Here is a 54,852-nt window from a genome sequence, read left to right as displayed (position 1 = left end):
TTCGAATCCTAGGCGGTCGACGTAATCCAATTGGTAGGCGTAGAAAGGGGGTGGGGCGTGGCTGGCATGGGTCCGGCACCGAAGGAAAACAAGGTTCGTCGTAACGCTGATTCCTTCGATTCCATCACGCTCACTGAACCCGGTGACGTCAAGGCCCCGAAACTTCGGGGCTACACAACGTTGTCGGCGGCTACACGCGCATGGTGGGACACCTGGTGTTCGTCTCCACAAGCGTCGGTGTTCACGCCTACCGATTGGCAACGACTTCAAATGCTCGCCCCTCTGGTCGAGCAGTATTTTGCGGAACCGAAGACGGGCCTACTCGCCGAGATTCGCCTTAACGAGGAACGCCTAGGGGCGACCGTGGCGGACCGCATGCGGCTGCGTATGCGGCTTCCGGGGCCGCAGACGGATACCAAACCGAAGCTCGCCCCCGTGGCGTCTCTAGACGCGCGTCGTAAGTCCCTGGAGGACTAAGTGCCTGAGGCGAAGCTAGCGGGCGTTATCAACGTCACGAAGATTCGGGGCGACTACTTTTCGCTGACGATCGACGGCGCGGAATTCCCTTGGATGACTCAGGGGATGCGGGTCGAGATTCAGCCGGGGCGAGACTTCTCGTCTATCACGATCACGATTCCTGCGAATCGAGTGGAAATCATTCACGAAGCATAGGGGGCTTAGGTGCCGTACGGGCCTGATGGCCGTTGGACGGCACCGGTTCACAGTCTCGGCTATCAGGTCGTTGATTGGATCGAGGCTTACCTAGTTCACGGCCCTGGTGACGTCCAGGGGCAGCCAATCGTCATTGACCGCGAGTATGCCCGGTTCATTGTCGACGCGTACGCCGTCGACAGCAAAGGCCGCAGGGTCGTTAACCGCGCGTTCCTGAGCCGCCCTAAGGGGCGAGCCAAGAGTGAGCTTGCGGGAATGCTGGTCTGCGCCGAGGCGCTAGGCCCGGTTCGCTGCGACGGGTTCGACGCCAACGGGGTTCCCGTTGGAAAGCCGGTCACGTATCCGTTCATCCGGTGTCTAGCGACTGAGGAAAGCCAGGCCGGAAACACGTACGACAACGTCTATTACATGCTCACTGAGGGGCCTGTGGTCGACGCGTACGCGGGTTTGGACGTGAACCTCGGCGCGGTGAACCTGCCCGGCGGCGGGAAGATCGTGCCGTCTACGGCGTCCAGTTCCTCTAAGGACGGCGGTAAAGAGTCGTTCGCAGTGTTCGACGAAAGCCACCTCTACACGCTCCCTGAGCTTCACAGGATGTACGACACGGTTACCCGTAACCTCCTGAAACGAAAGCTCGCGGAACCGTGGGCGTTGGAAACGTCAACGATGTATGCGCCCGGTGAGGGCTCTATTGCAGAGAAGACGCACAGCGATTACCTCAAGGTCGCCGAGGGGTTGCTAGATAGCCCCGGCCTGTTGTTCGACCACAAGGAAGCTCCTCAGGTTTCCCTCAAGAACAAGGCTGAGCTTAAGAAGGCTCTCAAGTACGTTTACGGTCCTGCGGCCGATTGGATGGATCTAGACCGAATGGTCGTGGATCTCCAGACGATGCAAGAGCATGAGGCGCGGCGGTACTTCCTGAATCAGCCGACCGCTACGGCTGATCAATGGATGCTGAAAGAGTCGTGGGAGAACGCGGCCAGTAGTGAGCGCCCGCAACCGGGCGACCAAATCGCTATTGGGTTCGACGGCTCTCTACGGTACGACGCAACGGCAATCATTGGTTGCCGCCTATCCGACGGCCTAGTGTTCCCCATCAAGATTTGGGAGAACCCACACACTTCCGAAGACTGGGAAGTCGATGTGTTGGCCGTCGATGCGGCCATGGCGGAAGCGTTCAAGCTGTACCGCGTCGAATGGGTGTACGCGGATCCCGCGTACTGGCAAGACATCGTAGGCCGGTGGGCATTGGAGTTCGGCGATAACCACGTATTCGAGTTCTGGACTCACCGTGATACGCCGATGGCTAACGCGGTCGAGCGGTTCCGCACCGGTGTGGACACCAACCAGATTTCACACGTCGGGGATAAGACGCTAACCCGGCATGTCTATAACGCGCGTAACCGGGAGGTTCGCGCGGGCACGGTTCTCCGCAAGGAAACCAAGCGAAGCAAGAACCACATTGATGCCTGTATGGCCGCTGTCCTCGCCGTTGAAGCCCGCGCGGATGCGCTGGCAGACGGGCGTATGCGCGTACGGCGCTTTAGGGCAATGAGCTACTGAGAGGGCACATGGATCTATCGGGCCGGGAACCGCAAACCCCGAATGAGTGGATTGACCACCTGACGCGGCAGATTCACATTGAGAGCGCCGAGACCCGCCGCTATGACGAGTATTACGAGGGTAACCACCCTCTAGCGTTTGCTCAGGTGAAATTCCGTGAGGCTTTCGGCGGGATGTTTCAAGGCCAGTGGGCGGACAACTTTTGCGCCCTGGTCGTCGACTCCGTTGCCGAACGTCTACAGGTCGAGGGTTTCCGGCTGACGGAGGACCCTAAGGCCGACCGTGACGCGGCGGATATCTGGCAGCGATCCGGCATGGATGCTGACTCAGACGCGGCTCACACCGATGCTCTGATTCAGCGTCGGGCCTACGTGCACGTGTGGGCCGACGCTGACGGCAAGCCGACCATTACCCCTTACTCGGCGCATGAGATGACCCTGGCCTACGTGCCGGGGTCGAGGCGGACACGTCGTGTCGCCCTTAAGCGTCAGGTGGACGAGTGGGGCACTGAGCACGTTGCCCTGATGACGGCTAAGAGCGTGTACACGACTTCCCGCCCTGAGGGGCGAGACAAGTGGGACGACGGGAAACCGGCGAAGAACCCGCTTGGCGTTGTGCCGGTAATTGCACTGGACAACAGGCCCCGGCTTAACCGTAAGCCAATGAGTGAGCTACACCGGATCATCCCTTTGCAGGACGCCGTGAACAAGGTAATGATTGATGCCTTGGTGGCGAGCGAAATGGGCGCCTTTCCCATGAGGTGGGTAACCGGTTTGGAGCTTGCCGAGGAAGACGGCAAGACCGCCCCCCCGCCTTTCAAGGTGGCGCTAGACAAGATGCTCCACAGTGAGGACCCGAACACGAAGTTCGGCCAGTTCGAAACTGTGGACCTAGCGAACTACGTTCGGCTGATTGATGCGCTCACTACGCACATTGCTTCGGTGTCGCGGATCCCTACGCATTACTTCCTGTTGCAGGCCGGTCAGCCGCCGTCCGGGGAGAGCATCAAGAGCGCTGAGGCGGGCCTGGTGGCGAAGGTCCTACAGCGTCAGCGCTGTTTTGGGGAGGCGTGGGAGGAAGTCATCCGGCTTGCGTTCGCCGTCCTTAAGGACCCTCGGCAGAACGCGCATAGCGCGGAAGTGATTTGGCGTGATCCGGAGTACCGGACTGAGGGCGAGCACGTTGACGCCCTGCTGAAAAAGAAGACGTTCGGCGTGCCGGATCGCCAGCTCCAGGAGGACGCGGGGTACACGCCTGCACAGATCGAGCGGTTCCCCCAGCTCCGCGACGAACAGGCGAAGGAAGCCCGCGACCGCGCCGAGAGGTTCGGCCCCCCGGTTGTCCCTGGTGAGTCTCAGGCCCCGGCCGCGCCGGGCGCCGAGGATACGCAGGGTGACAGCCGCGGAAGTAGCCGGCACCTCGGGGAAGCGGCATAAACCGGACATTGGGGGGCGTATATGACAGCTACAGCCGCAATCGTCTAACGCTCCGTAGTTCGCTGGTTGAGAGCATCCTTAGGTTGTGGCGGGGGCTCTCATCCCACAGAGACGACCAGATCGGGCCGTGGCTGGCCGACGTCGTTCCCATCGTCCGAGGTGGCCAACAGCAGGAAGTCCGTTGGGCACTGGAGACGTACGACAAAGTCTCTCGGGAGACGACGGGGCAACCGGCCCCGGTTATCGACCTGGCCGCCGTTCGCGGCCGGGTTAACGACGTCTCTCTAGAGACCGTGTACACGCGTCCGTTCCACCGCGTATGGACGGACCTCGCCGACGGCAAGCCGTACCCGGCCGCCGTCGAGGCGGTCGCCGACAAGCTAGGCCGAGCGGTCGAGGCAGACCTACAGCTAGCCGCACGCGGCGCTGTTGCCGCCGCCATTGATGCGGATGAACACGTGATCGGGTACCGGCGGGTTCTTTCCGACAGGGATAACCATTGTGCGCTGTGTGTGGTCGCTGCGACGAACACATATAAGCGCGAGGACCTACTGCCGATTCATCCGTCTTGCGCTTGCTCTGTTGAGCAGATTTACGGGACCGCCGAAGACATTGAGGATGCCCTCAATGATCAAGTCGCTTCCGCCTATGAGCGTGCCCTGACAGAGGGCCGCATCAGTGTTACCGAGCACGAAGAGTACGGCCCCTATCTACAGGCGGCCTAAACCCGACATGGGTTATCCGACATGGAGCGAAAAATATGAGTGAGCCGACCATTGAGCCGACGACTGAGCCGACCGACACCGAGGTTCCCGACACGGGCGGTAAGGATTGGGAAGCCGACGCGAAGATGTGGAAGGCGCTAGCGCGCAAGCATGAGAACGGCTTCAAGACGGTCTCTAAGGACCTCGAAACCCTCCGGGCATCTCAGATGACCGAGGCAGAGAAAGCCATTGCTGAGGCGAAGCTAGCGGGCCGTAGTGAGGCCCTGGCCGAGGTCGGCCCCCGGCTTGCCAAGTCTGCGCTTGCGACTGCGGCGGCTAAGGCCGGTGTGAGCCTCCCTGATGAGCGGTTCATCAACTACTCGCCCCTGATGGCGAATGGTGAGCCCGACGCGGACGCTATTACGGCGTTCGTTAAGTCGCTGCCTAAGTCGAACGCCCCTGAGTTCACTCAGGACGTGTTCAACGGCGGTGGCGCCAGTGGCGCCGGTTCGAAGGTTAAGCAGCTCACTCGGGCAGACCTAGCGAACATGACCCATGAGCAGATCAATGCGGCCCGCGATAGCGGCCAGCTAAACACGCTGCTTGGAATCGTTTAACCCATAGAAGGATTTGATCCCCCTGGCTATTTTCAATACTGTCGATCGCGCTTCCTACTTCATCCCGGAGATCTGGACCGCTGGCATTTGGCAGGAACTCAAGGCGGCCCTTGTCGTTGGTTCCGGCCTGGTTGTTAACACCGACTATGAGGGCGAGATTCGCGCCGCCGGTGACAAGGTCAAGATCCCGACTGTTCTTGACCCGACCATTGAGGACTACGATCCTGTTGCCGGTTTCGGTGCCACGATCCAGGATATCAAGGGCGCCGACAAGGGCTTTGAGATCGAGGAAAGCAAGGCTTTCCGCTTCAAGGTCGATGACATCGCCAAGGTACAGAGCCTCATTGGCGGCCAGTACATGAGTGAGGGTATGCGCCGGGCCGCGCGCAAGCTGGCCGAGGCGGCTGACGCTTACGTTGCGGGCAAGATTGTTGCCGCCGCGCCGGTCGGTCACAAGGTTGTGGACCTGAGCCTGACGGCTACCCCCGATGTCATTTACACCATGTTCGTTGACGCCAAGGTTGTCCTAGACAAGACGAACACCCCGGCCAATGGCCGGTATGCGATTGTCTCCCCTGAGCTGCACGGGCGCCTCCTGATGGATCCGCGTTTTATCGACGCTTCCCAGTCTGGTAGCACTGAGCCTCTTCGTAACGGCCTGGTCGGTCGTTTCCTTGGCTACGACGTCGTTTCGTGCAACGTGCTTCCGGCGAAGGTTCACCTGATTGCCGGTCACAAGATTGCGACTACGTACGCAGACCAGATCGTCGAGACTGAGGCGTACCGCCCTGAGAAGTGGTTCGCCGACGCCGTGCGTGGGCTTCACGTCTATGGCGCCTCTGTGATGCGGCCGGAACACACCTTCTACGCGCAGACCGTTTAAGCCATTCAGGGGCCGGGCTCTAATGTCCGGCCCCTGTCCTGGTTTGACTGTCTACCCGTTGGAGGGGTGCGAATGCTTGCTACACACGCGGACGTGTCCGCAACGCTAGGCCGCGAAATCGAGGGCGACGAAGTGGCGCGCGTCGATGCCCTGATTACTCAGGTGTCGGCCCTCGTTAAGGCGCATTGCCGCCGGTCCTTTGGCCGCGTCGTTGACGACGTGTACACGGTGCGTGCGCCGAATGACCAGACGCTAGAACTGCCCGGCTCACCGGTCCACCAGGTCGCCCGCGTAACCATCGACGGTACCGACGTGACCGAATTCAAGCGCGTTGGTTCGTCTCTGTGGCGTCGGTGGGGTTGGACGGTGCAGCTGTTCAGCACGGAACCGGCCGAGGTTGAGGTGACGTACACGCATGGGAACGATGACGTTCCCGCCGACGTGAACGCCGTGGTTTGTCAGGAAGTCGTGAGGCTTCTAGATTCCACCCCCGGCCTGGAGTCCGAGACTGTCGGCGACGTGTCGCGCGCCTACTCGGATGCAACCGCTGTGGGCCTTTCTAAGGCCGCTAAGACTGCACTGAATAAGTACCGGTCTAAAGCCGGAACACTGTCTGTGCGTGGATCGTAGAGGCGTACAGCGTGTTTCCTGACACGGTCATTGTCCTTCGCGCTCCGCTTGTCGAAACGGCTTACGGTGTGTCCCGTGATTGGGGTAACGCACGGTCGGCCGGCCGCTACCGTGCGAATATTCAGATCCATTCCCGCGCGGACAAAACTCCGGACAAACAGCCCGACCTGAGTAAGGATCGGGAAACCGTCGCGACCGCGTATCGCGCGTTTCTACGGGGGCCGGTGGACGTGACCACACAGGATCGCATCCGGTGGGCGGGCCGGGATTACGAGATCGTCGGCACTCCGGAACCTCGCCCATTCCCGCCGTCCCTGCGGCACACGGTTCTCACGATTAGGCGCCTTGATGGCTAAGGTTCGCGTGAAGCTAGATGCCGTCGCTATCAAGCGGCTGACGCATCAGCCGGGCATGGCCAAGGCCGCTCTTGTCGCTGCGGAACGCATGCGAAAGCTTGCCGTGGTTCTCGCCCCTAAGCGAGAACCACGAATGATGTATTCGGCGAGCATCACAACCCACCTGGAGATCAAAACCAGTGGGCCGGTTGCGCATGTCTCGGCTGACGTGGACGCAACGAAAATCGAGTTCGGTACCAACGACACTCCCCGTTTCGCCCCGCTACGGCGGGCGCTGCTACTGAGTCGGATCAATTGATCTATGACCCTCTGGCGTTCTCCCTCGCATTCCTTAAGTCACAGCTTCCCGACGTTCTAGCGGCGGGAACCCTGGTAGGCCAACAGCTCCACACTCCCCGACTGATTGTGTCTCTAGTCGGTGGAAGCCAGGTCGTTCGGAACCGCATGGACCTGATTCGCATTGATGTGGACGCGTACGGGCCGGACAAGGAAGCCGCGCTAAGCCTCGCTATGCGTGCGCGTGCGGCGTTCCTCTCCTCTGGCCCCGGCTGGTCTGACGGTGTGGCTGTGTTCTCGGATGTGACTGAGGACCTTATGCCATTCGATAACGAGGAACCGGTGACGCGAGAGCAGCGCTTCACATTCTCGCTGTCCCTGTACGTGTACCTCAGGAGGAAAATTGTCGAACATTAACGCTGACGCCATTCGGTTTGCGCCCCTCGGGCGAATCCTGATGGGCGACCCTAACGCCACTATCCCGACCTTCCCCACCACCTCGGCGGCGTTCGATGACGAGACGCCGATCGTGGGCTTTACCGATCTCGGCTATGCGAGTGAGGAGGGCGTATCCCTTACGCCGTCGCTTACTACGAACTCGGTTTCTGTTTGGCAGTCGGCAACCGCTGCGAAGCTGAACGTCACTGAGGCGGGCCTACAGTTCGGGTTCACGCTTATGCAGTGGGACAAGGACTCTACGGCGCTGTTCTTTAACGCCACGTGGACCAAGGATGAGCCCGACGGGCTAAGCACCCTGATTCTCCCGTCCAACCCCGTTCTACGGGAACGTTCGTTCCTTGTCCTTTGGGGTGACGGTGACGACGTTTCGGCGCTGTTTGTGCCCCGCGCAATGGTCTCTGAGCGCCAGGCGCTCACCGTCGGCAAGGCGAACCCGCAGTCGCTCGGAATGACTGTGACGTCTCTGGACTCTGCGGGAGAGCTGGCGCGTATCGCGACCACCGCCGACATGGTTCCCGCCCCCTAACCCCCCACCGATTGAGGAGAGTTCCACATGAGCAAGCAGACCGGTAAGGCGAAGGCCGCCGCGCTCGCTTCCGAGGTGTCCGGCGCCGCTGGCACCGCCACCTACGACGGCACCGTGTACACGGTTCCGGCCCCCCTCGATTGGCCCCTAGAGGTCATGGACGCCCTAGCGGACGGCCGCCTTACGGTGGCGGCTCAGGCGATCCTCGGTGACGAGCAGTATGCCGAGTTCCGCAGTAAGCCGCGTACGTTCCGCCACCTGTCGGAGCTGCTAGACGCGCTGAGCGCTGCGGCCGGTTTCGACGGTTCGGGAAACTAGTTTGGTTCGCCCGGCTGCTACGTGAGCACCCGTACGCAGTCGAGGCGGACCTACAGAGGTACTACGGCCTAGACCTCGTGGACCTATACCGGGGCGTGTACACGCTCCGGAAGGTATTCGCCTTAGTCTCTGCGCTCCCCCATGACTCCGCATCCAGCCGCGCCTATCACGGCCCTGCTGGCGAGTGGGACACAGACACTCACCTACTGGCATCCGTAGTCGACGAGCTACGCGTTTCCAATTGGCTGTTTCACTCGGCTCACGCCGACGCGGCGGATAGAACCCCGCAGCCTAAGCCACTGTCTAGGCCCGGTTCCCCGGACGTCGAGGAAAAGCCCCGTTTTGTATCCGCGACAGAGCTACGCGGAATTTTGGCGAACCTCGGGAAGGGGTAGACATCGCAAAGACCAAAGTCGGTGAAGCCTATGTAGAGGTGCACCCCGAACTACATAAGGCGTTCGGGAAGAACCTCAAGAAGCAGCTAGAGGCAGAACTAAAGCCGGTAGGCGAGACGGTTGGAAAGGACCTGGGTAAGAACCTGGGTTCTAGCCTCTCGGATTCGTTCTCAGACGCTTTCAGTCAAAAGCTTGCCGCACATGCGACCCTAGTTGCTGGCCAGACCGAAGCGGCCATTACTGAGCACTTCGGCCGGGCTTCCATCTCAGTGGATTCCCTAGCCGATACTATTCGCGACTTTGAGACGCGGCTACGGGAAAGCTTCGATGGCGCGGGCCGTGACACTGAGGGCCTAGGCGACTCTTTCGAGAAAACCGAGACGCGCGGCCGGGGCCACCTCGGGCGCCTGGTTGACACCGTCCAGGGCCTAGGCGCCGCCGCGCTCGCGGTGGGGTCGAAGGTTGCCACCATGGCGGGGGCCGTCGGCAATGCCGCCGGTTCCGTCCTGTCGGCTACGGCATCCTTCGGCGGGTTCGCCCTCAAGGCCACAGCGGTAGCCGGTGCTCTAAGCGCCGTCGGCGCGGCCGGGGCCGTCTCCGTGCAGGGCGTTCTACTGCTGACTGCGGCTCTCGCCCCCGCGTCGGGAATCTTCCTGGCGCTGCCCGGCATGCTCGGCATGGTCGTTGCCGCGTTCACCGTCTTCAAGCTCGCCACGAGCGAAGTCGGCGACGCAATGAAGGCGTCGCTAGAGGGCAACGTTGAGAAGTACGAAAAGATCCTCGGCACGCTCGCACTGAATGCGCGTGCGGTAGCGGTCGAGTTCAACGACGTTGTTGTTCCGGCGCTTAAGAACCTTAAGGCTTCACTAGGTGAGGCGTTCTTCCACCATCTGATCGGCGAGTTTGAAGCCGTCACCCTGGCCGTACGTACGCAGGTTTCCCCCGCACTACTTCAAGTTGCGCACGACCTCGGCGCCGCCGCTAAGGAAGTCACAGGATTCGTTTCTTCGGCTAGTGGCTCGGCGAGTATCGCAAGCGTCTTCCACCAGACCAGCGATGCGATTGAGGACCTTGTACCGGCAATCAAGCCGCTACTACAGGGCTTCGCTGACATCGCCCGTGCTGGCGCGGTTTTCACTACCACGCTAACCCCCGGCCTGGCACAGGCAACGATTCGTTTCGGCGAATTCCTCAGCAAGTCCATGCAGACGGGTCAGGCCGTCCAATGGATGAAAGACGCGGTTGCCGTTATCAAGCAACTCGGCTCCATCCTGGGCGACCTAGGCGGCATCGTTAAGGCCGTCTTTGCCGCACTGAAAACCGCCGGGGGCGACACCCTCGGGGTAGTCGGCGACCTGATTTCCAGGGTTCGGGACTTCCTAGAATCCGGCAAGGGTCAGAGCATTCTCGTCACGATTTTCGAATCGTTGGCGCGAGTCGGCGCCGCACTAATGCCGGTGATCGTTGCCTTGGCCGGTGCGATCCAGCTACTAGCCCCTGAAATCGCGGCCATAGCTGAGGCCGTAGGGCCGATTCTAGCCGCCGCAGTTAAGGCGGTGGCCCCTGCGATCGCTTCCCTTTCAGTCGGCATTCTCGCCATCCTAGAGGGCTTGCGGCCTGTCGTCCCTATAGCGGCTGAGTTCGCGGGAATTCTCGCCGGGGTACTCGTGCAGGCCGTAACGATTCTTTCGCCGATGCTGCCGGTAGTCGCTTCTGCCCTGCTGGCCATTCTTTCGGCCGTCGCTCCGCTAGTCCCCGTTTTGGCTCAGGTAGCGGCGACGCTGCTTAACGAGCTAGCGAAAGCGCTCCAACTGGTCGCGCCTTACCTGCCTGAACTGGTCAAGGCTTTCGGCGATCTCCTGATTGCGCTGCTGCCCCTGGTCGGCCCGATTCTAGAAGTCGTAACCGCTTTGCTACCGCTCATTCCGGTAGCGACGGACATCATTCGACTACTGACGGAACTGGCCAATCTGGTAATGCCGTTGCTGGTTGGCGCGGTCGAACTGGTTGCCGCTTCCATCGCCCATTTCGTTGGGGACGTCAAGAAAAAGTGGGATGAGTTCTACGCCGATAGCAAGCGGCTCATTGACTTGGTCGTTGAAGAATTCGACGGGTTCGCAGAGCTACCCGGCAAGTTCGCCGAGTGGTTCGGCGAAGCTAAGGACACGGCCCTAGCAAGGCTAAGCGAATTCAGTTCGTGGATTCAGGGCCTACCGGGGCGGATCATCGGCTTCCTTTCCAGCCTAGGTTCTACTCTGGCCGCCATGGGCCGGGATTGGATTATCGGCCTGCACAACGGGGCGATCAGCGCGTGGAACGGCTTCATTAGCTGGGTGTCCGGAATCCCTGGCGCTATCGCTCGGAGTATCGGGGACTTCGGGAACCATCTACGAACCGCCGGTTGGAATATGATGATCGGCTTTTGGAACGGCGTGATAGACGCGTGGAACGGGTTTATCAACTGGTGGAACAACGCCGTCAACGGGATCATGGATATCGCCCGGCGGATCCTGGAAATCAACTCCCCATCTCGGGCGTTCATCCGAATCGGTAAGAGCGTCGGCGAAGGTCTGTCGATGGGCGTTAAAGCCACTCAGGGCCTTGTAATGAGCGCGGTTGAAAGCCTGGCCGGTAGCGCCATGGACGCGTGGGGGGCCGTTGATCTGCCCCTAGCTTTCGCTGCTACCGGTGCGCCGACGGGTGTTCTTAATACGCCCGTGACCCCATCGGCCGGCAACTGGTCCGCGGGGCATGAACCCGCAGGTCAGAGCGCTAGCAAGGTCTACAACGTGACCCTCAATGCTGCCCCTGACGTGCCGTCAGAAAAGCAGCTAGTCAACGCGCTGAAGTACTCCGACGCGCTTTATGCCTAGGTGATTGGTTGAGTACCCCGATGTTTGAAGTATGGCCGTCTACAACCGCAGAGTGGATTACGCCGCGCGATGTGGCCGCCAATAGTGGCGCCGCTCCTCGGTACAACTTCACTACTGGTCTAGGCGGCATTCTGATGATGCCGGGGGCTAGAGGGTTGGATGCCCCGCCGTTCCTGCTTCACTATGACGAAATTCCCGCTATCGACGGGGCTTTTGCCCGTCACGTACGCGCACAGTCGAGGGAGATTTTTCTCCCTCTGTACTTGTACGGGGCTGATCGTTCTAGCCTGTTGCAGGTTCGGCGGGAATTCCTCGCCTCGATCAATCCTGCCTTTGGCCCTGGCCGTCTTGTCCTCACTGAGGGGGACGGTTCTAGCCGGTTCATTGATGCTCACTATGTGAGCGGGGCCGAGGGTGACGAAGCCACAGAGGCATCAGGGTTCACGTGGGCTAAGTACGGGGTCATTCTCCGCGCCATGGACCCGTATTGGTATTCGGGCGAGACGGTCGAGCGGACGTTCCGAACGAACGTCACAGACCTTAAGCCGTTCTTTGATACGCCGTTCTTCGGACTGAACATCAACCGCACGTACGCACTGAATCAGTCCATCGTCCTGTCGGTGTCCGGCGACGTCCAGACGTGGCCGGAATGGCAGATCAACGGCCCCGTGTCGGGGGTTCATTTCTCGCGGGAAGACGCCAATGGAGCAGTGCAAGAATTCACGATGGATGTCACCCTGACGTCTACTCAGTCGGCCTACATCGACACCAGGCCGGGGCGGAAACAGGCCGTCCTGTTGGACGGCACGGGTACTAACTTGTGGGACAAGCTAGGCCCCAACCCCAACCTTTGGGGGATTCAGCCGGGGGAAAACACTGTGACTCTGGCCGTCACCGGAACCGGTGCCGGAACTAGCGTCAACCTTACTTACCGGCCGAGGTTCATCAGTGCCTAGATTCCTTGTGGAAGCCCGTGACGGCAACTTTAAAAGGCTCGGCGTCATTGAGCAGTACACCAGTCTTGAAGTGATCGCGCGTTTCTGTGACGTCGGGTCGTGGGTGCTTAAGGTCCCCGGCGACTACCAGGGCGACCTACTTAAGCCCGGCGGCGGCATCGTCGTGTGGGTCGACGGCCTTGACCAGCCGGTCATGTCCGGCCCCGTCTCCAGCATCGTTCACTCATGGGACGCCGACGAACCGGGCGCCGGGGCGTTGACCCTGAGCGGTGTCAGCGACGAACAAATCCTGTTCGGCCGGACCACCTACCCGCAGCCTGGTAACTCGATCTATGAGCAGACCATTGACGCGGCGAGCGGCCAGGCCCCCGTGGGCACGGTCATTGCCGACCTAGTGAACCTCAACGCGGGGCCTGGTGCCCGAGGGAACCGCAGGGTTCCCGGCCTGACGGTCACCCCCTCTACGGCCGGGCGGCCGGTCTACTGGCGTAGCCGGTTCGACAACCTCGGGGCGAAGGCTAACGAGCTGGCCCTAGCTCACGGTGTCGGCTGGCAGATCAAGCAAGGCGCCTCAGGGCAAGTCGTATTCAGCGTGTACACGCCACGGGACCTATCGGGCACGGCGGTTTTCTCCCGCGAAATCGGTAACCTCGCGTCGTTCTCCTACAGCCTGACGGCCCCGGCCGCTACGCGGTTCCTGGCCGCCGCACAGGGCGAAGGTAGGGACAGATACGTAAGGGCGTACATCGAGGACGGGAGCGGCCTACAGGCCGACCCTAACGAAGTGTCCGGAACCTACTCCTTTCCTGAAAATGGCTGGTCGAACTATTGGCCGGAACAGTTCATCGACCGCCGCGATATCCCCGTGGCTTACAACTCTTCGCACGAAGCGATCAACCCGGATACCGGCGAACCGGCGAACCTCTCGGATATCGAGGCGCTAGACGATGCCATTGCGGAAGACGCGCTAGCGGCCCATGGCCGGGCGTCTCTTTCCCTTGGTCCGTTGGACATGCCTAAGTTGCGGTTCGGTCAGCATTACCGGCTAGGCGACACGGTGACCGCAGTCATTAACGGCGTAACGGTTACCGACATCCTTCGGGAAGTCCGGCTCTCCGACGGCGAAGAGGGGGCAAAGGTCGTCCCGATCGTGGGGAGTTCCTTTGCTTCGGAAACCCCGCTTATCTACCGCGAGCTAAAGCGGGTCTGGAATTCTCTCAGGAAGTTGGAGGCACGGCGCTAGTGGCAGAGCGGAGTTTCCCCTTTGACGGGGGGGCCGGTGCAACGATCACCGAAACTGATTGGTCGATGCTCGCCCAAAACTGGCAAGACAGCGGGGTTGTTGCTGACACCCCTGCGGATACGGCTCTCACGGTAACAACTCTCGGCACGCCGGGCGAGATTTACGTACAGCCGGGGCAGGCCACCGTCAGAGGCTTCCACTACGTCAATGAGTCGCCCCTTTCCCTGACGGTTCCGACGAACGTTGACCCCTCGTATGCGCGCATTGACTTGGTTGTGGTCCGTCTCGACAAGGCCACGAATGCCGTACGCGCTTACCTCAAGACGGGCATTCCCGCGTCGACTCCTGTCCCGCCTACGGTCGATCGGTCGTTTGATTCGACAGAGATTCCACTAGCGCGCGTCACGGTAGCGGCCGGAAGCAACACCGTTCCGACGGGTGCGGGCGCCATTGCGGATGTCCGCGAGTTTGTCGGCAAGCGTGTCCGGATGACGGATGAGCCGGGCACGCTTCCTCTCGGTTCGATCGCCTACCGGCCTAGCGAGGATACGTTTTACGGCGTGGGGTCCGGTGGCGCTACGGCTCTGGGTTCCGGCGGGGGTGGCACTCCAGGCCCCGGCGGGGTCACCATTTGTACCTCAACGACTAGGCCCCCTTCCCCTACCGCCGGACAGTTGATTTACGAGACGAACACTTACCGGCAACTCGTCTGGACTGGTGCGGCCTGGCAGGCTATTTCTTACGCGCCTGCGCTTGTTCGCCGAAGGTATTCCGGCGACCAGTCGGTTGACTTGGCGGCGTCGGCAACGTTCTATGAAGTCAACTTCATCACGGCTGACTATGACATTGTGCCCGCCGGGTCGGGCACTTGGACTAGCAGTTTCAACACCACGTATACGCGTATGCCGCCGGGCACCATAGCCGCAGAATCGTTCTGGCAGGCAACGTTTACTTGCAAGCTTCCTGCCCCGGTTTCCGGGGGCACCTACCAGGTTCAGGTATACGGGGGCACCGCTAACACGTTCACGCAAAGCGTTACGGCTAGCGGAACGAACGCTCTTTACGCCGAGGTTACGGGCATCATGCGTATTCCGTTTAACACGGCACAGGGAACCTATGCGCGCATTGCGCGGATCGGTGGTACGGCCGGGGGCGTGACTATTTCAGACGCGGCACTATCTCTTCACAGGATTGGTTAGGGGGTTGAATGCCTGAGTACAGTTACCCGTTCGACGGCGGGTCGGGGTCGACGATCAATGAAGATCAGTGGTCGCATATGGCTCGCCCCTGGCAAGACAACGGGGTTGAGGCCGTCGGCCCTAGCGCCACCGCTCTTAAGGTGTCGTCACAGGTTGTTCCTCTCACGCTGCTGGTGCAGCCGGGGCACGCCTATGTCGAGGGGTTCCACTACCACCTAGACGAAGTCAAAAGCCTTTCCTTCGCCGAGAACACGAATGCCAACCCCCGCGTTGATCGTGTGGTTTTGCGCCTCGATCGAACGTCCAACACCGTCGGCCTGGCAGTAAAGGCCGGAATTCCTGCGGTGTCGCCTGTCGCCCCCAGTGTCGACGTGTCGTGGAATACCCCTGAGGTTTCACTGGCGACGTTCACCGTTCGTTCCGGGGCGAACACGGTCACCACGGGCGACGTCGTTGATACCCGCCCGTTCAACGGGCGACGTATCCAAGTCTCTGAGAACCTGTCGACGCTTCCGGCCGGTTCGATCGCCTACCGGCCCACCTCTGACACGTGGGGCCTGGTGAAAGCGGGCGGGGCCACCGACGCGATTGCGAGCGCTGCACACCTGGCATTCGTTGAGGGGAAAGTGGACAACGGGGGGCCTGCTCTTGACGCCCATATCGCTAACCCCGACGCGCACCCGCTGTATATGAATGCTGAACGCGGTGACCTCAGGTATTCGCCCAAAGGTCACAAGCACAGTTTCTCAGCGTCCAACTTTTCGTTCTCCCCCGCTTCCGGCTATACCCTGGTTTTCGCGTCGCACAGTGCGCGGGCCGGTATGGCTTCGCTGAGTCTTCACTATGTGCGTCACTCGTCGGCGGGCGCAACGCTCAGCGAAGTAGTCGGAACCATTCCTACCGGGCACAGGCCCCTTGCGCAGACGCTTCTACCCGCCTATGTATTCAGTTCGGACAGGGCCACCGTGACTAAGGCCGGTGCCGTCTCGATTAGTACAGCCGGGGTCATCTCGACCTATGAGACGTACATCGGCCCCAATGAACGAATCATCATTACGGGTGTTTATCTAGTCACCCCCGGCGGGGTGTCCACTTCTACGGAGAGCTAACCCAATGGCCGACGAACCTACGGGCGTAGTCGTTTCCTTCAAAGATATGTACGACGAACTAAGGCGCCTCGTGGAAGGCGTGGGGAAGCTCACGCAGGAACTACAGGAATCACGTAAGACCGACGAGGATCACGAAAAGCGGCTACGGGTCATCGAGCGTTGGATGTATGCACTCCCCATTTCGATCGTTCTAGCGGTCGGCTCAATCGTGGCCCGGTTCATCCCTTAGGAGGGGGGCAGGAGTGTCTACGGCTAACGCCGTGATCAAGATTGCGCGCGGCGAGATCGGCTACCGGGAATCCGGTACGAACCATCAAAAGTATTCCCCGGCCGTTCCCGGCCTGGAGTGGTCACAGAATCAGCCATGGTGCGCAACGTTCATCTCATGGGTTGCCATGAAAGCCAAGGCTTCCGATCTCATCCCTAAGACGGCTTCCTGCCTCGCCGGTGTCGCCTGGTTTAAAGAGCGTGGCCAGTACAACAAAACGCCGAAGGTCGGCAGCATCGTTTACTACGGTGCCAACGGTGGCACTCACGTAGAGATCGTGTCCAAGGTTGGCGCTGTCTACATCACCACGATTGGCGGCAACACCGGGGGTTCCCTAGAGGGCGCCTACCACAATGGTGATGGCGTGTATGAGAAGCAGGTTCTTCGCTGGTCTACCCGTATTCACGGGTACGGGCATCCGGCTTACCGGACCGTCGGCAAGCACGCTAAGCCGCCCGCGTCGGCCAGCTCCCGCGCGCCGAGGTTCCCCGGCCGCGTCTTGAAGCTTCGCCCGGCGTCACTCATGCGGGGCGAAGACGTACGCACCTGGCAGCGACAAATGTTCAGCCGGGGCTACCGGCTGGTGATTGATGGGGTCTACGGCCCCGCGTCCAAGGATGCGTGTACACGCTTTCAGCGCGCCCGGAAGCTCGCCCAAGACGGACAGGTTGGCCCGAAAACGTGGGCTGAAACCTGGTCTTGACCTGCGGGTTCTTCCACGCCGTAAAGGCCGGCGGCCCCCGCGGCTTACAACATGACAACTCAAGAGAGGTTCACTTCCCTTGGCAGGAACGTACCGGCTCACGATCGACCAGGGCACCACGGTTGACCGTGCGCTTCGCTGGCTTAAGCAGGGCATCCCCGTCGACCTGACGGGCTTCACGGCCCGCATGGAAATCAGGGACCGCCCCGGCGGTGTGCTGCTGTATCGACTGTCGACGGCTGACGGAACGCTGTCCGTCGGCGGGGCCGACAACCTCGGAGCGATCGGCATTCACATCCCCGCTGACGTCACCTCGGCGTGGGAGTGGCGATCAGGTGTCTATGACCTAGAGCTGGTCTCCCCCGCCGGGGTCGTAACTCGCCTGCTACAGGGATCCGTGACCGTCTCCCCCGAGGTGACCACGGGTGTTTAGTCCCGACGTCGTGGAGATCACGGCAGAGAGCATCGTTGTAGAGCAGGCCGACGGCTCAGTAACCATTGATGAGTCGTCCGTCGAAACGGTCGAGGTCGGCTACGTCCTGGGGGGCACGCTCATCCCCGGCCCAAAGGGCGACACGGGGCCTGTCGGCCCCGCCGGTCCGGTTGGCCCTGCGGGTGCGCCTGGTGCGAAGGGTGACCTAGGCCCGACCGGTTCTATCGGACCGGCCGGACCGACAGGCCCTGTCGGTCCTGAGGGGCCGAAGGGAGACAAGGGAGACCCCGGAGAGAGCACCGGTATCCCCGGCCCCGAGGGACCGCCCGGCCCGCAGGGAGAGCCCGGCCCGCAGGGTCCGGCCGGTGAGCCCGGCCCGCAGGGGCCGAAGGGTGACACCGGCACGCCCGGCGCGGCCGGGGCCGACGGCGCCGAGGGGCCGCAGGGACCGCAAGGGGCTCAGGGAGAGCCCGGCCCGCAGGGTCCGGCGGGCGCGACCGGTCCGGCCGGTGAGCAGGGGCCGCAGGGTCCGGCAGGCAGTGACGCCGACGTAACCGCCCATGAGGCGGCGGCCAACCCTCACCCGCAATACCTGACTGCGGCCGAGGGGAACGCGGCCTACGAAACTCCGGTGGGAGCGCAGGCTAAAGCCGACGTCGCCGAGACGAATGCCAAGGAATGGGCCGATGGCAGGCTTATTGATGCTCAGGGGTACACGGATTACTGGCACGGCCAGGCCACCGCTTACACCGATGGCAAGATAGCCGATGTCAACGGTTACGCGGATTTCATACTCGGCGAACACGTTGCAGCTGTTGACCCCCACCCCCAGTATCTAACCCCCGCCGAGGGGGGCGCGGCCTATGCCGCCATTGGTCACGATCACGCCGGGGTTTATCAGCCGGTTGGCTCTTATGCTCTGACGTCTCATAACCATGACGCTGCTTATGCGCCTCTGTCGCATACCCATGCGGGCAGTGTGACCCCTGTCTACTCGATTACCGGCAACGTCACTACGGGCGCGGGGACGTTCCGCTTCTACAACGACACGGGCCGCACGCTAGTCATTTCGTCTGTTCGGGCAACGGTCGGTACGGCCCCTACTGGGGCGGCACTGATTGTGGACGTTCACAAGAACGGCACCACCATTTTCACGACCCAATCGACCAGGCCAACGATTACGGTTTCTACGAACACGGCAAAGTCAACGGGTATGGCGGTCACGGCTTGGGCCGACGGCGAATACCTGACGGTTGACGTTGACCAGGTTGGTAGCACCATTTCGGGGGCGAATCTCACCGTTCAAGTTGTGGCGGGATAACCAATGCCAACAATCATTGAGGATTTCGCCGACGCCACATTGAACGTGTCTCTCGCTGGCACGTGGACGCGCACGAGCGGGGTCTACCGTAGCCCCCCGACATCGCACAGTAACAGCTCTTACGCCTACCTGACCCTGCCTGCTGGTGCCCTGACGCTCCAGTTCAAATACTCAGTTTCGTCCGAAACTAACTATGACTTTTTTATGGTGCGCCTAGGGGGAACCGGCGCTGAGCCGGTTCTTGGTGTATCCGGCGAAATCGGGTGGACCACATCCCCGGTCTACAACGTCGCTGGCGTCTCGCAGGTCATTTTCTCGTACGAGAAGGACGGCACGCAGGTAGCGGGTAGCGACTGGGCGCAGATCGACGACATTGTAATAACTACCCCTAACACGGCATTCGCCGGTTGGGGACTACCCATCAAATGAAGGAGAAAATGTAATGGTGCACTCTAACGACTATCGGAAGTCCGCTAACCGGCGTGAGGCCGCGTGGCGTTCCTGGCGCACCCTGCTACAGGGTGTCGCTGGTGTTGCTCTTGTGGCCGGTGCCGACGCGGTAATCAGTTCCGGCTCTACCGACCTAGCCACCGTTGGTAAGGCGTTCGGCGCTGCCGCGTTGGCGGCCGTGCTGGCGTACGCCATGAACCTGGTGAAGGGTGAGCGCACCGACCAGGCCGAGGGTGAGGGCGGGACCGAGTTCTAAGCCCCGTTCGATCACTCTCCGCGCCCGCCGGCCTCAGGCCGCCGCAGGTCAGAGCCCTACGGGCTCACCGCGGTTTGTCACCCTGAGTAATACGCGTCGCCCCTGAGACGCAAGGAAGCCCCCGCTAGACCTCACGGTCTGGCGGGGGCTTTTCGTCGTTGTGGGGGGCGTTGAGGCCCCCGGCAGTAGGCGCGTTAGCTGCCCGGCCAGCGCGCCCGGACGGGAGAGAGGACTACCCGCCGCTACTGCCGGGGGTGTCCGCCATATGCCAGGCGGACGCTTGTGGGGGCACCTCGGGAAGCGCGTGGGGGATGCTCGCCCACACGGTGACCCCTAGGGCCTGGTAGTCGCGCACGCCCCACCAGCCGCCCGTCAAGACGTTGACGAGTAGCAGGCCCCGGCCACGCTCGGCGTCAGGGCCGTTGTCGGCGACGTGCGGTTTGCTGTCCGGTGACCCCGGATCAGTGACCTCTACCAACACGTAGTCGGCCTGGTCTCGCACCTTCACGCCGATCAGGTCGCCGACAGGCCCGCGCGCCGAGTGCTGAATAGCGTTGGTCACCAGTTCGGACACCACCAGCTCTACGCGCTCGATGGTGGGGTGTTCCGGCCCGAGGGCGGTTCGCACCTTTTCTCGGACTCCTGAAACCTCTTCCGGTTTCGGCAGAATGGAGATCTCTAACGGCTTCCCTGTGCCTGTCATTCGGCCACCTTCACCCGCGTCCGTGGGTGCACCTTCCTGCGTTCTACGCCCCATTGACGGGGGTCAACGTGTGTGTCTGACTGTGTCTCACAGTCCCAAACGACCCGCACGGTAGGTAGCGCAACCGGGTTCACATCTCTTCACAGATTCGTTGAAACCGATGCGCAAAAGTGTGAAGTCGGAAAGCATCGGTGTGAACACCGTGTGAAGTCAGAGACAGAAAGGCCGTGATGACGTTCCCCCCTGAGACTCCCCTCAAAGTGTCCCCGCGACATCACTTCGGCCAGGAACTCCGCAGACTTCGCAACGCGGCCCAGATGAGCCAAAAGCAGCTAGCCAGACTCATCCCGTTGGCCACAAGCCAACTCAGCATGATTGAGACGGGCGCCCGCCCGGCGTCGCCAGAGGTGGCGGCAAAGCTTGATGAAGCCCTAGGCACAGGCACAACGCTTGTCGATCTCCTAGAGACTCTGGACCGGGCCGCGTCCCAGGTCCCGAGGTGGTTCCGGCCGTGGGTTGAGTTCGAACAAGAGGCTACGGAACTCCATGTCTGGGAACTGGCCGTGATGCCTGGCCTACTCCAGACCGAGGGGTACGCCCGCGCGCTGATCGGCCGAGACTTCAAGGTCAAGCGGGAGCACATAGACGAGCTGGTCGACGCGCGCATGGAGCGACAGGAAATCCTGCGCCGTGACGAACCTCCAATGTTGTGGATCGTGGTAGATGAGGCGGTTTTGCAACGCCCCATAGGCAGCCCGGAAGTAATGTCTGCCCAGCTCAAACACTTGCTCGACGTCGGCGACCAGCCGAACATTTCCCTCCAAGTCCTCCCGTTCACGGCTCACAGCGTCGCGGGCTTGCTCGGCGCGTTCGCGGTCGCTGAACTCCCCGCCGGGGCGCCCCCCGTGGCCTACGTTGAAAGCCAACCGGCGGGCAACCGGATAACCGAGCGAACCTCCGACGTCCGGGCGTTAGCATTCAGGCACAGCGTGATCCGGTCGGATGCTCTGTCCCGCCGCGAGTCGTTGAACATGATCAAGGAGAGGATCAACCTATGGACCTAAGCCAGGAGTTGTCAGAGGCCCGTTGGGTTAAGTCGTCCCTGTCCGGCAGCGACGGCGGGAACTGTGTGGAGACTGCCGTCCTGTCCGGGGGCCGTCGGGCCGTCCGAGACAGTAAGGACAAGACCGGCCCCGCGCTGGTCTTCACCCGCGACGAGTGGAACGCGTTCGTCGGTGGCGTGAGGCTTGGCGAGTTCGACTAGGTAGCGTGTACACGGCCCCACCACAGCGAAGCCCCCGGCCTACTGGCCGGGGGCTTTGTTGTCTCTGTCGAGGGGTTAGACGGCAACCAGCTCTAGCGCGTCCTGAGTGGCGCCCTGAGCGTCCATCTCAGCCGCCCGCAGGGCACGGGCCTGGTCGAGTGCTTCCCGCCTAGAACGGGCACTCAGGCGCGGGAGAACCGCCTCCAGGTCGGTGCCGGTGACCATGGCCGGGCGGGGGTGCTGGTCGAGGAACGCGACCGCCTTAGCGATGTTGGCCGGGCTCACTCGGACGGTGCCACGCGGCTTCACCCGAACCGGCTCAGGCTCGGGCTCGGGCTCGCTGAACGGGATCACCTCGGGCGCATCTTCGGTAACCGTCTCGTCAGCCGGGAGCGTGTACACGCTCTCTGCCTCTTCCTGCTCGATCGTGCCCGACATGGCCATGTGCAGCAGGACCGCGACACAGAGCGTGGGCACTGCGGCCACGACCAGGACAAGCCACAGAGCGACGTCCAGGGCGCCGAACGCGACTGCTTCGGCCAGGCCGTTGAGAGCGAAGCTCAGGAGGATTCCCGCCGTCATGTTCCGCGCGGCGGCCTTTCTCTGCGCCTTGTACCGAACGGGGGTGGCCGACCAGACGCGGGCCGCCATCATGGCGTAAAGCTCACTGGCGATCGGCAGAGCCGCAGCGAGGTAGGGGTGCCAGCCAATCGCTACCGCGAGGTTCCACTGCCCGATCACATTCGGGGACAGTGCGGCCATGAGGCCGACGGCCACGGCCCAACCCTTTTCGCGCTCGACGCGGGCGGGCAGGATGCTCGTGATGTTCATTGCGTTCCCTTTGTTCGTGCTCTTGCTGACAGAGGGAACGTTATCTGCTATCCGCCGGAATTGCAACTCGGAAGAGAAAGCAGACGGCCCCCGCCGTAGCGGGGGCCTTTGTCTCGTCTTACTGGAGTTCCATCCGGTTACCGGCGGGGCAGAAAGGGAGGCCAATGGCGATCCACTTCTTAGTGGTCCTGGCCTGGTATCCCTCGCACTTGCAGTCATCCGTGACGCACTTCACGAGAATGTGACGGTTGTTCTGCTCTTTCGGGCCGGAAGACGAAGGGCTGTCTTCCCCGTCACCCTCTTCGCCCTCTCCCCCGTCCCCCTCGGGGGCGTCACCCTCGGGCGCGCTCTCATCCTTCGCCTTACGCTTCCGGCGGATGATGGTGAGCTGTCCGTGGGGGTAGGGGCCGAGTTCCTTAGCGATGTCCTCAAGAGCCGCAGCGAGTTCTTCCCCGGCCGTCGTGGCGGTCATCTTGCCCGCGAGACCGATCGCTACGGCGATGGTCTTGAAGCCCTTAGCGTGGCCGCTCTGGCAGTCGTCGATCGCGTGAGCGATTTCGTGAACAAGCGTTTCAAGGACCTGCGACGCAACGCCCATTTCCGGCGACAGGAAAATGTGGTTCACATTGTCGTCAGAGGCGGATCGGCTGGTGCAGACGCCGAGGATTCGCCGGTTCTCGGAACCGCCGCCGCGTGCGGAGTAGCCCACCGACAGGTAGAGCTTTGCGGGGATCTCGTGGCCGATCGCAGCGAACCGGGGGCGAAGCAGGGCGACGGCCCGGTGCAGCCATTCCTCGCGGGTCTCACGGGTGGTGTCGTCGAGGCCGTCGGCCTTGATCTCCTCTTTCACCTCGGGAGCAACCTCGGGGGTGGGTTCGGCGTCGACCAGGCCCCGGCGGTCGGCCAGGCGGACACAGTTCCCGCACGTTCCGGGAAGAAGGGAGACGCCCTCACCGGCGACGCCAGTGGAAGCCGGTCCGGTGACGGCCTTTCCACACAGGGTCTTAGTCGCGTCTTCCGGCCGGGCAATGTGGTTGCTGTGCTTGCTGTGTGCGGTGGTGACGTAAACCCGAATGTTCTCGGCGGTGGCGGTCATGTCGGTTCCCTTCGCTGCGTTCCTGCTGACAAGGGAAACCATAGTGCGTGTACACGCGTCCTGCAACTCGGAAGTGACGGCTTCCGGGGCCGACTGCTCAACCGTGACCGTCTGGAATGCGCGCAACTCGGCGAGAGTCACAGGTGAGGACACGTGCCGGTTCATTCCCTCGGGTGCTTCCACAATCCCGAGAGCGTTCGCTTTCTTGTCGCAGTTACGGCAGGTTGCCCGACTGTCCCCCCTCAGGTACGGGGCAGAGCTGAAAGAGGAGGTCTCCGAAACCGGCCTACGGCAAAGCGTCGCCGAGACGTTCTCAGGGTCAAGGACATGCTTAGAGGTGCCCGTGACCCGCACATAGATGCGAACCCGCGTCGAGGCTTCCCTGTCGTCCGTAAGAGGCTCTGCGGACTCGCACGCCGCAAAGCCCATGGCCGCGTCTTTCTCGTCGGCAAGACAGGTGCAAGCAACAGGGTTGGCAAGGAAAGATTTCTGAATGGCAATCCCTTCCTGCCAGCGCAACGCGGCCAGGTCCGCGTACCTCTGCCGCGTCGAATAGCGATCCGATTCCGCCTTAGCGCTGGAATACCTGAGACCCACTTCAAGCATGACCACGATTCGGCCATAGGCCGGGCAGGAATACGGGGTAGTGAAGAGTTCGCCGGTCGTCGCCCGGAAGGTGTGGGGGTTCTCGGGGTCGTACGTGACCAGGTTGGGGGCTTCGCACGAAGCCATGTCGCCGTGAATGCGGAACGGCATTCCCCACCAAAAGCGGTCGAGGCCGGGAGCGATATCCGGGAAGGTGAAAAGCTTCGACTTCATGGGGGTTCCTTCGCTTTCGTTCCTGCTGACGTGTACACGCTACCTCTACTTCCGAGTTGCAACAACAACCGGCAGGCATGCATCACGCAACGTGACGAACCGCGGTTACCTCCGCAAGCCTCTGACCTGCGGCGGCCTGAGGCCGGCGGGCGCGGAGAGTGACGAAAAAAAGTCCAGGGCACCAACAGAAAAGGCCCCGCCGAAGCAGGGCCTTTCTGGTCTGGCCGTAGCCAGACAGGGGGCCGCCCGGCCGCTTGGCATGTTCGGTCGGGATGCCCTCAGCGAAGGTAACAGAAAAGGCCCCGCCGAAGCGGGGCCTTTCTGGTGTGGGTTTAGTGTCAGCAAGAACCCAACCCCGAAGGGTGAAGGGAACCCCACACACCCCTCAGCGTAGCAGCACTTCAACCTGAGGCATTGCAGGTCCGCCGGGGTAAACGACTCGCGCGACACCGGCCGCGCGCATGCGCTCTGTGCAGTCGTCACAGGGCCATGAGGTGACGTACATCGTTGCCCCTCGGGGGCTATGTCTGGGGTACCTGAGGGCGTTGTGTTTGAGGGCGTTGTGTTCGGCGTGCACGGCGATGCACCGGCCGGGGCCGGGGCCGTACGGGCTTCCGGGGGGAACGTCAGAGAACGCTCGCGGGCAGGCACCCTCTAGGCATCCGGGCATCTTCGGCGCGTCCGTGCCGTTGTACCCGGTGCCGATGATCTGGTGGTGAGGGTTGACCAGGACGGCGCCCACCTGGCGCCGAGAGCAGTCGGCCCGCGCACTCACGGCCTGAGCTATGCCGAGGAAGTACGCGGGCCACGCGGGGCGAACAGAGGTCACGAGACCAGCCGGTAAATCATGCCGTGGTAGCCCTCACCGTTCAGGACGTCCACCAGGATTGCCCGGCGGCGAGTGGGGATGTGCTTAGTAGCCTTGGCCAGAGAGTTGAGGCTGTGACCGGGGTAGAGGTGAATGCCGTACTCGGTACGCCCGTCGGGATAGACGTTCTTGTCCACCATGTAATCGTCCTCTTCGTGAATGATGAACTCTTTCACGCCATCAGCGTTACGCAGCATTCGCGGCATTGTCGGCCTCTTCCTCAGTTGCGTTTTCGTCGACCAGGGAAAGCACGTGTTCCTGACAGGGGATGCCCGCGTCTTCGGCGAGCTTGATGGTTCCCGACGTGCCAGAGCTGTTGTTCAGGTTGAACGCGATCATCCGATCAGCACCGGCGTTAACCATGCGCTGATTGCGCATCGGTCCGGCCGCCCGGCCGTGCGTCTCCCAGTCAGCCGCGTAGACGTGCTCGACCACGGCCCGGTCAAGGTCCTGAGCGGACAGGTAAGCCCATGCTGCGGCCATGGCGTCGGCCCCCGTGGGGCACCCGCCGTGGACGACTTCCAGGGGCAGCAGGCCCCGGCGTTCTGCGTCCCTGTAAGCCGCGTCCAGCGCCGTACACACGGTCATCAGGTCCGGCCAGTCACGAGAACCCGTAACGATGACTCTCACGCTTAGCCGCCCATCTCGTTTGTCTCGATCTCCACCAGGTCATCAATCAGCTCAGAGAGCTTGCCGAGGGGCATCGCTTCGATACTGGTTGAGGTGAATGTGGGGCCGTTCGTGTTCGTGAAGCGGAACACGATGACTTTCTCCCCCGCCGTCCTGGTCTGAATTTCTGCCGTCACCTTTTCGGAAACGACGCCGAGGTGCCGGTTCATGCGACGGCCTTAAGCGTGATGCCGGTTCCGTCCGGCTCATCGTCGGGGAAGTCCTGGTAGGTGTTCGGGGCGAAATTCTTGAGGTGGCGAAGAACGTGACCGGCGAACTCGGCGATCTCGTCGGAAGCCCGGTAATGCTTGCGCTTGCCGATGAACTCCCGCCATGCCCGGTGATTCGCGGTGAGAACGAGGCGGGTTTCCTGGGAATTGGGCAGAACCGCTCTTGCCGCGTCGCGGGCCTCCTTACGAGTCAGGCCCGCATTCTGGAGACGTTCGACGATTTGCGCGTAAACGTTCATGGCGTCGTTGTAGAAGTCGCGGAGAAGGATCTCCGTACCGGGAGCATTCTGGAGGGCTTCCGGGATGACGGGCTCACTGCGGTTCGCTTCGTTGACGTACCTCTGTGAAAGCTGCGACGGGCTAACGTGCCTGTGCCGGATCATCTGGTGCGAGAACGAACGGCTAACGCCGGTCACGTAGAACGTGACGGTTCCGTGTTCGTAGATTGAGAAATCCTGATTCTCGATCACGTGGCCGAGGTAGTCGCGGTTTGCTCGCGTCGCCGGGTTCGGCCGGTCCCATGACTGGTAGCAGGACCTACCGGCGAACTCCGCGAGACAATCAGCGTCGCTCTCCATAAAGTCGGGCGACCATTTAAAGTCGGTAGCCTTTTCCGCCTCGTAGCGGAAAAGCAGGGTTGCCGCAATCGGGGTTACTTCCACGGTGCTCCTTAACGTGATGGGGGAAAGAAAAAGGGGGCGACTGGTGGGGGCGCCGCCCCCTTTCCTTCTGAGTGCAACATTAGTCCGTTTTGGCCTTTGTTGCAACTCGGAAGCGATGTCCGCTACCTGATAGGACAGGCCCCGGTAGCGCACTCCTCATCAATCGAGTCAGACACCGTGTACACGCTCTCTTGCTCGTTAAGTGCGGCCCACTGTTCCGCCGTCAGCCGCTCATAAGGCGCCTGTTCCCGGCTCTCGTCGACCATGAGCGTCGTGCCCTTCAAGTGGGGCAGGTACTTGACCAGCAGTGCCGACAGGTCCGCCGGGGTCACACTGTCCGGCGGAATGTTGACCGTGAATGAAACGGCGTTGTCCGTGTAGACCCGCTGAACCATGGCCTGAACCCTGAGCATGTCTTCCGGGCTGATCTCGTCGGCAGACTCGACCGTTTCGGCCGGGTAGCCGAGAGCGACGACCTGTTCCACCAGGGGATCGAGGGTGGGGATTTCAACCACGTCTGTGTTGGCGGCATACAGGTCCGGTTCGGTCTTGTACCCCTGTGCCCGGTAGTCCTCAAGCATGCGGGCCTGATCCGGATCAACGGTGCTGAACCTGATTCGCCGAATGAAGTAGCGGGCGTAAATGGGGTGGATTCCCTCGGTGGTTCCGGTGAGTTTCGCCACCGTCCCCGTGGGTGCCACGGTGGTTACCTTGATCGGCTCAGGAATGCGAAGCTCAAACGAATAGATGTGAGCCTCTTCCCGAATGGCGGCCTTAAGACTCCTGAGCACATACTTCACGTACGGGTGATTGTGCGTGTCGCTGAACTTGATTCCCAGCTTTGCGAACGCGGCCTGATATCCGATCAGGCCCACACCGATCCGCCGGTTCCTGTCGAGGATTGCCCGGCTACGCGGGTCCGTCACATCTCCGTAAGTCGCACGAATCAGGAACCGCGTCATCATTCGTGCGGCCTGAATGGCACCCTGTAGGTCGAACGGGTCGCCTGCGACCTTTGGCGCAAACTCGTCGAGGTTGACGTGTCCAAGGTTGCACGGCTCACCGAAACCAGTGAGGCCGATCTCGCCACATGGATTACTGGCGATTACCTCATCTACTTCGCCCACTTGGTTAAGGGAGTAGTTCCACAGGCCGGGCTCACCGTTGGTGAGCATTCCTTCCGACACCTGATTAAGGACGTCCTGCGCATGTTCCTGCAAGCCCGGCGTAACCTCGCCCCGCAGTGCCTCAAAGAACAGGTCGTCAACGGCAACGCTGATATTGGTGGTCCAATGCGATGACGTGTCCGCCTTGCATCGGATGAACTCGGAGATCCACGGGTCATCCCACCGGAGAATGCTCATGCGGGCGGAACGGCGTACGCCCCCGGCGACGACACATTCCCCAATGGCGTGATCAATCTCCATTGCGGCCAACGGGTTGAGGGAAGCCAGGCGGCCGGGTTCGCCGTCCGCCAGCTCGGCGAGGATTCCGCCGACGTCGCGGAGCATCTTCGCCAGCGGGGCCGGACCGCTGGCCGTCCCGCCAAAGGACTTGATGCGGGAACCCTGGCAGCGAACCCGCGACACGTCGTAGACGCGCACCCCCCGCGCGGCCGGATTCCACGCCGCTTCAATGACGTCTGCGAGTGCGTCGCCCCAACCTTCCCGCGAGTCCTCTACTTCCATGTAGGAACCGGTGTGGTCGGGGCTGTAGGCGTCGCTGAGCAGTCCGGCCGCCCTCATGGCCTCATAGTCCTGGTGCATCGGGTCACACACGATGTGGACCTCTACAGGGATGCGAATGGGGCCGTACCGGGCGAGGTAGTGAGAACTGTAGTTCGCGCCCACTCCCCCGCCCTCAGCCAACCGCATGAGCGTGAATCGGAAGTGATCCGAGACGTTCTCATACCAGCCGGACACCCAGCAGTTGAACAAGAACTGTCGACCCTGGACACCACTCGCCCAGAGGTGCCTACCGGCGGGCAGTAGCTTGAATGAGCCGATCAGGTCGGTAAGGGTCTCGGTTTCCTTGTCGGCTTCCGACCAGTCGACCCAATCGACCAGGCCGACGTTTCCGGCGACGACGCGAGTAACGGTCTCAGGCCACGTTTCCCGCGTGCCGTCCTTCTTCGTGCGCGAATACGTGCGCTCATAAACGGCTTGCCCCGTGGGGCCAAACTTCGTCAAGTGATTCCCTAGCTAGTGATGTGTCGGATGCACGCGATGATGAATCCGAGTGCTTCGGCTGTTCCGTGAACCCCGCCAATCATGGCGAGTACGGGAACAAGGAAGCCCCCGACCCATTCCGGCCGGGGGCTGTTCCGCTTGTCTGGCAAGGCGGAATCCTTAAGTGGCGATAGCGAGCGCCAGCGACAGCGCCAGCGTGAGGAACGCGAACGCCCCGCCGACGATGACGACCAGGGCGAGACACCCCGCGAACCCCTCAACCGTTTCGCTGGCCATCTTCCGGCGATTCCGCTTGGTGTAGCTCACAGACGCCCCAACCTCTCGACTGCTTCCGTCACTCGGGTGAGGGCGTGTTTGTGGCCGTCGGCCCACCCCTTCGTGTAACCCTCGTCGTGGGCTTTCTCGCTTGCCGCGTCGTACGCGGCTTTCAGCCATTCCGGAATCTCGTAGTCCACCGTCTAGCCCTCCCTGTCGCTACTCGTCATTGCGTAGGCCCGCGCGTTCGGAATCGCCTTGCGGGCGCCCGGCCCCTCGTGGTCGAGGGGGGCGGCGTTGACTACGCGGTTCAGCGTGAGCGTCAGCCGCTCAATCGCCCGGCACCATGTGCGGTACTCGGAGGGGGTGAGGGAATCGCCAGTGATGCGGCGGATGATGATTCCGCGCCACGTGTCGGGAAGCTTCCCGATCGCCGTCTTGAGGTCCCACACGTTGACGACGATGTTGCCCGCGTCCGGGGCAGCGAGGTAGCCGTCTTTCGTGGGGGGCAACGCCCACGTTGATTCCCCACCGTCGGCCCACAGTTCCAGCAGCTCCCGCACTTCGGCGGGCGTGTAGAGGTAGCGGGCTGACATGGTGACGTAGGAGGCGCGTTCCTTCGCACACCAGGCCGTAGCCTCTCGGCGCATGGCGTCATAGAGCGCGGCGGGGTCGAGGGCGTTGTATTCGTCGACGCGTGTACACGCCTTCATCAGCACATGCTGTGTGATGTCGTCGGCCTCGATCATCGGCCACTCGCGGGAGACCCGCTGCCCGACTGATTCCGCCGTGGTCATCGCTTGGGGGTTGAGGTTCATCACCAGGCCCGCCCGTCCGCCACAAACCCGCCGTCGGCCCGCATCGGGACAAGGGTGGGTGTCGCTGACTTGCCGTCGGTGTCGAGGTACGCGAACCCGGCCTGCCAGTTGGCCGCACCCCTCTTGAGGTAACCGGCCTTCCGCACGTCCATCATGTGACCGACCTCAACCCCGTACAGGGCCGACATGCGGCCCGCGTAGCCGGTCGTGTAAGCGCCGATTCCAAGCTTGTGAACGTGGCCAATCACCAGGCTCTTACCGATCGCCCTAGCGCCATTGAGGGCCGTGTAACCGGCCTGTCGAGACATGGACAGTCCGAGGTGCCCGTGAGTCGCCACCCATCCGGCGGTGAACTCATACCAAGCCGGGGCCAACGTGATTCCGTGGGCGTCGAAGTCCAACAGGTTCTCAATGTTGAACGCGGTTGATTCCGCCAGCGACGGCGCATGCTCGGCGAGGTGCAGCCGGGGGCGTGCGTCGTGATTCCCCTCTAGGAAATCAATGGGGCCGTCGTACCCCTTGCGGATCTCCCCAAGTAGCCGCTTACCGGTCTCGGAATCTTTCTGAACGCTGCCCTCAAACTCGCCCCGCGTCCCGCGATTCCACCGTGACGGCTGCGGGTAGTCCATCCAATCCCCGATGACAATCACGCCGTCAGGCTTGGTCGCGTGAATGAAGCCGGTAAGGGCTCGAATCTGCCGGGGGTTGTGGAACGGAATCTGCGTGTCAGGAAAGAACACGTAGCGCTTAATTGTCGCCGTCCTCAAGGTCAATGCTTGCCTGAAACAGGAGGGCGTAGACCATGGCGTTAAACGCCAACTCGTCGCCGTTCTCCCAAATGCGCGCGGCGGCTTCAACGGTGGCCGCGTACTCGTCGGGCAGTTCTTCCACGTCGGCTACGCCGATGGCGTGGGCGATCAGTCCGGCCCGGATCAGCTTCGTAAGGACCGTGGTCCCCCGGTTGAGCAGGCTCACGCGTTGATCCTCTCTCGCAGGATGCGCTTCACTCGGGTAATCCGGATTTGCAACATGACCGCGTACACCATCAAGTCCTCTGCTTCCTCGCTTGCCCAGTCCAGCAACTCAGCGAGGCTCATGCTTTCGAACCCCTGGTTGCCGTCGGGGGTTTCGTACTGGTCTTTCCCTACGCCCATCACGCGCGCTTTCGCGGCCTTGACGGCGCTCTCTACTGCTGCGGCAAGCTGATCACTCGTCATTGATTCCGACCTTTCGGCGTAGTGCTTCCGGCCCGTGCTCCTGAACGAAGCTGTTCACGTCGTGGCCGGTATCCATGAGGATGATTCGGGCGTTACTGCAACGCCGGGCGATCGTCTCGCCGAGTTCCGCGCCCTGGCCGCTGTCGTCGTTGTCGGCCAGGATGTAAAGCACGTCGTACTGATCTAGGGGTAGTGCCCATTCGTTGCGCCAGGCTTTGACCCCTGGAATGCCGATGGCGGGAACGCCTGCCTGTGTTGCGGCAATGGCGTCTATCTCGCCCTCACACACCGCCATAGTGCTTACGGGCAACTCCAGTACCCGCGTGTTGTAAGGGCGGGGGATGTCGCCGGGAACGGTGAGGTACTTAGCGCCGTCACCGTCCCCCAAGCGACGGAATCTGATTTGCAGAGTCGCCAAGTCTGGCGACAGGTAGGGAATCGCTATGCGCCCACGGTATTTCTCATGCCCCGGCATCGAATCGGCGACGTAGCCCAGCCGAAAAGATCGAATGCTGTCCGGCGCTAGGCCCCGGTTCGTCAAATACTCTTCGGCGGGACTTCCGCGCATTGCGCGCTGATATTGCCGGGTGCTCTGTTCCAAGAATGTCCGTGAGGATTTCGACAGCACCAGAGAAATTGCAGCCTTCTTTCCACATGATTAGCGAGAACGTGTCTCCGTGCGCTTCGCAGGCGTGGCACTTGAACGCGCCACGCTCGGTTGATACGGAAGCGCTCGCGCTGCGGTCGTCGTGGAATGGGCATTTCATGGGTGCCCATTTGTAGCCCTCGGGAACGTATTCGGCCCCGTAGTGCATGAGCATCTCAGCCATGCCCTTAGGCGCATCTTCCACGGCGCTCTTACTCACTCATAGACGGTGACCGTCTTCGTGGTCGGCCACACCGAACGAACCTCGCCGTCCCAGTCCGAACCGCCGTAAGAGCCGTAGTAACCGGTCTTTCGGAAGTACCGGGTTACCCCGTCCTGAGTCACCTTGACGGCAACGGACGTGGATTCCCCGTCGCCCTCTCCCCCGCCGATCGACTCAACCACGGTGACCGTTCCGAGCCGGGTAACCTCCTGGCTCTCCCCGGCCTCGTCGCGCCACCAGGTCCAGGACTCCCAACCCTCTCTCTCCTCCGCGTGCGCAAGGAGGATGCTCTCAACCTCGCGGGGCGAGGCGTTCTCAAGGTTAATCCGGTCCGTCATTACTTTCCTTCCAGGGGAATCAGTCGATCAGCGCGGCTCAGGTGTCGCGCTACATAGTCGGTGTCCGGGCGGAAAAACACGTCGTAGTTGGCCACGATTAAACGGGACGACCAACCCTTAGTCAGTGACGTGATGGTGCGTCGAAGTGCCCACGCGTAAGCCAAACGGCGCGAACATGTGTAGCCGCTCGGAATCACTTGCCGCTCAAGGGCGGTCGCGTAGATCTCTTCACGAAAGAGCCGTACCTGATCCTCGAATGGCAGGGCGCGGACTTTCGCCATGTCGATCTGTACGCTCGCCCCGTCTTTCAGAACGCTTTCGTAAAGGGGCCGGTCCCCATAGGCAACGCTGTCATGAATGCTGTCGTGATCGTAGACACGCGTCACGGCGTCGTTAAAGAAATCGTCCGCCTCTTGGGTGAGGTTGACTTGTTTCTTCCCGTAGCGACGTTCCCAGACCTCATAAAGCATGTCGTGTAGGTCGGGGAGAATCTTGGCGCCGCGCTCTTTCAGAAACAACAGGTCGTTCATGTGCTTGTTCCACGAGTTGTTTCGCAGGTCCCAATAAGCGTGTGACGCTTTGATGGTTATTAGCTCGTCGGGGGTCGCGTAGGACATTTCCGGCTTGCCCGCGAACCACACATTAAATGCGTCGTCCCAAAATCTGTCGGTGTCGCCTACGTCTTTGGGGCTGAAAACGTCAACGTCCTTTGGCGGCCTGGCCGTGTTGCCGTACCAGAGTGTTAGGGCCGTTGATCCGACTATGAGCACGGTCATCTGTCGGGCCTCCTTTTGGTTACGTTCCGGAGTCGCCGGCCTTTTGGCCTAGGCTTCTGACCTGCGGGTCTTCGAACCGCGGACCAGTTGCCGGCCACTACGCAGCGTTGCGGAAGTGCTCGCCGACCAGGGGCAGGATTGCCCGCCACTCCTCAAGCGTCATGAATACGTACGCTTGACTGACGTGCTTTCGCGGGGCCTTGACGATGACTACGCCTAGGCCCGTTCCCGTACGGTCCTTAATGGCCTTTAGCTGCTTGGCGTACTCGGAAAGCGTGATGCTCTTTTCCGCCTTGCATTCGTGCGGAATCGGGTACGGGACCGATAGGTCTCCCGCGCCGAAGTCGCGGCTACCGATCCGGTCACATCCGGGGATGGTTTCAGAAAGGTAGTCCGCGACCTCACGTTCCCACTTCGTGCCCTTTTGCTTGTTCGGGTTACCCATTGTCCCAACGGGAACCGAGAACCGCCTCTGAGTCGAAACCGTTGAGGCGCCCGTACGCGTCGAGGAAGAAAATCAGGTCATTCTCTTCCTCGGCAATGACCGTGCCGGGCCTCACCTCGATCCATCCCCAATCCCTGATGAGGAATGCGCTCACGTTCTCCAGATCAAGGGGGGTGCCGTGAATGTCCCTAACTTCGCTCATGGTTTCAGCTCTCCTAATTCTCGTCGCGCGTGGCAACCGCAATCAGGCGGTCACCCTCGGCGTAAACGCGGAATCCCTTGTGATCCACGTAGCTAAAGACGTCGTCCCCGTGGACTTGCAGGGTTCCCGGTTCGATGTCCTCCCACCCGATCGTTTCCAGGGCAATCGCCCGGATCTCGTCGAGGGCGTAGATTCCGGCGTCCGTCACGCGTTTGTCTCCTAGTCAGTGATGCTCATTCGGGCTAGGTCAGAATTGAGCGCTAGCCGGTATTGCCCGGCAGGGTCGGGGCGCCCGTGGCGATTCTTAGCCACGACTACGCCTAGCTTCCCTTCCTCGGGCCGGAACAGATTCAGAACAAGAGAAGGTTTCTTGCTGATCTTCCCCTTAAGGGCACTGAGGGGCGGCGGCTGTGCCCCGTCGTCATAGTCGCCCGTCAGGTGATGAAGGGCGATGACACAGGCCCCGGTCTGCCGGGCGAGGTCTGCCAGGTAATCCATAACGCTCTCTAGCGCTATGTGGCCGCGTTCCTCAACGTCGGGGGAGATGTCGCCGACGTTGTCGACGACGATCATTTCCGGGTAGGTGCCGTATACGTACGCCCACGCTTTTACGTGGTTCTCGATCATGTCGAGGGTGGGTGACGAGTCGAAACACCAACGGAGTTTGCGCAGGCTCGCGAGTTTGGAATCTAGGTAGCGGGTCTCCCCGGCCTCAACCATCTTCGCTATCTCGTGGATCTCCCGGCCGGACAGCATGGCGGCTGTGCGTTCGTACTGCGTGGCCGCGTCTGAGTCCGCCGAGAAATACAGGGTCTCCACTCTTGCGGCTACGGCCAGAGTCAGCGACAGGGCCGACTTACCAACCCCCGGCCCCGCCGCGATCAGGTGTAGCTGACCGCGACGGAACACAACGCCCTCACGCGTGAGGCGCTTAAACGGGGTAGGGAGTGCGGCCCCGGCATCCCCGACTTTCGCCCGTGCGCGTTCTAGGACATACACGGGGGCGTGTCCTAGCCGCTAACGCTCTTGCATCGAGAGGGGTCGTCCCTGCGGGCCGTGCAACCCCAGAACGCCGGATACGGCTTACCGGCCTGCGAGGTGCCCGCCGCCACGTACCTCATTGGGCCGTGCTTGCAGTTGGGGTTCGCCGGGGCCGTGGGGGGCGCGTCGGACGGCCAGGGGTCCGCCGGGGCGGACGGCCACTCGCCTCCGGCTGGGGCGTTCTGCCAATCGTTCGCGGGCGGGGCCGACGGTCGAGGCGTGTACACGGGGGCGCCGCCCTGAGCAACTGGCGTCGCGCCGAGTTCGCTACTCAGGAGGGTGAACGACCGAACGGCGGTGACGGCCTGGCCGAGGTGCGTGGCGAACGCTTCGTCGATCTCCGCAAGCTCTGCGATGAAGTCAGCGGCGCCGGGGGCGCGCACGTGGAACATGCCAATCTTGCGGCCCTGGCCGTCGAGAATGTCGAGATCAAGGGCGTACGGGAAGTCAGTCAAACTGTCCCCTCCTACTTCCGAGTTGCAAATTCAGGGCCAAAAAAAGACCGGTCCGTGCCCATCGCTGAGCAGAACCGGCGTACGCCACACGTCGTGCAATGGTCGCCAGGATTCGGGAGGTAGTTCCCCCTCATCTCTGAATCGTGCATCGCACGAAACCATTCGGCGACCATGTCTCGCGAGTATGGGCGTAGGTCCATCGGGTCACTAGGCGCGTGGTTCTTCGCCATGTAGTAATCGCCCCACTCGGGTTGTTCGCCGAGGAGGTCATACACAGCGTGCCCGTAGAGGGCTAGCTGTAGCGGCCCGATGGGTTTCTTATTGCCCGTCTTGATGTCGCGCACTAGTAGCCGTCCATCGGGGGCAATGAGGATCAGGTCAATGAATCCAATGACCTGTACATCGCCCATCATGATGTCGAATGGCACTTCGCTGGCCGGTTCTCCCGGCAACCATTCGAGCGGCACTAGCTTGGACTGTCGGGCGTGTTCGATGTATCCGGCCACCTGTAGCAGGCCGCGTTCGTAGCGGTTCGCTAGGTCGGTTTCCGGTTTGGTCCGGCCGGGGCTTAGCCAGCGATTCAGATCGGGCTCTTTCGCCCTCATCTGGTCTACCTCGCGGTGCCATGCCTCGATGAACCATGCTTGTGCCTGTTCGGGGCTGTGAGCCCTGTAGGCGCGTTCCCAGCGTTCGACGGCCTCATGTACTGCGGTGCCCTGTGCAAACCACGCTGCGGGCGCCTGAGGCGCTTTCGCGACCCTTTCGAGTCGGTACGCTTCGCCGCACCGGGCGAACCCGGTGAGCTGGGAAACGGATCGTCGTCTTTCTTCCGTGATGCCTCCTCTGTCGAGGCTTCCCCGCGTCTCTGTTACCTCTGTTGAGTTTTCAAGGTAGAGCCGAGTTGTCACCGCTACTAGCTTCCGCTTCACACCCTGTCGGGGGTGTTACTTACGCCGGGGTTCCTTGGTGGGGCAGTTGTTCGCGGTCCAACGAGTACGACTCTACCTTGTCTTCCGAGTTGCAACCTGTGCAGTCAAGCCCTTTTGGATAACAGGAAGGTCACGAGTTCTGGCGCTGCATCGGGTAGTCGCTTGAGGCGTCAAAGTCGCCTGACGTCACTGCCGCAGAGATCCAGTACGTAACAAAGCCGTACGTCTGGCCGTCGTCGTCCGTGTCGGTGTCGAGGTGGCACAGAAACGCGGGGGAAGGGATTCGGCACGAGGCCCGCATGTCCATCGGGCTAAGCGGCATGGGAAACCTCACCGAAATTTCCACCCCATCGGGATAGGAAATCTCGGTTCGTCGAATGTTGCCCACCCATTCCACGATAGGTGACCCCAGAATCACGAACGGGTCCTCAGGCCCCATCATGACCACCGCCTTTCGATCTATCTAAAGCCACTCATAGCCGGAACATCCCGGCTAGAGGGGGTATCGTGCAGCCCCCCCAGGAGGGGAGTCGCGTGTGCCCCCCCATGGGGGAGTATGACACTAGTGGGACGTGTGGGGCAGTAGTCGGGTTTACACCGATTGGTAACGTTTTACCGTAGATCCGCCGCAGGTCAGAGCGTTGTGAACGTTCCAAGAGGCCCCGGCGTACAGGATGCCTGACGGCCTGGACGCAAGAGAGGCCGGGGGTGCCCCCCCGGCCTCTTCTCGGACAGACGTTCGGCTACGACTTCCACGCCTCCATGGCGTCGGCCAACAGCCGACCAATGTGGGTGTCAGTTGCGATCTTCCCCGACGCGTCAACCGTGTAGAACCCACCAGCCGGGCTAAAGTCATTCGGTTCCATCTCGGGATCGTAGGCAACATCAAGGCCCCGGCGAACTAGGTCCTGCGCCCAAGTGATTGCGGTGGCTCGCTTATGTGGGTTAAGCGTCTTGTCCCCTTGAATGATCCGCGATAGCTCCCGCATGTTTTGCGCGGGCGCGGCCCGCTGGTGATCCAGTCCGATCAGCACCCACGGCAAAGCGGCCTTGTGGTCCCCCCGTGGCCGGTGAAAGTTCAACTCTTTGGCGGCGGTGGCGACAGTCCGGGGAGAGCAGCCCACCATGGAAGCAATGTCGTCGTACTTAACGCCCTTTTCGAGTAGTGATCTGATTTGCTCACGGTCGATCTTGCGTCTGTTCGTCGCCATCATGGGGGTACCTCTCACGTGCTGTTCGCTGAGGGGGACTCATGTTATCGCGATTTGCCCTGTCACCCACACCTTTTGATCTTCGAAATCGGCTACCGAGTTGAAGTGTAGCCCACCTGTTACGCGGCGGACATAAGCCCCAGAGCCATACGGGCGCGGGCCGCCCCCTGAGCCACATTCGCGACAGGGCCGGGCTTACCGGCGGTCTCGGCGACGCACAGGGAGCACACGCCCGGCCGCGTCACGGGCCGGGAGCACTCGGGGCATTCGGAAGCGTGTACACGCTGCGGCCGGGGGGCAGGGACGGCGGGCATCTTGTCCTTAAGCCGGTAGGTGATCAGCGCCACGGGCGAGCGCACCTCGGCGGGAAGCCTGTCGGTGAGGATTCGCCGGATGTGCATCTCGTCGACACCACGGGCGAGCCATTCGGCGACCAGGGGCACGACGGTGGCCCTGTCACGCTGCCCGAGGGCAAGCCGGGGCTCAGCGAGGGCGAGCCGGGCGATCAGGTCGACGCTGGCAAGGGTCTGCCTGTCGTCGGGGGCAATCCCTTCCCCCCCGTCCTGGTGAGCTTCTACGGCCTCCACAGGGGCCGGTGCCGGGGTCGCGTCTGCGGCCGGTGCCGGGGGGGTGGTTTCTTTCTTGAGGTTCTTTACCCCTTTAGGGGTAGCGCCCGACGCACCGGCGTTCGGCTGACCGACAGCCGGGGTGTCGGGCGTCGGTGCGACCTGCGAAAACTCCCCGGTCTGCGGAACGTCATACACGTTTACGTCGGTGACGTGGAGTCCCTTAGCATCCTGGCGCTTGATGCTGGTCATGTAGCCGAGGGAGCGAAGCAGGGCCTTAGCGTTGTCGATCGCCTTCTTGCCTTCGTCGAACCGGGCAGCGAGTGAGGCCGTGTCGCACTTCGCACCGTCCGGCAGCGACAGGAGGTAGGACAGGAGGCCGCGCGCCAGGAGGGTAAGGCGCGTGTCCTGCAATGCTGCGTTGCTGATCACGGTGAAGTTGCTAGCGGGGTGTGCCTTGTGTGCGTAGAACATGGGGTGGTGCCTTCCGGGGGTGCTGCGTTCCTGCTGACACGCGCGACCCTAGTTGCAACTCGGACAGCATGCAACTCGGAAGCCGGGGCCGGTCGAGGCCCCGGGATGCCCTACCGGGCGGGGGTTCGGGGGGTTACCATGAGGTTTCCGCAGGTGAGAAAGTGTGTCATTGGGTTCGATGCACCCAGGTCTCGCCCTCGACCGTGGTGAACATGGCGTCGGTCCGGTTGGGCAGGCCGGAGGCGCGGACGACGCGCACGGCCTCGGAGACGAGCTCGCCGACGTCCTCCCCCGCTCCGATCGGGGTCACGCTGAACGCCACGAGCACCGACATGTCCCACCCTTTCCCCGGCTTCCCGCGCCTCTCCCCACGCACCCTAGTTTCCGGCCCGACCGGCGGACAATCCGGCGGGGGTGGCGGTGGCGCGGTCTCCGAGGCGGGCGGTGCCGGCGCGGGTGACCCGCATGATCACGCCGAACTTGTTCCCGTGCTCGCCGATCAGCCACTTCTGCAGCTCGGGCCAGCGCTCGCGTCCCTCGGGGTCCCAGCTGGGCACGACGCACCTGACGCAGGGTCCCGCGTGGTCGCCGGTGACGGTGAGTTCCGTCTCCCCCGCGGTGACCGTGGTGCCGGGCGCCCAGTTCTCCTCGTCGAACGCGGGCGCGTCGGTCTCGAGGTGCAGGTTGGGCCGGAACCTCAGCAGGTCCACCGGCCTGCCGAGCTCCTCGCCCAGGGCCGCCAGGGACGCCTCGAAGGTGACCAGCACGGTAGGGCCACGGTCCTGCTGCCCGTCGGCGGCGCGCAGGCTCAGCGGCGTGCCCAGCGACCGCGCCAGCGCGTCCGTCAGGCCGGGGGCGTCCCAGTCCCACGTGGCGCCGTCCGGTCCGGTCAGTGTCGGCGCGTCACCGTTCCACCGGGAGCCGCTCCCGGGAGAGCCGTAGGCGGCGCGCCAGTGCAGCATCTCCGCCCGCCGCCGTACGGTCAGCACCTTGCCCGCGCGGTTCTCCCCTTCGCCGAGGAGCGCGTAGGCCCGGTCGCCGGCCAGTCCCCGATCGTCGAAGCGCGCATCCTGGAGCTCCTCGCCCCGCAGCGACTTCACCGGCCACCGAAGAATCCGATAAACAGTACCGAAATATGACGTCATACTATAAAAGTAGCGATCGTGGAGTTATGAAGGTACAAATGCCGCACACTGTCACGGAGGCCGAGGCCATCCAGGACGAGCTCAGGGCACTGCTCGACCTGACCGGCCCCGGACCCCGCCGCCCCTCCAGGATCGCCGGAGTGGACGTCGCCTACGACAGGGACCGGCTGGCCGCGGCGGTGACCGTCCTGGACGGGACGACGCTGGAGATCGTCGAAGAGGTCGCCGTGGCCGGGAGGGTGACCTTCGACTACGTCCCCGGGCTGCTCGCCTTCCGCGAGGTCCCCGCGCTGCTGGACGCCCTCGAGCGCCTGTCCGCGCCCCCCGACCTGGTCGTCTGCGACGGATACGGCCTGGCGCACCCCCGCCGCTTCGGCCTGGCCTGCCACCTCGGCGTGCTCACCGGCCTGCCCACGATCGGGGTCGGCAAGACCGCCTTCGTCGGCACCTATCCCGAGCCCGCGCCCGGGCGGGGCGCGTGGACCGACCTGACGCTGGACGGCGACGTCGTCGGCCGCGTGCTGCGCACCAGGGACGGGGTCAAACCCGTCTTCGTCTCCACCGGTCACCGCGTCGACCTCGACACCGCCTGCCACAACGTGCTGAACCTGACGCCCCGCTACCGCCTTCCCGAGACCACCCGCACCGCCGACCGCCTCTCGCGACGGTTTCTGACCGAGAACTGTCGTACGGACCTGGTTGGATCCGCTCAGCACGACAAGATGGGATAAAAGTGGGCGAAGACGAGTGGGCCGAGGACGTCGACGCGTGGCGCGACACCAACCTGGCGCAGATCCGCCAGCGGCTGGCGAACGGGTTCGACCCCGGCGGGCGGCTGCCGTGGCTGCGCACGACCCCCCTGCACCAGGCCGCCCAGGAGGGCGCCACGCGGGTGATCGAGCTGCTGCTCGCCTCGGGCGCGGAGGTCGATCCCGTCGACGCCGACGGCGCCACCCCGCTGTGGGAGGCCGTGCGCCACGGCTGGGACGACGCCGTACGGATCCTGCTCGCCGCGGGCGCCGACCCCTGGCGGCCGTGCATCGCGGGCCGCTCCCCCGGCGTCCAGGCCCTCTTCACCGAGATGGCCGGCCTGTTCGCCCACCTGCCGGGAGCTCCCAGCGTGAGCCCCAGGTTCCGCGAACTCCAGGACACCGTCGACGCGATGATGTTCTCGTACGAGGACTACAGCGAGGAGCTGTGCGTGGCCTTCGTCGGCGAGGTGGCCGAGGACGAGGTCATCCGCCGCCTGGGCGCCGCGCCGGAGGCGTGCCCGCCGATGGAGACCGGTGAGCTGTGGGGTGCGGAGCAGTCCTCCCCGGTGGAGGTGCTGCGCGTGGCCAGCCCGCCGGGGGGCGGGGTGGTGCTCTTCCAGTCCGGCGGCATCCTGCCGGTGCGCGACGGGGTCGGCAGGGCGGTCACCTCGGGCGGCGGGGTGCTGGCCGGGGCGTTCCCGTCCACCAGCCCGTCGGTCGACATCTGGCGGGACGGGATTCCCGCGGGGCGGCCCTCGGTCCACGAGCAGCTCTCCGACGACAGCATGGTCGAGCTGTGGATGTGCCGCTTCGGCGACTGCGGCGCCCACCCCTCCACCGCGACCGAACGCACCCTGGGCCTGATGACGCTGCTGACCTCCACCTACATCACCGAGGAGTGGCTGTGGAGCGCTCCGATGAGGCTGGTCCCGGTCATGCTGCGGTGACGAGCCGGCGGGAGTCCGGAATGGGTAGAGTCGCACGACGATGAGAAAGCACACGATCACCGCGCTGTGGGAAGAGATACCCGACGATGCCGACGACCTCGCCGTGGTGCGCGGCGGGTTCCGGGTCTATCTGTGCATGTGCGGCAGGCAGCTGGCCGACCGGGCGGCGGCGGAGTCGCACGCGTCGGAGACCAACCAGTGCACCACCTGCCTGGGCACCGCCGTCGAGGACATCGTGCCCGGCTTCTCCCAGCCGTGCACCGCCTGCGCCGGAACCGGCCGGCGCAGGGCTCAGCTGACCTGGCAGCTCGCCCACGTCGAGGCCGAGTCCGTGATCACTGTTGAGTTCGTCCGCGGGCTGATCGCCGGTTTCACCGAGCCGTTCCGGCTCTCCGAGGTGGCCGACCTGGTCCGCGAGACCCTCCACCTGCCGGTGGGCCGCCTGCCGGTCGGCCCGCGCGTCCGCGACATCCTGCGGGGCCTGGAGGCCCAGGGCGAGCTCGTGCTGATCTCCGCCCCCGACGAACTGCTCCGCGGCACCTCGGTCATGCTCTACCGCGACCCCTACTGGGAACACGCCACCGGCTGAGCGTCCACCGGACAGGTCCCTCCGTCGTCTTGACGCGTTCGCCGGAGAGCTCGCGGCCTGACCGGTGCCGGTTTCAGAAGGAGAAGAGGCTGAGGATCGCCAGCAGGGCGTGCTCCGCTCCGCTGCCGAAGCAGGCGGCGAGCGCGTAGCCGAGGGCGGCCTCCTCCGGGCTCGGCGAAGCGACCCACTCGGCCCTGACCTCGCCGTCGGCGAGCGTGGTGAACTCCCCGAGGCCGTGCTCACCGCGGAAAAGGCCGCTGGACACCTCGGAGGTGGGAATCAGGGTGTAGGTGGTTCCCGCGTGTTCCACCTCGGCCCGGTAGGAGTGGCGCGTGACGCGCCCCGGCCCGGGGCGTAGCGGGACGGGAACGCCGTCGAGGGTCATGGTCAGCTGGTCGGGGCCGCGGGTGCCGATGGGAACGTGCCGCTGCGCGACGGCTTCGGCGGATCGGCGTACGACGACCGTGGGAATCGCATCGCCCTCGACGCGCATGGTGCCGGCGTCTCGATCCAGCGTGAGCGTCAGCTCTCCCACGACCGCGTCGGTGACGTGTGTTCCCATGCCCGCAAGTATGCAAGCCTTCCACGCGCCTTTCCATCGAAAGGACCGCTCGGAGGAACCCGCGCCGGGCTCGCCCCGTCCGGGATTCCGTACGGGGAGGTTCTGCCCGGCCGGACACACATCCGGCCGGGCACACATGGAGCGGCCCATGATTCGAGAGGGCGCCCGGAGCCTGTTCCAGCCCCCGCGGGAAACACGACCCGGGCGGTCGCCGGCCTCAGGCCGCGCGGCCCGCGTACTCGTCGAGGCGCCGGAACATGGCGGCCAGCATCAGCGGGAACATCGCCACGTGGGCGATCGTCATGAGCGCCCCGCCGTCGATGAGGCCCAGCCAGAGCAGCGGGAAGAGCGGCACGACGGGGACGAACATGGCGGCGCACATCTCCAGGGTGGGAGCCCAGCCGTGGCCCCGGTAGCGCATCCAGACGGCCATGCCGACGGACATGTCGAACGCCATCAGCAGGTAGGCGAGCTCGGGCTGCCGGTCGTGGGAGAAGCCGAGACCGGCGGCGGACAGGAGCATGCCGAGAACGAACATCCCGGCGAACATCGCGATGACCATCTCGACGTAGTGCCAGGCGAAGCGGCCCCACCGGCGGCGGGCGGGCGGTGCTGTCTGTGTCATGGTCCGACTGTGCCGCCACGCCGGCCACACGCCGAGGAAGGGAGCCACGCAGGTCGGAAAACCTGGGACTCCTGTCCTTTTTCACATGGTCGCCCCGTGATCGAACGCCGCGTTCGTAACGGGCCCGCCCGTCGTGCCGGAGCGACGCGCCTCAGGGCTTCCGGCAACCCGCGGTAGGACCCGCGGACCTCCCCGCTCCGACGTCCCTCCCGAATCGTGGGACGGCGGGCACAAGCCTGCCCGCTCGAGGACGCTTCCGTGCAGGTGAGCGCACTGTCGAGGGACCTGAGCCGGTACGCGCGCCGACCCATATCACGGCGTTATGGAATTTTGCGAGGTACTCAACCGCCCCTCCCGGTGCCAGCTTTATGGAGCCCGGACTCTTAGGGCTCCTTGCATCCCTCCTACCCCCCAAGGGACACCGAGAGGAGTCACCCCGCGTGAATCCGAAGGTCAAGCTTGGCGCCGTGGCCGTACTGGCCGTCGCCGCCATGACCACCCCCACGGCGGTGAACGCCGCCACCCCGGCGGACAGCGCCGCAGCCCGTACCGCGTCCGCCGAGCCGCCGGTGTTCGCACCGCCGGACGCGGAGGCGCGCAGCCGCGCGGTCACCACCGCCAACGCGACCCTCGCCGCCAGGTCGGAGGCCGTCCTCAAGGGACGGAACGAGAAGTTCACCCTGGCCAGGAACATCGCCGGTGCCCACGGCCTGCAGTACCTGACCTACGCGCGCACCTACCGCGGGCTGCCGGTTCACGGCGGCGACGTGGTGGTCGCCACCGACAGGGCCGGAGAGCTCGTCGGGTCCGTGAGCTCGGGCCAGCAGGCCAGGATCACGATCGACGTCACGAGCAAGGTGGACGCCGAGGTCGCGGCCGCCACCGCCCGCGCGCAACTGCCCGTCGTGGAGACCGTGGCCGCGCCCAGCCTGGTGGTGCACGCGACCACCACGACGCCCAGACTGGCCTGGGAGGTGGTCGTCAGCGGCGCCACCGCCGAGGCCCCGAGCGTCCTGCACGTCTTCGTGGACGCCCTCGACGGATCGATCGTCGACTCCTACGACGACGTGCACGCCGGAACCGGCAACGGCTACTACAACGGCAACCCGGTGACCATCCAGACCTCGGGCTCGGGCAGCTCGTACTCGATGACCGACACCACCCGCCCCGGCCTGCGCTGCGGCGGGCAGAACGGCTCGGCCTACACCGGGACCGACGACTCCTGGGGCAACGGCTCGGGCACCAACCTGGAGACCGCCTGCGTCGACGCGTTGTACGCGGCGCAGAAGGAATGGGACATGCTCCGCAACTGGCTGGGCCGCAACGGGTTCAACGGCTCCGGCGGCGCCTACCCCGCCAGGGTGGGCCTGAACGCCGTCAACGCCTACTGGAACGGCAGCTACACCAGCTTCGGGCGCAACAGCGCGAACACCAGGCAGGCCACCCCGATGGACGTGGTCGGCCACGAGTACGGTCACGCCATCTTCCAGACCTCCGGCAGCGGCGGCGGGGGCAGCGGTAACGAGTCGGGCGGCCTGAACGAGTCGACCGGTGACATCTTCGGCGCGCTGACCGAGCACTACGCCAACCAGCCCGCCACCCTCGACCCGCCGGACTACCTGGTGGGCGAGGAGGTCAACCTGACCGGCGCGGGCGAGATCCGCAACATGTACAACCCCTCGGCCAAGGGTCACCCGAACTGCTACAGCTCCTCCATCCCCTCCACCCCGGTGCACGCGGCGGCCGGGCCGCAGAACCACTGGTTCTACCTGCTCTCCGAGGGCACCAACCCGGTGGGCAAGCCGTCCAGCTCCGTCTGCTCGGGCCCGACGAGCCTGGCGGGCATCGGCATCCAGAAGGCCGGCCGCATCTACATGGCCGGCCTGAACACCAAGACCGCCCCGTGGACGCACGCGAAGGCGCGGAGGGCCACCGTGGCCGCCGCCAAGTCGCTCTTCCCGAGCGGCTGCGTCGAGGTCAACGCGGTCAAGGCCGCCTGGAGCGCGGTGAACGTCCCGGCCACCAGCGGCGAGGTCTCCTGCCCGTGAGGCGGGACACTCCTCCGCGCCGGCGGTGACCCCCGGCCCTCGCGGGCGCGCCCGCGAGGGCCGGATCGCACTCCGGATCGCGAATGGTGATTGGGAAGTCCGGAAAGGGTACGTATGCGCTGCTGAAAGGTGGAGAGGTCGACCGGAGACGGGGAACGAGGCGGTCATGACGATGCTCAGCCGATCACGGGCCGGGGCGCCGCTCCCCCACGCGGCCGGATGAGCACCGGACCGGGCGGGGTGACGTCCACCCAGGATCAGGCGGGGGCGGACCCGCGCCGCTGGAAGGCGCTGAGCGTCTGCCTCGTCGCCGGTTTCATGACCCTGCTGGACGTCAGCATCGTCAACGTCGCGCTGCCCGCCATCCGCGCCGGGCTGGACGCCCCGCAGAGCGCCCTGCAGTGGGTGGTGTCGGGGTACGCGCTCACCTTCGGGCTGATACTGGTCCCCGCCGGGCGGTTCGGCGACATGTACGGCCGGCGCAACGCGTTCGTCTTCGGGGTCGTGCTGTTCACCCTGGCCAGCGCGGCGGCCGGAGTCGCCGGGGACCCCACCCTGCTGGTCGTCGCGAGACTCGTGCAGGGACTGGCGGGCGGAGTGATCAACCCGCAGGTCAGCGGGCTGATCCAGCAGCTCTTCCGGGGGGCGGAGCGCGGCAGGGCGTTCGGGATGCTGGGCACCGTGATCGGCATCTCGACCGCGATCGGCCCGCTGCTCGGCGGGCTGCTCATCAACCTCGGCGGCGGCACCGACGGGTGGCGGCTCGTCTTCTACGTCAACGTGCCGATCGGCATCCTGGCCGTGGTCCTGGCGTACCGCTACATCCGGCCCACCGCGAAGGAGGGGCGGCCACGGGAGTCCATGGACCCGGTGGGCGTGCTGCTGCTCGCCGCCGGCGTCGTGCTGGTGCTCCTGCCGCTCGTCGAGGGGCACGAGTGGGAGGCCTCGGCGAGGTGGCCGTCCCTGCTCGGCGGGCTCGCCGTGCTCGGCGTCTTCGCGGCCTGGGAGCGCCGGTACGGGCGGCACGGCCAGCCGGTGGTCGACCTGTCCCTGTTCCGCAGGCGCTCGTACGCGCTCGGCGCCCTGGTCGGGGCGCTCTACTTCGCGGGCTTCACCGCGATCTTCTTCGTCCTCACCCTGTACCTGCAGAACGGCCTGGGCTACTCGGCCCTGGAGGCGGGGCTGGCGACCACGCCGTTCGCGGCGGGTTCGGCCGTGACGTCCCTGTTCGGCGGCCGGATCGTCACCCGGCTGGGCCGCCCCCTGGTGGTGGCCGGGCTGGTGCTGGTCGCGGTCTTCCTCGCCGTCACGGCGCTCGCCGTGCGGCTGGTCCCCGGCACGCACGTGGCCTGGGCCATCGCGTTGCCGCTGCTCCTCGCCGGCCTGGGCAGCGGCCTGGTGATCTCCCCGAACCAGACACTGACCCTGTCCGAGGTGCCGGTCGCCGGGGCGGGCTCCGCGGGGGGCGTGCTCCAGACGGGGCAGCGCATCGGCACCGCCGTGGGCATCGCGGCGATCGGCTCGGTGTTCTTCGCCGAGGTCGCCTCCTCGCACGGCGACTACGCGACGGCGTTCCGGCACTCGCTGCTGGTCACCATCGCCTTCGTGCTGGTCGCGCTGGTCGTGGCCGTCACCGACGTGATCACCTCCCGCCGGGCCGCCCGGTCCTGAGCGACCGTCGTCTCGGCCGGTCCGACCTGTACGGCCATCGCCCTGGCCTCCCCTGCCGGCACCGACGCCATGACGCGGGACCCGGGTCGCCGCCGTCGCCTGGTCAGGACGCCGCACCCGGGTGTGCGCGGGACGCCGCGATTCCGGCCCTTCGACCTCCAGCGCCCACCGGCCGCCGGACCGTTGAGCCGCGACCCGGGTCACCCGGTGTCAGGCGGGCGCGTACGTGAGGCAGTCGATGTCGTTCTGCGCGTAGCCGACGACGATGCCGGAGGCCTGGCACGAGTACTGGACGTTGTGCTGGCAGTTGGCCATCTTGCAGGCGCCGACGTGACCGGTGGAGTCGGGGTCGCCGCCCTTCGACGGGACCTTGAAGAAGGTCTCGCACTCGGCGTGGCTGCTGTTGCCGACCGTGATGGCCAGGGCGTGGCAGGTGTGCGCCGTGTTGTAGGCGCACGCCTCGACCTGGCACTCGTTGACCTCGGGCATTTGCATGGCTGAACTCTCCTTGGGCTCGGGCCGGTCCCGGGCTCTGCGAGCCTCGCCGGGGCCTGTCGCCCATTGGTCTGTCGGTCTCGCCCGTGGCGGCGCGTTCCGGCTGGCGTCCGGAACGTCGGCCCGCCTCGCGCCGCGCCATGTCACGGTCGCCGATGCTCGCGGCCGGACGTGGCGCGGCCCGTGCCCGCGTACGGGCTCCGGGACTACCCCGTCTCATACCGCGCGCCGATCGCCTTCACGCTCATACGGGTCCCAAGGCTTCTCCAAGAGAACCGGGGCGTTCGTCCCGCGCCGGCGGGTTTCGGGGGAGACGGAGACGGCCGACGATGCCCGAGGCCGGCAGGTGCTGGGCCGCGAGCAGGTGGCCATGATCAGGAAGCCGTGTGCCGCCACCGCGATCAGGGAGACCCCGGTCGCGGGCACACCCCGGTGGCGGAGGGCCCGGCGGTCACCGGCCGAGCAGGTGGGCGTAGCCGGGCTCCAGGCCCGCCCGCGCGGCGATGCCCGCCGTACGGGCCGCGAAGTCCTCCTCGTCGGCCACCGTCGCGTTGTCCTCCAGGGTGACCCCCTCCGGCGGGTCGTCCCAGCCCACCGGGTCGGCGTCCCAGAGGTTGCCGCGGAGGACGACGTTCTCCAGCGGCGGCCAGACCCGCAGGACGGCCGTGTTGTCGGCGCGCTGGACGGCGTTGCCCTCGACGGTGACCCAGGCTGCGCCGTAGTCGGTGTAGAGCCCGAAGTTGTACGGCGTGAGCGTGTCGCGCACGACGTTGCCGAGGATCGTCGCGCCGTTGTCGTGGGAGTCGCCCTGGGGGCCCGACAGGTAGATGCCGCCGCCGTCGGCGAGCACCTTGAGGGTGTTGAAGGTGAGGTTGCGCAGGACCCGGGTGCCCTTGCCGGGACCGAGCACGATGCCGCAGTGCGGGACGTCGTTCACCTGGTTGTGCGCGACCGTGGAGCCCTCGCTCGCGGTCACCGCGATGCCGGGCGAGCCGGAGTACTCCAGGCCGATGTCGTGGATCCAGTTGTTCTCGACCGTGACGCCACGGCTCCCGCCGATCGAGATCCCGCCGCCGCAGACGTCCTCGAACACGTTGCCCCGCACCAGGACCTCGGCGCTGCCGCCGGAGAGCCGCAGGGCCGTGGCGCCCAGCCGGGTGAAGCGGCAGCCTTCGATCGCGACACGCTCGGCGCCCTCGAACACGACGTTCGCGGGGATCGTCAGCGACTCCCCGGGCACCGTCACCCATGCCCCTTCGGCGAACGACACCTTCTCGATGGGGCCGCCGTCGTAGTAACCGGTGCCGTGGTAGTGCAGGAAGCCCTCGGGGCGGCTCGGCCGCGTCCAGGTGGCGTCGGCGAAGGTGATGCCCAGGAAGGCGAGGTCGCGGGCGCCGGTGACCGTGACCAGTTCCTCCAGCACGGGCGCGACGACCTCCGTCCGCCCGGGATCCTCGCCGGGGCGCGGCCGGTAGCGCAGGACGTGACGGCCGGGGCGGGACCTGTCGAGGACGAAGGTGCCCGGCTCGGTCAGGAAGCCCGCGCCGTTCTCCACCCGGGTCGGCAGACCGGGACCGTAGGACTCGCCGCCGCCCTCCCAGGGCACCACCGAGTTGTAGAGCTCGATCGCCCAGCCGAAGGCTGGCTGGGCCATGGTGATGACGGTCGAGTGCCCGTCACCCTCGACGGCGGCGACGCCGAGGCGGGCCTCCGTCCACGGGTAGACGCCGCGCAGGACGAACTCGACGTCGCCGGGGTTGCCCCAGCTCTGCGGGGCGGCGCTGTCCGTGACGTAACCCGTGTCGGTTCTGGTGGCGTTCCCGGGAACGGCGTCGATCGAGGCCCGCTCGGCCCTGCGGCCGTCGACGTGGAGCCGGCGGGTGTCGAGGTCGCCGACCTCGGCCAGCCAGACGCCGTCCCGCTCCCGCCAGCCGGTGATCCTCCGGCCGCCGCTGACGACGGCCTCGCCCACGGCCCGGTAGGTCACGCCGGAGTCGGCCTCGGTGAGCCGGAGGGTTGCGGCGAGCCGGTGGGTACCCGCCAGCAGGTTGACCACGGCGCCCACAGTGCCCGCGCCGCGGGCCAGGTCACGGGCCAGGTCACGGGCGTGGGCGAGAGTGGCGACGGGGCGTTCCCTGGTGCCGGGCCAGTCGTCGTCACCGGAGGGGGAGACGTAGAGCTCGTTCAAGGGCACTCCTCGTTTATTATGTAAACAGTGATATACAGCATAAACAGATATTGAGGTCGTGCGTCAAGCCGAAGGAGGACGGGTGGCCGACGAGGAGGATCCGGACCGGACGGTCGAGCTGCTGTGGAGGGAGCCGCGGGACGCCGCACCGAGACAGGGGCTGAGCGTCGACGCGATCGTGCGCGCCGCCGTCGAGATCGCCGACGCCGACGGGATCGAGGGGCTGTCCATGCGCCGGGTCGGCGAACGGCTCGGCTTCACCAGCATGTCGCTGTACCGGCACGTACCGGGCAAGGCGCAGCTCGTCGACCTGATGTGCGACGCGGTGACGGGCGACGTCACGGCAGAAACCGCGACGAGCACTGTGGCGGGCACCCCGACATGCACCGCGACGGGCACCGTGGCGGACGACGTGGTGACGGACGCGGCGAGGAGCGAGGCCGGCGGCGGGGCGGCGGGGACCTCGGGGGGCACGCCGCACGGGTGGCGCGAGGCGCTCGAGGGGTGGGCGCGTCGCGGCTGGGCCCTGTGCCGCCGCCATCCCTGGCTGGCCGGGGTGCGCGGCACCCGGCACATTCCCGGCCCGAACTCCGTCGCCCACTTCGAGTACGCGCTCAGCACCGTGGCCGGGATCGGCCTCAAACCCGCCGAGATGGTCGCCGCGGTGGGCCTCGTCGGCCGGTTCGTGGACAGTGAGGCGGCCAGGGCCGCGGAGATCGACAAGGTCGAACGGCACACCGGGGTCTCCGAGGAGGAGTGGTGGGGCGCCAGGGACTCCCTGTACGAGAAGCTTCACCTCTACCCCACGCTGACCCGCGTCTGGGAGGCGGGCGGCTACGACGAGCCGGAGGACTCCTTCGAGTTCGGTCTGCGGCGCGTACTGGACGGCATCGAGGCGCTGGTCCGCGAGCGTGATGCGAACCGTGACGCGGACCGTGACGAAAGGCGTGACGAAAGTGCCTCATGTGCGATGTGCGGAACGAGCATGGACCGGGCGGAGGCGGGCCGCCCCCGTGCCTACTGCTCGCGGGCCTGCCGGCAACGCGCCTACCGCAGGCGCCATCGGCCCGCACCGTGACCGGGTGGCCCCCGGACCGGGCGGCCTTCTCCCGAACGTGTCCCCGGCCTGGAAGTGAGCCGATCCGCGCAGGTCATCGGCCTCCGGCGATTCCGGCGCGGTTCACGATCGGCACATGCCCGGCGCGGTCTACGCCCCGGCGTCCTCGCCTTCGGGGGCGGCGTTCCAGAGCCGGGCGAGGAACAGGGTGAGCGTGCCCGCGACGGAGTCGCCGGGCTCGCCCGGGTGGTCGAGCGCCCATGCGTCCAGCGCGTCGAAGACGCCGAGCGTCGCCACGGTGATCAGTTCGGCGCTCGGGAACGGATCGATCAAGCCGATGCGCAGGCCGTTCGCGACGAGCCTGTGGATCCAGGAACGGCCGTCGCGGGCGAGGTGTGGCTGCCGGGCGAGTACGGCCCGGTCGTCCGGGTGCTCACGCAGGTGCGCCACCAGCCGTACCGTACCCGCCGCCACCTGCTCCCACAGCTCGTCCCCCGCCGCCACGTCGACCCAGGGGCCGAGGGCGGCGAGCGTCCGGGTTCCGGCGTCGGCGACCACGGCGCCGAAGAGGTCGTCCTTGCCGTCGAAGTAGTGATAGGCGGAGGTCTTGGAGATGCCGGCCTCGGCGATGATCTGGTTGAAGGACGCGGCGTCCTTGCCGTCGCGCGCGAAGTGGGCGCGGGCGACGGTGAGGATGGAGGCTCGCGCGTCAGCCGGCAGCCGGTCGAAGCGTGGAAGCGGCATGGGTTCCCTAAAGGCTTTCCGTCAGCGGGGCGGCCGGCTGCCGGGTGGCAAGCCTGCGATTGACCCGGCCCGTCATGATCCAGTGTGCGGCCCACAGCGGGAGGGCGATCGCTCCGCCGGCGTACCCGGCCGTTCCGGGAAGGAGCGACAGGATTTGGAAAGTGCACCAGCCGTATCCGAGCGCCGTCCACCACCGGATGAATCCGCCCGGCACGCGCGCGCCATCGGTCGTCGAGGCGGCCACCGAGGTGGAGACGGCCCGCACGATGAAGAAGTCCTCGGTGAAGTTGTAGGGAATCGCGAACATCCACCAGACCGACGCGGGGGAGGCGGTCCGGGCTTCGGGCCGTACGAGCGTCATCGTCCGCTGGAGGGCGCGGCAGTACAGCGCGACGAGGCCGAGGAAAACGGCCAGGGCGATCGGCCCGCCGGGCATTCCCAGCGCCCCGATCTCGCCCAGGATCCCCGGCCCCCACTCCGGCGCCCAGAGCGGGTAGCCGAGAAGGATCGCGGTGAGGACGGTGCCCACGGTCTTGACGGCGACTCGCATGCCTGAAGTGTACCGCTAGTACACACCGGTGGTTCACGTCTGACCTGGAGTCCGGAGGAGGCAGCAGGACGCCCAGGAAAAGAGGTGAATCATCACAAGGAGAGCGACCGATGGCCGCCGGCAGCCTTGCCGCCGTCGCCGCCGGTGGATTGATCCGACCGCACCAGGAGAACCGCCACGCCGGCGCGTCCGACGACGTCGAACGCGTGACGGGCGTGCCCGCCCAGACGGTCGAGGCGTTCGCGGCCGCTCGCGGGGATTTCCATTCGGGCTGGGCCGCAGGCGAGCCGCACCGGCCGCGCAACGAAGGAATTCGATGCATGTATCCAAATTCCTGGACGCACTGGATGCGCAAATCGGAACGGTTCACCTTGCGGTGACCCGATGTCGAAACAAGCCGAAGAAGAACCGCTCCGCACGCGACAAGGGGCTCAACCGCGAACGCGCCCGCCGCCAGGCCAATCGTGTCTCGATTGGAGGGCGAGCACCATTCAACGACTCACCCACCATGTAGAACACGCTGCAAGCCCGGCGGTCCCCGACCCACGCGACCCTAGATTGGCCGATTACGGCCGAAACTATCGGAATTCTGCCGAAACTTCTGGACGAGACCTAATGCACGTGACGGCGATATTCCATGATCATGTTTGAGGGCCACCGCCCTCCGCCCGGCGCGCGATCGACCCGTTCGCCACGAAAGTTTCATCCTGCGCGCCGGGAACGGAAACGAGCCTTCCCTGGCCAGCACGCGCGGGGACACGCCCCGCGGGCCCGGCGTCCGAGGCTGCGAATCAAGTTACTTGACATCCGCAATCAGGTCGTATTTGCTCCCTTGCATTACACCCCCATGCAGCGCGCAAGCGGCATACCGATGAACGTTAGCGCTCACACCTCGATTCTGGTTTCGCAGCTCCGGGCATTCGATGCCGCTGATGGAGAGGAACGCAGGACATGTCTTTATCGTCGGCCCGGTCCCTACAGCCAGAGGGAATCGCAAATGTTGAAGCATAGGTCCATCCTCGGGGCCGTGGCGCTCGCGGCGGCTGTCGTCCTGGTGACGGGGCACGCGGCGATGAGCAGCGGCAGCAGCAGTACAGGAGCCTCGGCGTCCACCGCCGCGCTCGCGGGAACCGCAGGATGTGGAAAGAACCCGACGCTGAGCAGCGGGACACACACCATCCAGTCCAGCGGAAAGAATCGCAGCTTCATCCTGCGAATTCCCGCCAACTACAACAACAACAACCCCTATCGCCTGATCTTCGGCATCCACTGGCTGAACGGCACCATGAACGACGTCGACTCCGGTGGAAGCAGCGGGGCCTCCTGGTCCTACTACGGACAGCGGCAGCTGTCGAACAACACCGCGATCTTCATCTCGCCGCAGGGCCTCAACAACGGCTGGGCCAACTCCAACGGCGAGGACGTCACCCTCTTCGACGACATCATGCGGCGGGTGGAGGCGGATCTCTGCGTCGACCCCTCGCTGCGTTTCGCCATGGGGTTCAGCTACGGCGGCGGCATGAGCTTCTCCCTCGCGTGCAGCCGCGCGACGGTCTTCCGCGCGGTCGCGGTGTTCGCCGGCGCGCAGCTCAGCGGATGCAGCGGCGGCAACGAGCCCATCGCCTACATGGGACTGCACGGCATCACCGACAGCGTCCTCAACATCTCGCAGGGACGGGCGTTGCGGGACAGGTTCGTCCGCAACAACGGCTGCACCGCGCAGAACCCGCCCGAGCCCGGCCAGGGCAGCCGGGGCCACATCGTCACCGCCTACTCGGGGTGCCGCGCCGGGTACCCGGTCGTCTGGGCCGCGTACGACAACGGTCACACGCCCGCCCCGGTGGACGGGACCTACACCGAGAACGGCGCCCAGACCTGGACCAAGGGAGAGGTGTGGAAGTTCATCTCCCAGTTCCAGAGCACCTCTACACCCAACCCGACGCCCACCCCGACCGTCACCCCGACCGTCACCCCGACCCCGACGGTCACCCCGACCCCGACGACCAGCTTCCGCCTGCGCAGCGAGAGCGCCGGGCGCTGTGTCGACTCCCCCAACAGCGCCAGCGCCAACGGCACCCTGTTGCAGATCTACGACTGCCACACGGGCGCCAACCAGCTCTTCAGCTACGGCTCCGGCAGACTCCAGACCCTCGGCAAGTGCCTGGACTCCCCGACGAACGCCGGCTCCGGCACCCGCGTGCAACTGTGGGACTGCCACACCAACAGCAACCAGCAGTGGACCTTCAACTCCAACGGCACCGTGACCAGCGGCGCCAACAACCTCTGCCTCAACGTCACCGGCACCGGCAACACCTCCGCCGTGACCGTCGCCACGTGCAACGGCCAGGCCACCCAGAGATGGACCAGGGCATGACCGCCTACTAGCCGATGGCAGGCGTCGGGTCCAGGCGACTTCGCCTGGACCCGACGCGCTTCGTCGCCCAACGCGTGGGCGCACTCGAACGCCACGGGAGTCGGCACAGCCGGCGTGTCAGCGGTGGGTGATCCACCAGATGGTCAACGCGATGGGGGCCGAGGCGGCGGCCGCGGCCGCGCTGCGTACTGCGGCGGCCAAGGCGGCGTGGGTCAGGCGTCGCAGGAACGGGCGGTCGATCATGGGCGGGTCTCCTTATCGCGGGCCCCGGGCGCTGCTTGCCCGGGGCGGTGCCCTTATGAAGCCGCTTCGGAGGGTTTTCCGGATCCCCTCGCATCGGTGCGGTCGAGCGGGCAGGGTGGAAGACCTCGGGGAATGCGGTGATGGGCAGTTTTTCCGGATGGTTTCGATCCGGATCCGGATGTGCGAGAGGCACAGGGTTGAACGAAATCGGCGACACGACGGACGTGGCAGGGGCGGTGGACGCGGGGGATGCGACCAGCCGGTACGCCGCGGCGCTGCGGGCGTTGCA

General features: G+C 64.6%; 68 protein-coding genes, 1 tRNA gene and 2 pseudogenes (2 of these 71 only partly in view). 34 read left to right on the top strand and 37 right to left on the bottom strand.

What is annotated here, in order from left to right; translation table 11 throughout:
* The 23 genes from ACTOQ1_RS11865 to ACTOQ1_RS11755 all read left to right on the top strand — a co-directional run.
* Positions 1–20: transfer RNA gene (locus ACTOQ1_RS11865), tRNA-Lys, on the top strand (it extends 52 nt beyond the left edge of the window).
* A 37-nt stretch (positions 21–57) separates the two neighbouring features.
* Positions 58–477: a hypothetical protein gene (locus ACTOQ1_RS11860; RefSeq protein ID WP_440066462.1), complete on the top strand. Its 420-nt coding sequence runs from the start codon at positions 58–60 to the stop codon at positions 475–477.
* Positions 478–672, top strand: a complete 195-nt coding sequence (locus tag ACTOQ1_RS11855) for a hypothetical protein (RefSeq protein WP_440066461.1) — start codon at positions 478–480, stop codon at positions 670–672.
* Positions 673–681: 9 nt separating this feature from the next.
* Positions 682–2,235, top strand: coding sequence for a terminase TerL endonuclease subunit (locus ACTOQ1_RS11850; RefSeq protein ID WP_440066459.1), 1,554 nt, complete (start codon positions 682–684; stop codon positions 2,233–2,235).
* 8 nt (positions 2,236–2,243) lie between these two features.
* A complete protein-coding gene (locus ACTOQ1_RS11845) occupies positions 2,244–3,671 on the top strand; it encodes a phage portal protein (protein WP_440066458.1) in 1,428 nt (475 codons plus the stop codon).
* Positions 3,672–3,679: 8 nt separating this feature from the next.
* Positions 3,680–4,396: a VG15 protein gene (locus tag ACTOQ1_RS11840; RefSeq protein WP_440066456.1), complete on the top strand. Its 717-nt coding sequence runs from the start codon at positions 3,680–3,682 to the stop codon at positions 4,394–4,396.
* Between the two features lie 35 nt (positions 4,397–4,431).
* Positions 4,432–4,992 (top strand): hypothetical protein, encoded by a 561-nt coding sequence (locus tag ACTOQ1_RS11835; protein ID WP_440066454.1) that lies wholly within the window; start codon positions 4,432–4,434, stop codon positions 4,990–4,992.
* 13 nt (positions 4,993–5,005) lie between these two features.
* The gene (locus ACTOQ1_RS11830; protein WP_440066452.1) at positions 5,006–5,875 is read left to right on the top strand and encodes a phage major capsid protein; all 870 of its coding nucleotides are present in this window, start codon (positions 5,006–5,008) and stop codon (positions 5,873–5,875) included.
* Between the two features lie 93 nt (positions 5,876–5,968).
* Positions 5,969–6,505, top strand: coding sequence for a hypothetical protein (locus tag ACTOQ1_RS11825; RefSeq protein ID WP_440066450.1), 537 nt, complete (start codon positions 5,969–5,971; stop codon positions 6,503–6,505).
* A 348-nt stretch (positions 6,506–6,853) separates the two neighbouring features.
* The gene (locus ACTOQ1_RS11820) at positions 6,854–7,159 is read left to right on the top strand and encodes a hypothetical protein (RefSeq protein ID WP_440066447.1); all 306 of its coding nucleotides are present in this window, start codon (positions 6,854–6,856) and stop codon (positions 7,157–7,159) included.
* 146 nt (positions 7,160–7,305) lie between these two features.
* Positions 7,306–7,554 (top strand): hypothetical protein, encoded by a 249-nt coding sequence (locus ACTOQ1_RS11815; protein ID WP_440066445.1) that lies wholly within the window; start codon positions 7,306–7,308, stop codon positions 7,552–7,554.
* Entirely contained in the window at positions 7,541–8,122 is a 582-nt protein-coding gene (locus ACTOQ1_RS11810; RefSeq protein ID WP_440066443.1) for a hypothetical protein, read from the top strand. The genes ACTOQ1_RS11815 and ACTOQ1_RS11810 overlap by 14 nt, the downstream gene beginning before the upstream one ends.
* Before the next feature lie 27 nt (positions 8,123–8,149).
* Positions 8,150–8,440, top strand: coding sequence for a hypothetical protein (locus tag ACTOQ1_RS11805; protein ID WP_440066441.1), 291 nt, complete (start codon positions 8,150–8,152; stop codon positions 8,438–8,440).
* 433 nt (positions 8,441–8,873) lie between these two features.
* Complete coding sequence (locus ACTOQ1_RS11800) at positions 8,874–11,708, top strand: phage tail protein (RefSeq protein ID WP_440066439.1); 2,835 nt, start codon at positions 8,874–8,876, stop codon at positions 11,706–11,708.
* Between the two features lie 8 nt (positions 11,709–11,716).
* Complete coding sequence (locus ACTOQ1_RS11795) at positions 11,717–12,664, top strand: phage tail domain-containing protein (protein WP_440066437.1); 948 nt, start codon at positions 11,717–11,719, stop codon at positions 12,662–12,664.
* Entirely contained in the window at positions 12,657–13,907 is a 1,251-nt protein-coding gene (locus tag ACTOQ1_RS11790) for a siphovirus ReqiPepy6 Gp37-like family protein (protein WP_440066436.1), read from the top strand. Before ACTOQ1_RS11795 ends, ACTOQ1_RS11790 begins: the two co-directional genes overlap by 8 nt.
* A 65-nt stretch (positions 13,908–13,972) precedes the next feature.
* Positions 13,973–15,106, top strand: coding sequence for a hypothetical protein (locus ACTOQ1_RS11785; RefSeq protein ID WP_440066435.1), 1,134 nt, complete (start codon positions 13,973–13,975; stop codon positions 15,104–15,106).
* An 8-nt stretch (positions 15,107–15,114) separates the two neighbouring features.
* Complete coding sequence (locus ACTOQ1_RS11780; protein WP_440066433.1) at positions 15,115–16,215, top strand: hypothetical protein; 1,101 nt, start codon at positions 15,115–15,117, stop codon at positions 16,213–16,215.
* A 260-nt stretch (positions 16,216–16,475) separates the two neighbouring features.
* Positions 16,476–17,186, top strand: coding sequence for a C40 family peptidase (locus ACTOQ1_RS11775; RefSeq protein ID WP_440066431.1), 711 nt, complete (start codon positions 16,476–16,478; stop codon positions 17,184–17,186).
* 79 nt (positions 17,187–17,265) lie between these two features.
* Positions 17,266–17,619 carry a hypothetical protein gene (locus ACTOQ1_RS11770; RefSeq protein ID WP_440066430.1) on the top strand — a complete coding sequence of 118 codons (354 nt, stop codon included), beginning with the start codon at positions 17,266–17,268 and terminating at the stop codon, positions 17,617–17,619.
* Between the two features lie 631 nt (positions 17,620–18,250).
* Entirely contained in the window at positions 18,251–18,940 is a 690-nt protein-coding gene (locus ACTOQ1_RS11765) for a hypothetical protein (protein WP_440066428.1), read from the top strand.
* A 3-nt stretch (positions 18,941–18,943) separates the two neighbouring features.
* Complete coding sequence (locus ACTOQ1_RS11760) at positions 18,944–19,369, top strand: hypothetical protein (RefSeq protein ID WP_440066426.1); 426 nt, start codon at positions 18,944–18,946, stop codon at positions 19,367–19,369.
* A 13-nt stretch (positions 19,370–19,382) separates the two neighbouring features.
* Positions 19,383–19,646: a hypothetical protein gene (locus ACTOQ1_RS11755; RefSeq protein WP_440066425.1), complete on the top strand. Its 264-nt coding sequence runs from the start codon at positions 19,383–19,385 to the stop codon at positions 19,644–19,646.
* Between the two features lie 232 nt (positions 19,647–19,878).
* On the opposite strand, the gene ACTOQ1_RS11750 is transcribed toward ACTOQ1_RS11755, so the two are convergent.
* On the bottom strand, positions 19,879–20,349 hold the full coding sequence (locus ACTOQ1_RS11750) for an ATP-binding protein (RefSeq protein ID WP_440066423.1): 471 nt from the start codon (positions 20,347–20,349) through the stop codon (positions 19,879–19,881).
* Positions 20,350–20,579: 230 nt separating this feature from the next.
* Here ACTOQ1_RS11750 and ACTOQ1_RS11745 point away from each other — a divergent pair, with 230 nt between their 5' ends.
* Positions 20,580–21,413, top strand: a complete 834-nt coding sequence (locus ACTOQ1_RS11745; protein ID WP_440066421.1) for a helix-turn-helix domain-containing protein — start codon at positions 20,580–20,582, stop codon at positions 21,411–21,413.
* Entirely contained in the window at positions 21,404–21,613 is a 210-nt protein-coding gene (locus tag ACTOQ1_RS11740; protein ID WP_440066419.1) for a DUF397 domain-containing protein, read from the top strand. Before ACTOQ1_RS11745 ends, ACTOQ1_RS11740 begins: the two co-directional genes overlap by 10 nt.
* Positions 21,614–21,688: 75 nt before the next feature.
* Here ACTOQ1_RS11740 and ACTOQ1_RS11735 read toward each other — a convergent pair whose 3' ends face one another.
* The 29 genes and pseudogenes from ACTOQ1_RS11735 to ACTOQ1_RS11595 form a co-directional block, all read right to left on the bottom strand.
* Complete coding sequence (locus ACTOQ1_RS11735; RefSeq protein WP_440066417.1) at positions 21,689–22,444, bottom strand: hypothetical protein; 756 nt, start codon at positions 22,442–22,444, stop codon at positions 21,689–21,691.
* Between the two features lie 118 nt (positions 22,445–22,562).
* Positions 22,563–24,359, bottom strand: a complete 1,797-nt coding sequence (locus ACTOQ1_RS11730; protein WP_440066415.1) for a hypothetical protein — start codon at positions 24,357–24,359, stop codon at positions 22,563–22,565.
* Positions 24,360–24,744: 385 nt separating this feature from the next.
* Entirely contained in the window at positions 24,745–25,188 is a 444-nt protein-coding gene (locus tag ACTOQ1_RS11725; protein WP_440066413.1) for a deoxycytidylate deaminase, read from the bottom strand.
* Positions 25,185–25,424: a hypothetical protein gene (locus ACTOQ1_RS11720; protein WP_440066412.1), complete on the bottom strand. Its 240-nt coding sequence runs from the start codon at positions 25,422–25,424 to the stop codon at positions 25,185–25,187. The genes ACTOQ1_RS11725 and ACTOQ1_RS11720 overlap by 4 nt, the downstream gene beginning before the upstream one ends.
* Complete coding sequence (locus tag ACTOQ1_RS11715) at positions 25,414–25,857, bottom strand: SLOG family protein (RefSeq protein WP_440066411.1); 444 nt, start codon at positions 25,855–25,857, stop codon at positions 25,414–25,416. Before ACTOQ1_RS11715 ends, ACTOQ1_RS11720 begins: the two co-directional genes overlap by 11 nt.
* Before the next feature lie 2 nt (positions 25,858–25,859).
* Positions 25,860–26,066 carry a hypothetical protein gene (locus tag ACTOQ1_RS11710; protein WP_440066410.1) on the bottom strand — a complete coding sequence of 69 codons (207 nt, stop codon included), beginning with the start codon at positions 26,064–26,066 and terminating at the stop codon, positions 25,860–25,862.
* Positions 26,063–26,788 (bottom strand): FAD-dependent thymidylate synthase, encoded by a 726-nt coding sequence (thyX, locus tag ACTOQ1_RS11705; protein ID WP_440066408.1) that lies wholly within the window; start codon positions 26,786–26,788, stop codon positions 26,063–26,065. The genes ACTOQ1_RS11710 and thyX overlap by 4 nt, the downstream gene beginning before the upstream one ends.
* 122 nt (positions 26,789–26,910) lie before the next feature.
* Positions 26,911–28,977, bottom strand: coding sequence for a ribonucleoside-triphosphate reductase, adenosylcobalamin-dependent (nrdJ, locus tag ACTOQ1_RS11700; protein WP_440066406.1), 2,067 nt, complete (start codon positions 28,975–28,977; stop codon positions 26,911–26,913).
* Positions 28,978–29,136: 159 nt separating this feature from the next.
* Positions 29,137–29,283 (bottom strand): hypothetical protein, encoded by a 147-nt coding sequence (locus ACTOQ1_RS11695; protein WP_440066404.1) that lies wholly within the window; start codon positions 29,281–29,283, stop codon positions 29,137–29,139.
* Positions 29,280–29,432 (bottom strand): hypothetical protein, encoded by a 153-nt coding sequence (locus ACTOQ1_RS11690; RefSeq protein WP_440066402.1) that lies wholly within the window; start codon positions 29,430–29,432, stop codon positions 29,280–29,282. Before ACTOQ1_RS11690 ends, ACTOQ1_RS11695 begins: the two co-directional genes overlap by 4 nt.
* A gap of 3 nt (positions 29,433–29,435) precedes the next feature.
* Entirely contained in the window at positions 29,436–30,053 is a 618-nt protein-coding gene (locus ACTOQ1_RS11685) for a hypothetical protein (protein ID WP_440066400.1), read from the bottom strand.
* The gene (locus tag ACTOQ1_RS11680) at positions 30,050–30,790 is read right to left on the bottom strand and encodes a hypothetical protein (RefSeq protein WP_440066398.1); all 741 of its coding nucleotides are present in this window, start codon (positions 30,788–30,790) and stop codon (positions 30,050–30,052) included. The genes ACTOQ1_RS11685 and ACTOQ1_RS11680 overlap by 4 nt, the downstream gene beginning before the upstream one ends.
* Positions 30,791–30,797: 7 nt before the next feature.
* On the bottom strand, positions 30,798–31,025 hold the full coding sequence (locus ACTOQ1_RS11675; RefSeq protein ID WP_440066396.1) for a hypothetical protein: 228 nt from the start codon (positions 31,023–31,025) through the stop codon (positions 30,798–30,800).
* On the bottom strand, positions 31,022–31,267 hold the full coding sequence (locus tag ACTOQ1_RS11670; protein ID WP_440066395.1) for a hypothetical protein: 246 nt from the start codon (positions 31,265–31,267) through the stop codon (positions 31,022–31,024). The genes ACTOQ1_RS11675 and ACTOQ1_RS11670 overlap by 4 nt, the downstream gene beginning before the upstream one ends.
* The gene (locus ACTOQ1_RS11665; RefSeq protein ID WP_440066393.1) at positions 31,257–31,895 is read right to left on the bottom strand and encodes a toprim domain-containing protein; all 639 of its coding nucleotides are present in this window, start codon (positions 31,893–31,895) and stop codon (positions 31,257–31,259) included. Before ACTOQ1_RS11665 ends, ACTOQ1_RS11670 begins: the two co-directional genes overlap by 11 nt.
* A 19-nt stretch (positions 31,896–31,914) precedes the next feature.
* Positions 31,915–32,034: pseudogene (locus ACTOQ1_RS11660) on the bottom strand (CHC2 zinc finger domain-containing protein); the annotation flags it as partial.
* Between the two features lie 95 nt (positions 32,035–32,129).
* A complete protein-coding gene (locus ACTOQ1_RS11655; protein WP_440066391.1) occupies positions 32,130–32,474 on the bottom strand; it encodes a hypothetical protein in 345 nt (114 codons plus the stop codon).
* The gene (locus ACTOQ1_RS11650; RefSeq protein ID WP_440066390.1) at positions 32,474–33,250 is read right to left on the bottom strand and encodes a DUF7275 domain-containing protein; all 777 of its coding nucleotides are present in this window, start codon (positions 33,248–33,250) and stop codon (positions 32,474–32,476) included. Before ACTOQ1_RS11650 ends, ACTOQ1_RS11655 begins: the two co-directional genes overlap by 1 nt.
* A 97-nt stretch (positions 33,251–33,347) precedes the next feature.
* The gene (locus tag ACTOQ1_RS11645; protein WP_440066388.1) at positions 33,348–33,695 is read right to left on the bottom strand and encodes a hypothetical protein; all 348 of its coding nucleotides are present in this window, start codon (positions 33,693–33,695) and stop codon (positions 33,348–33,350) included.
* Positions 33,688–33,897 (bottom strand): hypothetical protein, encoded by a 210-nt coding sequence (locus ACTOQ1_RS11640; protein ID WP_440066386.1) that lies wholly within the window; start codon positions 33,895–33,897, stop codon positions 33,688–33,690. Before ACTOQ1_RS11640 ends, ACTOQ1_RS11645 begins: the two co-directional genes overlap by 8 nt.
* A gap of 13 nt (positions 33,898–33,910) precedes the next feature.
* Complete coding sequence (locus ACTOQ1_RS11635) at positions 33,911–34,105, bottom strand: hypothetical protein (protein ID WP_440066384.1); 195 nt, start codon at positions 34,103–34,105, stop codon at positions 33,911–33,913.
* An 11-nt stretch (positions 34,106–34,116) separates the two neighbouring features.
* Positions 34,117–34,896, bottom strand: coding sequence for a DnaB-like helicase C-terminal domain-containing protein (locus ACTOQ1_RS11630; protein WP_440066382.1), 780 nt, complete (start codon positions 34,894–34,896; stop codon positions 34,117–34,119).
* An 11-nt stretch (positions 34,897–34,907) separates the two neighbouring features.
* A complete protein-coding gene (locus ACTOQ1_RS11625) occupies positions 34,908–35,393 on the bottom strand; it encodes a hypothetical protein (RefSeq protein WP_440066381.1) in 486 nt (161 codons plus the stop codon).
* An 11-nt stretch (positions 35,394–35,404) separates the two neighbouring features.
* Positions 35,405–36,301: a RecB family exonuclease gene (locus ACTOQ1_RS11620; protein WP_440066379.1), complete on the bottom strand. Its 897-nt coding sequence runs from the start codon at positions 36,299–36,301 to the stop codon at positions 35,405–35,407.
* Between the two features lie 151 nt (positions 36,302–36,452).
* Entirely contained in the window at positions 36,453–36,710 is a 258-nt protein-coding gene (locus ACTOQ1_RS11615; RefSeq protein WP_440066378.1) for a hypothetical protein, read from the bottom strand.
* 355 nt (positions 36,711–37,065) lie between these two features.
* Positions 37,066–37,536 (bottom strand): helix-turn-helix domain-containing protein, encoded by a 471-nt coding sequence (locus ACTOQ1_RS11610; protein ID WP_440066377.1) that lies wholly within the window; start codon positions 37,534–37,536, stop codon positions 37,066–37,068.
* Positions 37,537–37,652: 116 nt separating this feature from the next.
* Positions 37,653–38,531: a hypothetical protein gene (locus tag ACTOQ1_RS11605; RefSeq protein ID WP_440066375.1), complete on the bottom strand. Its 879-nt coding sequence runs from the start codon at positions 38,529–38,531 to the stop codon at positions 37,653–37,655.
* A 232-nt stretch (positions 38,532–38,763) separates the two neighbouring features.
* Positions 38,764–38,907: pseudogene (locus ACTOQ1_RS11600) on the bottom strand (thiamine-binding protein); the annotation flags it as partial.
* 43 nt (positions 38,908–38,950) lie between these two features.
* Positions 38,951–39,673, bottom strand: a complete 723-nt coding sequence (locus ACTOQ1_RS11595) for an MOSC domain-containing protein (protein WP_440066373.1) — start codon at positions 39,671–39,673, stop codon at positions 38,951–38,953.
* Positions 39,674–39,756: 83 nt separating this feature from the next.
* On the opposite strand from ACTOQ1_RS11595, the gene ACTOQ1_RS11590 reads away from it, so the two are divergent.
* Genes ACTOQ1_RS11590 through ACTOQ1_RS11580 form a run of 3 tightly spaced genes read left to right on the top strand, consistent with a single transcriptional unit; the run spans position 39,757 to position 42,006 of the window.
* Complete coding sequence (locus ACTOQ1_RS11590; protein ID WP_440066371.1) at positions 39,757–40,449, top strand: endonuclease V; 693 nt, start codon at positions 39,757–39,759, stop codon at positions 40,447–40,449.
* A gap of 2 nt (positions 40,450–40,451) precedes the next feature.
* A complete protein-coding gene (locus ACTOQ1_RS11585; protein ID WP_440066369.1) occupies positions 40,452–41,417 on the top strand; it encodes an ankyrin repeat domain-containing protein in 966 nt (321 codons plus the stop codon).
* A 40-nt stretch (positions 41,418–41,457) separates the two neighbouring features.
* Positions 41,458–42,006, top strand: a complete 549-nt coding sequence (locus tag ACTOQ1_RS11580) for a hypothetical protein (RefSeq protein WP_440066367.1) — start codon at positions 41,458–41,460, stop codon at positions 42,004–42,006.
* Between the two features lie 73 nt (positions 42,007–42,079).
* On the opposite strand, the gene ACTOQ1_RS11575 is transcribed toward ACTOQ1_RS11580, so the two are convergent.
* Together ACTOQ1_RS11575 and ACTOQ1_RS11570 are read right to left on the bottom strand one after the other, a co-directional pair.
* Positions 42,080–42,568 (bottom strand): hypothetical protein, encoded by a 489-nt coding sequence (locus ACTOQ1_RS11575; protein ID WP_440066365.1) that lies wholly within the window; start codon positions 42,566–42,568, stop codon positions 42,080–42,082.
* 217 nt (positions 42,569–42,785) lie between these two features.
* Positions 42,786–43,193, bottom strand: a complete 408-nt coding sequence (locus ACTOQ1_RS11570) for a hypothetical protein (RefSeq protein WP_440066363.1) — start codon at positions 43,191–43,193, stop codon at positions 42,786–42,788.
* Between the two features lie 440 nt (positions 43,194–43,633).
* Here ACTOQ1_RS11570 and ACTOQ1_RS11565 point away from each other — a divergent pair, with 440 nt between their 5' ends.
* Both ACTOQ1_RS11565 and ACTOQ1_RS11560 read left to right on the top strand, forming a co-directional pair.
* Positions 43,634–45,241 (top strand): M4 family metallopeptidase, encoded by a 1,608-nt coding sequence (locus ACTOQ1_RS11565; RefSeq protein WP_440066361.1) that lies wholly within the window; start codon positions 43,634–43,636, stop codon positions 45,239–45,241.
* Positions 45,242–45,460: 219 nt separating this feature from the next.
* Positions 45,461–46,912, top strand: coding sequence for an MFS transporter (locus ACTOQ1_RS11560; RefSeq protein ID WP_440066359.1), 1,452 nt, complete (start codon positions 45,461–45,463; stop codon positions 46,910–46,912).
* Between the two features lie 210 nt (positions 46,913–47,122).
* Here the strand turns inward: ACTOQ1_RS11560 and ACTOQ1_RS11555 are convergent, their stop codons facing one another.
* Entirely contained in the window at positions 47,123–47,407 is a 285-nt protein-coding gene (locus ACTOQ1_RS11555) for a DUF1540 domain-containing protein (protein ID WP_440066357.1), read from the bottom strand.
* A gap of 451 nt (positions 47,408–47,858) precedes the next feature.
* Positions 47,859–49,595 (bottom strand): right-handed parallel beta-helix repeat-containing protein, encoded by a 1,737-nt coding sequence (locus ACTOQ1_RS11550; protein ID WP_440066355.1) that lies wholly within the window; start codon positions 49,593–49,595, stop codon positions 47,859–47,861.
* 82 nt (positions 49,596–49,677) lie between these two features.
* Between ACTOQ1_RS11550 and ACTOQ1_RS11545 the strand changes: the two genes are divergently transcribed.
* Positions 49,678–50,673: a TetR/AcrR family transcriptional regulator gene (locus ACTOQ1_RS11545; RefSeq protein ID WP_440066353.1), complete on the top strand. Its 996-nt coding sequence runs from the start codon at positions 49,678–49,680 to the stop codon at positions 50,671–50,673.
* 129 nt (positions 50,674–50,802) lie between these two features.
* Here ACTOQ1_RS11545 and ACTOQ1_RS11540 read toward each other — a convergent pair whose 3' ends face one another.
* Both ACTOQ1_RS11540 and ACTOQ1_RS11535 read right to left on the bottom strand, forming a co-directional pair.
* Entirely contained in the window at positions 50,803–51,396 is a 594-nt protein-coding gene (locus ACTOQ1_RS11540; RefSeq protein WP_440066351.1) for a TetR/AcrR family transcriptional regulator, read from the bottom strand.
* A 7-nt stretch (positions 51,397–51,403) separates the two neighbouring features.
* Complete coding sequence (locus ACTOQ1_RS11535; protein WP_440066349.1) at positions 51,404–51,946, bottom strand: hypothetical protein; 543 nt, start codon at positions 51,944–51,946, stop codon at positions 51,404–51,406.
* Between the two features lie 110 nt (positions 51,947–52,056).
* Here ACTOQ1_RS11535 and ACTOQ1_RS11530 point away from each other — a divergent pair, with 110 nt between their 5' ends.
* Together ACTOQ1_RS11530 and ACTOQ1_RS11525 are read left to right on the top strand one after the other, a co-directional pair.
* Positions 52,057–52,326: a hypothetical protein gene (locus ACTOQ1_RS11530; RefSeq protein WP_440066347.1), complete on the top strand. Its 270-nt coding sequence runs from the start codon at positions 52,057–52,059 to the stop codon at positions 52,324–52,326.
* A gap of 617 nt (positions 52,327–52,943) precedes the next feature.
* A complete protein-coding gene (locus tag ACTOQ1_RS11525; RefSeq protein ID WP_440066345.1) occupies positions 52,944–54,320 on the top strand; it encodes a ricin-type beta-trefoil lectin domain protein in 1,377 nt (458 codons plus the stop codon).
* 117 nt (positions 54,321–54,437) lie between these two features.
* Here the strand turns inward: ACTOQ1_RS11525 and ACTOQ1_RS11520 are convergent, their stop codons facing one another.
* Positions 54,438–54,563: a hypothetical protein gene (locus tag ACTOQ1_RS11520; RefSeq protein ID WP_440066343.1), complete on the bottom strand. Its 126-nt coding sequence runs from the start codon at positions 54,561–54,563 to the stop codon at positions 54,438–54,440.
* Positions 54,564–54,760: 197 nt separating this feature from the next.
* On the opposite strand from ACTOQ1_RS11520, the gene ACTOQ1_RS11515 reads away from it, so the two are divergent.
* On the top strand, positions 54,761–54,852 hold the 5' portion of the coding sequence (locus ACTOQ1_RS11515; RefSeq protein ID WP_440066341.1) for a tetratricopeptide repeat protein. Its footprint extends 2,395 nt past the window's final position; only the first 92 of its 2,487 coding nucleotides appear in the window; the start codon lies at positions 54,761–54,763; the stop codon falls past the right edge of the window.

Origin of the sequence: Streptosporangium sp. OZ121, assembly GCF_051918885.1 — a bacterium.
GTDB lineage: Bacteria > Actinomycetota > Actinomycetes > Streptosporangiales > Streptosporangiaceae > Streptosporangium.
This window is presented reverse-complemented; position numbering and strand designations above follow the sequence as displayed.

What these genes read in the sequence shown, in the direction of transcription:
- ACTOQ1_RS11785 (WP_440066435.1), top strand. Translation starts at nt 13,973, where the DNA reads ATGCTCGCCCAAAACTGGCAAGACAGCGGGGTTGTTGCTGACACCCCT.
- ACTOQ1_RS11735 (WP_440066417.1), bottom strand. Translation starts at nt 22,444, where the DNA reads ATGAACATCACGAGCATCCTGCCCGCCCGCGTCGAGCGCGAAAAGGGT.
- ACTOQ1_RS11730 (WP_440066415.1), bottom strand. Translation starts at nt 24,359, where the DNA reads ATGAAGTCGAAGCTTTTCACCTTCCCGGATATCGCTCCCGGCCTCGAC.
- ACTOQ1_RS11820 (WP_440066447.1), top strand. Translation starts at nt 6,854, where the DNA reads ATGGCTAAGGTTCGCGTGAAGCTAGATGCCGTCGCTATCAAGCGGCTG.
- ACTOQ1_RS11575 (WP_440066365.1), bottom strand. Translation starts at nt 42,568, where the DNA reads ATGGGAACACACGTCACCGACGCGGTCGTGGGAGAGCTGACGCTCACG.
- ACTOQ1_RS11570 (WP_440066363.1), bottom strand. Translation starts at nt 43,193, where the DNA reads ATGACACAGACAGCACCGCCCGCCCGCCGCCGGTGGGGCCGCTTCGCC.
- ACTOQ1_RS11670 (WP_440066395.1), bottom strand. Translation starts at nt 31,267, where the DNA reads ATGACGAGTGATCAGCTTGCCGCAGCAGTAGAGAGCGCCGTCAAGGCC.
- ACTOQ1_RS11750 (WP_440066423.1), bottom strand. Translation starts at nt 20,349, where the DNA reads ATGACAGGCACAGGGAAGCCGTTAGAGATCTCCATTCTGCCGAAACCG.
- ACTOQ1_RS11740 (WP_440066419.1), top strand. Translation starts at nt 21,404, where the DNA reads ATGGACCTAAGCCAGGAGTTGTCAGAGGCCCGTTGGGTTAAGTCGTCC.
- ACTOQ1_RS11655 (WP_440066391.1), bottom strand. Translation starts at nt 32,474, where the DNA reads ATGACGGACCGGATTAACCTTGAGAACGCCTCGCCCCGCGAGGTTGAG.
- ACTOQ1_RS11845 (WP_440066458.1), top strand. Translation starts at nt 2,244, where the DNA reads ATGGATCTATCGGGCCGGGAACCGCAAACCCCGAATGAGTGGATTGAC.
- ACTOQ1_RS11580 (WP_440066367.1), top strand. Translation starts at nt 41,458, where the DNA reads ATGAGAAAGCACACGATCACCGCGCTGTGGGAAGAGATACCCGACGAT.
- ACTOQ1_RS11640 (WP_440066386.1), bottom strand. Translation starts at nt 33,897, where the DNA reads ATGAGCGAAGTTAGGGACATTCACGGCACCCCCCTTGATCTGGAGAAC.
- ACTOQ1_RS11650 (WP_440066390.1), bottom strand. Translation starts at nt 33,250, where the DNA reads ATGACCGTGCTCATAGTCGGATCAACGGCCCTAACACTCTGGTACGGC.
- ACTOQ1_RS11710 (WP_440066410.1), bottom strand. Translation starts at nt 26,066, where the DNA reads ATGAACCGGCACCTCGGCGTCGTTTCCGAAAAGGTGACGGCAGAAATT.
- ACTOQ1_RS11560 (WP_440066359.1), top strand. Translation starts at nt 45,461, where the DNA reads ATGAGCACCGGACCGGGCGGGGTGACGTCCACCCAGGATCAGGCGGGG.
- ACTOQ1_RS11540 (WP_440066351.1), bottom strand. Translation starts at nt 51,396, where the DNA reads ATGCCGCTTCCACGCTTCGACCGGCTGCCGGCTGACGCGCGAGCCTCC.
- ACTOQ1_RS11525 (WP_440066345.1), top strand. Translation starts at nt 52,944, where the DNA reads ATGTTGAAGCATAGGTCCATCCTCGGGGCCGTGGCGCTCGCGGCGGCT.
- ACTOQ1_RS11805 (WP_440066441.1), top strand. Translation starts at nt 8,150, where the DNA reads ATGAGCAAGCAGACCGGTAAGGCGAAGGCCGCCGCGCTCGCTTCCGAG.
- ACTOQ1_RS11555 (WP_440066357.1), bottom strand. Translation starts at nt 47,407, where the DNA reads ATGCAAATGCCCGAGGTCAACGAGTGCCAGGTCGAGGCGTGCGCCTAC.
- ACTOQ1_RS11760 (WP_440066426.1), top strand. Translation starts at nt 18,944, where the DNA reads ATGCCAACAATCATTGAGGATTTCGCCGACGCCACATTGAACGTGTCT.
- ACTOQ1_RS11590 (WP_440066371.1), top strand. Translation starts at nt 39,757, where the DNA reads ATGCCGCACACTGTCACGGAGGCCGAGGCCATCCAGGACGAGCTCAGG.
- ACTOQ1_RS11645 (WP_440066388.1), bottom strand. Translation starts at nt 33,695, where the DNA reads ATGGGTAACCCGAACAAGCAAAAGGGCACGAAGTGGGAACGTGAGGTC.
- ACTOQ1_RS11520 (WP_440066343.1), bottom strand. Translation starts at nt 54,563, where the DNA reads ATGATCGACCGCCCGTTCCTGCGACGCCTGACCCACGCCGCCTTGGCC.
- ACTOQ1_RS11755 (WP_440066425.1), top strand. Translation starts at nt 19,383, where the DNA reads ATGGTGCACTCTAACGACTATCGGAAGTCCGCTAACCGGCGTGAGGCC.
- ACTOQ1_RS11535 (WP_440066349.1), bottom strand. Translation starts at nt 51,946, where the DNA reads ATGCGAGTCGCCGTCAAGACCGTGGGCACCGTCCTCACCGCGATCCTT.
- ACTOQ1_RS11610 (WP_440066377.1), bottom strand. Translation starts at nt 37,536, where the DNA reads ATGATGGCGACGAACAGACGCAAGATCGACCGTGAGCAAATCAGATCA.
- ACTOQ1_RS11745 (WP_440066421.1), top strand. Translation starts at nt 20,580, where the DNA reads ATGACGTTCCCCCCTGAGACTCCCCTCAAAGTGTCCCCGCGACATCAC.
- ACTOQ1_RS11780 (WP_440066433.1), top strand. Translation starts at nt 15,115, where the DNA reads ATGCCTGAGTACAGTTACCCGTTCGACGGCGGGTCGGGGTCGACGATC.
- ACTOQ1_RS11720 (WP_440066412.1), bottom strand. Translation starts at nt 25,424, where the DNA reads ATGCTGCGTAACGCTGATGGCGTGAAAGAGTTCATCATTCACGAAGAG.
- ACTOQ1_RS11835 (WP_440066454.1), top strand. Translation starts at nt 4,432, where the DNA reads ATGAGTGAGCCGACCATTGAGCCGACGACTGAGCCGACCGACACCGAG.
- ACTOQ1_RS11815 (WP_440066445.1), top strand. Translation starts at nt 7,306, where the DNA reads ATGGACCTGATTCGCATTGATGTGGACGCGTACGGGCCGGACAAGGAA.
- ACTOQ1_RS11530 (WP_440066347.1), top strand. Translation starts at nt 52,057, where the DNA reads ATGGCCGCCGGCAGCCTTGCCGCCGTCGCCGCCGGTGGATTGATCCGA.